Annotated in this window: 47 protein-coding genes (1 of these 47 cut by a window edge); 18 read left to right on the top strand and 29 right to left on the bottom strand. The window is 53.5% G+C overall.

From position 1 onward, the window contains the following. The first annotated feature begins 278 nt into the window (after positions 1-278). The 3 genes from KTT_RS33865 (at position 279) to KTT_RS33855 (ending at position 2,468) form a co-directional block, all read left to right on the top strand. A complete protein-coding gene (locus tag KTT_RS33865) occupies positions 279-1,097 on the top strand; it encodes an alpha/beta hydrolase family protein (protein ID WP_126602372.1) in 819 nt (272 codons plus the stop codon). A 114-nt stretch (positions 1,098-1,211) separates the two neighbouring features. Continuing rightward, positions 1,212-1,601, top strand: coding sequence for a MerR family transcriptional regulator (locus tag KTT_RS33860; RefSeq protein ID WP_126602369.1), 390 nt, complete (start codon positions 1,212-1,214; stop codon positions 1,599-1,601). Positions 1,602-1,661: 60 nt separating this feature from the next. Further along, positions 1,662-2,468, top strand: a complete 807-nt coding sequence (locus KTT_RS33855) for an NAD(P)-dependent oxidoreductase (RefSeq protein WP_126602366.1) — start codon at positions 1,662-1,664, stop codon at positions 2,466-2,468. Positions 2,469-2,546: 78 nt separating this feature from the next. Here KTT_RS33855 and KTT_RS33850 read toward each other — a convergent pair whose 3' ends face one another. From KTT_RS33850 to KTT_RS33820, 7 genes are all read right to left on the bottom strand, one after another. Beyond that, entirely contained in the window at positions 2,547-3,824 is a 1,278-nt protein-coding gene (locus KTT_RS33850) for a hypothetical protein (RefSeq protein WP_126602365.1), read from the bottom strand. 143 nt (positions 3,825-3,967) lie between these two features. After that, the gene (locus KTT_RS33845) at positions 3,968-4,417 is read right to left on the bottom strand and encodes a hypothetical protein (RefSeq protein ID WP_126602364.1); all 450 of its coding nucleotides are present in this window, start codon (positions 4,415-4,417) and stop codon (positions 3,968-3,970) included. Between the two features lie 128 nt (positions 4,418-4,545). After that, entirely contained in the window at positions 4,546-5,097 is a 552-nt protein-coding gene (locus KTT_RS33840) for a DUF6036 family nucleotidyltransferase (protein ID WP_126602362.1), read from the bottom strand. 164 nt (positions 5,098-5,261) lie between these two features. Beyond that, positions 5,262-6,566 carry a 4-aminobutyrate--2-oxoglutarate transaminase gene (gene gabT, locus KTT_RS33835; RefSeq protein WP_126602360.1) on the bottom strand — a complete coding sequence of 435 codons (1,305 nt, stop codon included), beginning with the start codon at positions 6,564-6,566 and terminating at the stop codon, positions 5,262-5,264. 114 nt (positions 6,567-6,680) lie between these two features. Next, positions 6,681-7,232, bottom strand: a complete 552-nt coding sequence (locus KTT_RS33830; protein WP_126602358.1) for a TetR/AcrR family transcriptional regulator — start codon at positions 7,230-7,232, stop codon at positions 6,681-6,683. 618 nt (positions 7,233-7,850) lie between these two features. After that, the gene (locus KTT_RS33825; RefSeq protein ID WP_126602356.1) at positions 7,851-8,741 is read right to left on the bottom strand and encodes an RDD family protein; all 891 of its coding nucleotides are present in this window, start codon (positions 8,739-8,741) and stop codon (positions 7,851-7,853) included. 170 nt (positions 8,742-8,911) lie between these two features. After that, positions 8,912-10,054 (bottom strand): PDZ domain-containing protein, encoded by a 1,143-nt coding sequence (locus KTT_RS33820; protein WP_126602353.1) that lies wholly within the window; start codon positions 10,052-10,054, stop codon positions 8,912-8,914. Between the two features lie 396 nt (positions 10,055-10,450). Here KTT_RS33820 and KTT_RS33815 point away from each other — a divergent pair, with 396 nt between their 5' ends. The 5 genes from KTT_RS33815 (at position 10,451) to KTT_RS33795 (ending at position 19,914) form a co-directional block, all read left to right on the top strand. Beyond that, positions 10,451-12,232 carry an ABC transporter ATP-binding protein gene (locus KTT_RS33815; RefSeq protein WP_126602351.1) on the top strand — a complete coding sequence of 594 codons (1,782 nt, stop codon included), beginning with the start codon at positions 10,451-10,453 and terminating at the stop codon, positions 12,230-12,232. Between the two features lie 19 nt (positions 12,233-12,251). Next, on the top strand, positions 12,252-14,018 hold the full coding sequence (locus tag KTT_RS33810) for an ATP-binding cassette domain-containing protein (RefSeq protein ID WP_126602349.1): 1,767 nt from the start codon (positions 12,252-12,254) through the stop codon (positions 14,016-14,018). Positions 14,019-14,342: 324 nt separating this feature from the next. Then, entirely contained in the window at positions 14,343-15,968 is a 1,626-nt protein-coding gene (gene ggt / locus KTT_RS33805; protein WP_126602346.1) for a gamma-glutamyltransferase, read from the top strand. Between the two features lie 104 nt (positions 15,969-16,072). Beyond that, on the top strand, positions 16,073-18,952 hold the full coding sequence (fxsT, locus tag KTT_RS33800) for an FxSxx-COOH system tetratricopeptide repeat protein (RefSeq protein ID WP_126602344.1): 2,880 nt from the start codon (positions 16,073-16,075) through the stop codon (positions 18,950-18,952). A 206-nt stretch (positions 18,953-19,158) separates the two neighbouring features. After that, the gene (locus KTT_RS33795) at positions 19,159-19,914 is read left to right on the top strand and encodes a DeoR/GlpR family DNA-binding transcription regulator (RefSeq protein ID WP_126602341.1); all 756 of its coding nucleotides are present in this window, start codon (positions 19,159-19,161) and stop codon (positions 19,912-19,914) included. A 47-nt stretch (positions 19,915-19,961) separates the two neighbouring features. Here the strand turns inward: KTT_RS33795 and KTT_RS33790 are convergent, their stop codons facing one another. From KTT_RS33790 to uraD, 8 genes are all read right to left on the bottom strand, one after another. After that, on the bottom strand, positions 19,962-20,378 hold the full coding sequence (locus KTT_RS33790) for a DUF3830 family protein (protein WP_126602339.1): 417 nt from the start codon (positions 20,376-20,378) through the stop codon (positions 19,962-19,964). A 30-nt stretch (positions 20,379-20,408) separates the two neighbouring features. After that, complete coding sequence (locus KTT_RS33785; protein ID WP_126602337.1) at positions 20,409-22,580, bottom strand: xanthine dehydrogenase family protein molybdopterin-binding subunit; 2,172 nt, start codon at positions 22,578-22,580, stop codon at positions 20,409-20,411. Then, positions 22,577-23,986 carry an FAD binding domain-containing protein gene (locus KTT_RS33780; protein ID WP_160146332.1) on the bottom strand — a complete coding sequence of 470 codons (1,410 nt, stop codon included), beginning with the start codon at positions 23,984-23,986 and terminating at the stop codon, positions 22,577-22,579. The genes KTT_RS33785 and KTT_RS33780 overlap by 4 nt, the downstream gene beginning before the upstream one ends. A 54-nt stretch (positions 23,987-24,040) precedes the next feature. Then, positions 24,041-25,411 (bottom strand): allantoinase, encoded by a 1,371-nt coding sequence (locus KTT_RS33775; RefSeq protein WP_126602333.1) that lies wholly within the window; start codon positions 25,409-25,411, stop codon positions 24,041-24,043. A 5-nt stretch (positions 25,412-25,416) separates the two neighbouring features. Next, positions 25,417-26,664, bottom strand: a complete 1,248-nt coding sequence (locus KTT_RS33770; protein WP_126602330.1) for an allantoate amidohydrolase — start codon at positions 26,662-26,664, stop codon at positions 25,417-25,419. A 2-nt stretch (positions 26,665-26,666) separates the two neighbouring features. After that, entirely contained in the window at positions 26,667-27,029 is a 363-nt protein-coding gene (gene uraH / locus KTT_RS33765; RefSeq protein WP_126602328.1) for a hydroxyisourate hydrolase, read from the bottom strand. 17 nt (positions 27,030-27,046) lie between these two features. Beyond that, positions 27,047-27,991, bottom strand: coding sequence for a factor-independent urate hydroxylase (gene pucL, locus KTT_RS33760; RefSeq protein ID WP_126602326.1), 945 nt, complete (start codon positions 27,989-27,991; stop codon positions 27,047-27,049). A 69-nt stretch (positions 27,992-28,060) separates the two neighbouring features. Continuing rightward, positions 28,061-28,585 (bottom strand): 2-oxo-4-hydroxy-4-carboxy-5-ureidoimidazoline decarboxylase, encoded by a 525-nt coding sequence (gene uraD / locus KTT_RS33755; protein WP_126602324.1) that lies wholly within the window; start codon positions 28,583-28,585, stop codon positions 28,061-28,063. A 376-nt stretch (positions 28,586-28,961) separates the two neighbouring features. Between uraD and KTT_RS33750 the strand changes: the two genes are divergently transcribed. Continuing rightward, a complete protein-coding gene (locus KTT_RS33750) occupies positions 28,962-30,344 on the top strand; it encodes an amidohydrolase (RefSeq protein WP_126602322.1) in 1,383 nt (460 codons plus the stop codon). Between the two features lie 14 nt (positions 30,345-30,358). Here the strand turns inward: KTT_RS33750 and KTT_RS33745 are convergent, their stop codons facing one another. Then, a complete protein-coding gene (locus KTT_RS33745; protein WP_126602320.1) occupies positions 30,359-31,225 on the bottom strand; it encodes a hypothetical protein in 867 nt (288 codons plus the stop codon). A 342-nt stretch (positions 31,226-31,567) separates the two neighbouring features. Here KTT_RS33745 and KTT_RS33740 point away from each other — a divergent pair, with 342 nt between their 5' ends. Together KTT_RS33740 and KTT_RS33735 are read left to right on the top strand one after the other, a co-directional pair. Then, the gene (locus tag KTT_RS33740; RefSeq protein ID WP_126602318.1) at positions 31,568-31,819 is read left to right on the top strand and encodes a hypothetical protein; all 252 of its coding nucleotides are present in this window, start codon (positions 31,568-31,570) and stop codon (positions 31,817-31,819) included. Beyond that, positions 31,804-32,157, top strand: coding sequence for a Chromate resistance protein ChrB (locus KTT_RS33735; RefSeq protein WP_126602316.1), 354 nt, complete (start codon positions 31,804-31,806; stop codon positions 32,155-32,157). The genes KTT_RS33740 and KTT_RS33735 overlap by 16 nt, the downstream gene beginning before the upstream one ends. 8 nt (positions 32,158-32,165) lie before the next feature. Here KTT_RS33735 and KTT_RS33730 read toward each other — a convergent pair whose 3' ends face one another. From KTT_RS33730 to KTT_RS33705, 6 genes are all read right to left on the bottom strand, one after another. Continuing rightward, positions 32,166-33,080 (bottom strand): LLM class flavin-dependent oxidoreductase, encoded by a 915-nt coding sequence (locus tag KTT_RS33730; protein ID WP_126602314.1) that lies wholly within the window; start codon positions 33,078-33,080, stop codon positions 32,166-32,168. Between the two features lie 223 nt (positions 33,081-33,303). Next, positions 33,304-34,074: a class I SAM-dependent methyltransferase gene (locus KTT_RS33725; protein WP_126602312.1), complete on the bottom strand. Its 771-nt coding sequence runs from the start codon at positions 34,072-34,074 to the stop codon at positions 33,304-33,306. Between the two features lie 474 nt (positions 34,075-34,548). Further along, entirely contained in the window at positions 34,549-35,610 is a 1,062-nt protein-coding gene (locus KTT_RS33720) for a phosphotransferase family protein (protein ID WP_126602310.1), read from the bottom strand. Beyond that, positions 35,607-36,884 carry an acyl-CoA dehydrogenase family protein gene (locus tag KTT_RS33715; protein ID WP_126602308.1) on the bottom strand — a complete coding sequence of 426 codons (1,278 nt, stop codon included), beginning with the start codon at positions 36,882-36,884 and terminating at the stop codon, positions 35,607-35,609. Before KTT_RS33715 ends, KTT_RS33720 begins: the two co-directional genes overlap by 4 nt. Positions 36,885-37,188: 304 nt before the next feature. Next, a complete protein-coding gene (locus KTT_RS33710) occupies positions 37,189-37,491 on the bottom strand; it encodes a hypothetical protein (RefSeq protein ID WP_126602306.1) in 303 nt (100 codons plus the stop codon). 302 nt (positions 37,492-37,793) lie between these two features. Beyond that, positions 37,794-40,418 (bottom strand): heavy metal translocating P-type ATPase, encoded by a 2,625-nt coding sequence (locus KTT_RS33705; RefSeq protein ID WP_126602304.1) that lies wholly within the window; start codon positions 40,416-40,418, stop codon positions 37,794-37,796. 521 nt (positions 40,419-40,939) lie between these two features. Between KTT_RS33705 and KTT_RS33700 the strand changes: the two genes are divergently transcribed. From KTT_RS33700 to KTT_RS33680, 5 genes are all read left to right on the top strand, one after another. Next, positions 40,940-42,004 (top strand): LacI family DNA-binding transcriptional regulator, encoded by a 1,065-nt coding sequence (locus KTT_RS33700; RefSeq protein WP_126602302.1) that lies wholly within the window; start codon positions 40,940-40,942, stop codon positions 42,002-42,004. A gap of 215 nt (positions 42,005-42,219) precedes the next feature. Then, positions 42,220-43,521, top strand: coding sequence for an ABC transporter substrate-binding protein (locus tag KTT_RS33695; RefSeq protein WP_160146331.1), 1,302 nt, complete (start codon positions 42,220-42,222; stop codon positions 43,519-43,521). Positions 43,522-43,714: 193 nt separating this feature from the next. Continuing rightward, complete coding sequence (locus KTT_RS33690) at positions 43,715-44,722, top strand: carbohydrate ABC transporter permease (RefSeq protein ID WP_126602298.1); 1,008 nt, start codon at positions 43,715-43,717, stop codon at positions 44,720-44,722. A gap of 148 nt (positions 44,723-44,870) precedes the next feature. Further along, on the top strand, positions 44,871-45,776 hold the full coding sequence (locus KTT_RS33685; RefSeq protein ID WP_126602296.1) for a carbohydrate ABC transporter permease: 906 nt from the start codon (positions 44,871-44,873) through the stop codon (positions 45,774-45,776). A 167-nt stretch (positions 45,777-45,943) separates the two neighbouring features. Beyond that, complete coding sequence (locus KTT_RS33680; RefSeq protein ID WP_126602294.1) at positions 45,944-49,000, top strand: alpha-amylase family protein; 3,057 nt, start codon at positions 45,944-45,946, stop codon at positions 48,998-49,000. 137 nt (positions 49,001-49,137) lie between these two features. On the opposite strand, the gene KTT_RS33675 is transcribed toward KTT_RS33680, so the two are convergent. From KTT_RS33675 to KTT_RS33665, 3 genes are all read right to left on the bottom strand, one after another. Beyond that, on the bottom strand, positions 49,138-50,355 hold the full coding sequence (locus KTT_RS33675) for a cytochrome P450 family protein (RefSeq protein WP_126602291.1): 1,218 nt from the start codon (positions 50,353-50,355) through the stop codon (positions 49,138-49,140). A 16-nt stretch (positions 50,356-50,371) separates the two neighbouring features. Beyond that, entirely contained in the window at positions 50,372-51,046 is a 675-nt protein-coding gene (locus tag KTT_RS33670) for a TetR/AcrR family transcriptional regulator (protein ID WP_160146330.1), read from the bottom strand. Between the two features lie 118 nt (positions 51,047-51,164). Further along, complete coding sequence (locus KTT_RS33665; RefSeq protein ID WP_126602287.1) at positions 51,165-52,442, bottom strand: ArgE/DapE family deacylase; 1,278 nt, start codon at positions 52,440-52,442, stop codon at positions 51,165-51,167. 348 nt (positions 52,443-52,790) lie between these two features. Here KTT_RS33665 and KTT_RS33660 point away from each other — a divergent pair, with 348 nt between their 5' ends. Next, positions 52,791-53,849: a lactonase family protein gene (locus tag KTT_RS33660; protein ID WP_126602285.1), complete on the top strand. Its 1,059-nt coding sequence runs from the start codon at positions 52,791-52,793 to the stop codon at positions 53,847-53,849. A 69-nt stretch (positions 53,850-53,918) separates the two neighbouring features. Here KTT_RS33660 and KTT_RS33655 read toward each other — a convergent pair whose 3' ends face one another. From KTT_RS33655 to KTT_RS33645, 3 genes are all read right to left on the bottom strand, one after another. Continuing rightward, the gene (locus KTT_RS33655; protein ID WP_160146329.1) at positions 53,919-54,926 is read right to left on the bottom strand and encodes an NAD-dependent epimerase/dehydratase family protein; all 1,008 of its coding nucleotides are present in this window, start codon (positions 54,924-54,926) and stop codon (positions 53,919-53,921) included. A gap of 452 nt (positions 54,927-55,378) precedes the next feature. Further along, positions 55,379-55,645, bottom strand: a complete 267-nt coding sequence (locus tag KTT_RS33650) for a hypothetical protein (RefSeq protein ID WP_126602281.1) — start codon at positions 55,643-55,645, stop codon at positions 55,379-55,381. A 91-nt stretch (positions 55,646-55,736) separates the two neighbouring features. Continuing rightward, entirely contained in the window at positions 55,737-56,441 is a 705-nt protein-coding gene (locus tag KTT_RS33645; RefSeq protein WP_126602278.1) for a LuxR C-terminal-related transcriptional regulator, read from the bottom strand. 446 nt (positions 56,442-56,887) lie between these two features. Between KTT_RS33645 and atpE the strand changes: the two genes are divergently transcribed. Then, the gene (gene atpE, locus KTT_RS33640) at positions 56,888-57,112 is read left to right on the top strand and encodes an ATP synthase F0 subunit C (RefSeq protein ID WP_126602276.1); all 225 of its coding nucleotides are present in this window, start codon (positions 56,888-56,890) and stop codon (positions 57,110-57,112) included. Between the two features lie 57 nt (positions 57,113-57,169). Here atpE and KTT_RS33635 read toward each other — a convergent pair whose 3' ends face one another. Then, positions 57,170-57,671 carry the 3' portion of an MIP/aquaporin family protein gene (locus tag KTT_RS33635; protein WP_235845945.1) on the bottom strand. The gene runs 404 nt beyond the window's last position, so only the last 502 of its 906 coding nucleotides appear in the window; the start codon falls outside the window, past its right edge; it ends in the stop codon at positions 57,170-57,172.

Raw genomic sequence — 57,671 nt, 5'->3', positions numbered from 1 at the left:
GTAGCCGCACGATACACAGCCAGATGTGTATCGCGCGGCTATCTATATACCCCAGGGCTTTTTATATTTGCCGAGAGATCACGAGCAAGCACTACGATGTACATGCTTTCAGGTGTGGAGTGTGTGGTGGGCGACCGCCCACCACACACTCCACACATCCAACCCGGCGCCGCAGGCGCCAAAGAGGAACATAAAAAAGCCCTGTATATACGCCGGTGAGACTTCCATTGGATCTATGGTAAGATGTATAGTGAAAATTAGCTTTAAGGTAAAGAGAGATGAGTACACCTTCAGAACGGCTCCCACACCAGGCTGCCGCTACATCTTTTCACAGGCTGGCGTATGGCGGCAATCCTTTCCAGTATGGCGAGCTGTATGTACCGGAGGGGCCTGGACCGCATCCGGTGGTAGAGTTGATACATGGCGGCTTCTGGCGCAAGGCATATGATCTAACCTTGATGCAGGGTCTGGCCCAAAACCTGGTCGCGCAGGGTATGGCAGCCTGGAATATCGAATACCGGCGCATCGGCAATCCTGGTGGCGCCTGGCCAGGCACATTTCTAGATGTCGCAGCCGCAACCGATTATCTAAACCATCTGGCCCCCATCTACCAGTTAGATATGCAACGCGTCGTTGCTGTAGGCCACTCTGCGGGAGGACACCTAGCCTGCTGGCTGGCCTGCCGCCACCTGTTACCTTCCGGCAGCGCAATACATACCAGCGAAACGCCGCTAAAATTAAGAGGAGTCATCAGCCAGGCGGGGGTCGTCGATCTGGAACAGGCATGGCAGCTTGGTCTCAGCCAGAACGTAGTACAAGCATTACTGCAGGGCAGCCCGGCAGAACAGCCTGTACGCTATGCAGAGGCGTCACCAGCAGTCCTGTTGCCATCAGGCGTCCCTCAGATCCTGGTCCATGGTAGCATTGATGACATTGTGCCAGTCAGCATTAGCCGAAGCTATGCCCACAGAGCCAGTGCGACAGGAGATAACGTTCAGCTATTGGAATTACCCGAAGCCGACCACTTTATACTGATCGATCCCAATTCAGAAGCCTGGCAGCTCACGATAAAAGGGATCAAACATCTGCTGGGTTAACATAACAGGCCTATCGTATCCGCGATTCAAAGCCTCCAAACCCGGCCCTTGACAAAATCCGATCGCGATTGTATCATACAAACATGACGTTAACGTAACATTAGAGGTTAAGCAATGAATGACCGCATGCGCATAGGTGATCTGACAGAACGGGCGGGGGTAACGCCGCGCACCGTTCGCTATTATGAAAGCATTGGACTGCTCCCTCCCGGTGAGCGTGAAGGCCATGGCCAGCATTACTACACCGAGGAGACACTTGCGCGTCTGCGTAAAATTGACCAGCTAAAAAAGCTGGGGCTCAGCCTGGATGAGATCCGTGACGTCATCGACCTCTATTTCACTGACCCGAGCGGGATACAGCCCAAGCAGAAGGTGCTCACCATCCTGCGCAAACATCTCTCTGAAACGAATCAGAAGATCGGTGCACTCCAGCAATTTCGCGCCGAACTACAAGGCAATATCGAACGCTTCGAGCGCTGGTTAGAGGAAAGAGAACGTCCCTAACCTTTTTTTACCAGAAACATGACGTTAACGTCATGTTAAAACACAAAAGGAGTATTCAAAATGAGCGAGACAATCGGATTTATTGGACTTGGCAACCTGGGGCTACCGGTAGCAACCAATCTCCTCAAGGCAGGATATGCTTTGCATGTCTATAATCGCACCGCGGATAAAGCGCAATCCCTGGTCGCACAGGGTGCGCAATTGGCGGAACGACCGGCGGATGTGGTGACGAGTGGAGGGATCGTGGTATCGCTGGTGTGGGATGACACGGCACTGGAAAGCGTCGTGATGAGCGATGGCTTTTTAGAGCGGCTTGGACCGGGCAGCATCCATATCGCGATGAGCACCGTACTGCCTGAAACGTCAAAGAAGTTGGCGGCCATCCATGCTGAACACGGCTGTGCCTATGTCGAGGCCCCTATCTTCGGCGTACCTCAGGCAGCCGTCGCTCGGCAGCTCTGGATTCCCTTTACTGGGCCTCAAATCGCTAAAGAGAGGGTCCGACCAATCCTGGAGGCAATGGGAGCACAGGGAATCTTCGACTTTGGTGAAGAGGCCGGCGCGGCAAATATTGTCAAGATCGCTGGCAACTTCCTGATTGTTTCCGCGGGACGCTCTGTAGGTGAAGCGCTCACGATGGCGAAGAAGAACGGGGTCGATCCAAAGGCGGTCATTGACATGCTGACCAGCTCGTTATTCAACGCTCCCATCTATAAAAGCTATGGCAAAAGAATCGCCGAGCAGGGGGAGGCTTTCGGCCAGAACCCGATCCCGCTGAAGGACATTGGTCTCTTCAAGAAAACAGCGCAGCGGATAGAAGAGCCAACTCCTATTGCCAATACCTTGCATGATCTTTTGCAAAACTAGACCATGCCGGTATGGGTGCGGCCTACTGTCCTGTCTGGGGTCGCGCCCATACTTGCTTGTGATCCTGTAATCAAAATTTCACATCCATCGACGCAACAGAAATTGCAGGTAGGTATATTCAAGCAATCCCCAGATATTGATCACAATCGAGAGCAGGATAAGTCCCCACTCGTACCAGCGCAACCTGGTATGAAAGCCCATCACTGCCAGAACAAAGGCCAGCGGCAAGATATCGACGAAAAAGCGATAACCGAACTGGAACCAACCCGTGTTGAAATACAGCAGATGGGCTACCAGAGGTAAAACAGCGCCAGCCAGCAGGCTCCAGGCCAGATAGCTTCGGGGACGCACCACAAAGGTGCGCACCATACTGTAGAGCGCCGGCATGGTCCAGAAAATGCCGGTGCCAACTGGATTAAAGAGTACAAAGGGCGGGCTAAGCATAGGCATGGGCGGCTCAATCAGCATATAGTAAAAATTCGTTGTCAGGAAATGCACATTAAACTGTCCGTATTGATGCAGCCCATCGGCCACGCGTGGGCTTACATTCATGCTTAGATAGCCAAAATCCAGCCAGGAACCAAAACGCAGCAGGTTATAGAAGAGCATCCCCACGACAAAAAGAGCCAGCACCACACCAAAGGTAGCGTACTTCTTCAACATGAGCCAGGTCTGGCGACGTTCTTCCAAAAAAGTCAACAGGAGATAGCAGGGAAAGATCAGCAACGCGGTACTCCGCGAGAGCGCGGCAAAGCCAAGCCAGCAAGCTAGTAGCCAGCTACGGCGCTTATCTAACAGTTCCAGTACATACAGCAAGAGGAAGGTGGTCGCGATAACGTGGGCCAGAAACCAGACGCTTGCCTGCATAGAAACGTACAACAACTCGGTGCCAAACACAAAAAACGCCAGCAGCCAGGCTACACTGGAGAAAGAAAGCTTCACAACCCCCTGCTCGACCAGCCGACGTAATACCAGAAATGCGAGTACGATATTGGCGATGCCGAATGTAAATTCAACACCTACCGACATGGCGAATTGATGGCTGTAGTGAAAGATCGCGACCAGTGGTAGAAAAAAGACCGCCGGCAACGGCGGAAACGCCACATACCAGTGTCCATGCCAGAATGTATAATCACCCGCATCGTGAGGAGGCGGCGCATTTACATAAAGATGCCCTTGCAGCCAGCCATTGGCAAGGTAGATAAAATGTTGACCCGAGTACACCTCTGGTGCAATAGAGAAACTGATAGCGGGTGCCGCTTCATGCGGATGGTGCCCAATAGGAAAGCGCGCATGCACAAAATGAACGCAAAAGGTCAGTAGCGTAAAACCGGCGCAGACCAGAATAATAAGCACAAGGGCACGCCATGAACGGAGAGAGGGTGAAGCAACGCGTTCCCTTCGAGTTGTCAAAGGAACGGCGCCTGTCTGGCTACCTGTCGCATCCGAGCGGATCATAGCGTGCGCGTTACTATCCATGCAATCGCTCGCCGCGGGAATTAAGCGGATTGGCGCTGGCGCAGTTCCGCGGCCAGCTCATATTTGTTGGCGAAGACCCTGCCACCGCAATAGATGTTGTATCTGCTGAAAGCCGAGGGCGTCTCGCGCTTCAACCGCTCCTGGACGGCTGGTTTAAAAGCCATCTTTGAATGGTACCAGGGCTCAGGCAATGGGGCATATGCCAGTTCCCCTACCCAGGCGGGTACAGGAAGCTCATATTTCTGGCACAGATATTCAACGGAGGCAGCACAAAAGACAGCCCAGCGATGCTCGTCTTCCGTTGGCTCCGCTGGCTCCTGGATGGGATCTTGCAATAATTCTAATTTGCGATCTGGATAATTTCCGAAAAAGTCGTTCATGAAATTACCCAGGGGAAGCCATGGTTCGGCCCCCTCACAGATCTCTTGATAAGAAACTGAGATTGTCTGCAGTTCAGTACATGTCTTCATTGGCCACCTTGTTTCTGTTGATCGTCTACAGGTATTGTAACATGCGAAACAAAAAATTTGCAGTGGGCGCACATACGAATATCGATCATCGAAGCGCGTATACGCGGTCTCCAGCAGATTCCACGCGGTTAAAATAATTCGTCCAGAGTATCCTGAAATTGATAGTGATCCTGCCAGGCGGTATCAGGTATAAAGCGATCGACAATTTCCTGCGCCTGTTCCCGTGTCGTTATCTGCAACTGCTTGAGTAGGGCCTCAATGTCAAGCATATCTTTCGGGCGATAGACCATCAATTTGAGAGCCAGGATATATTCCTTCGAAGGCAAGTATACATGCAGTTTTTTATATTCATGCCATAACGTAGCTCCCGGATTGGGCGCCATATCGCGAATAAAATAGGCCACATCGTCATTGATCCAGGTCCGCTTCATCTGATGCTTTTTCGCAACAGCATTCACAGCCGACTTAAACGCCTTGGTTTCAGGAGTTGGATTCGTTGAGCTATCACCTTCGATATCCATCAGAACCACATCTACATCTTCGGTGGACTCACGGTTGGCAGCCAGCAGTAACATTGCTACCCCACCCACGATCATCACGCGCACCGGCGACTGAAAGCCGCGCCGCTCCAACTCATCACCTAATTCCTGCAAATATTTCTCTATTTCTTGCCGCTGCATAGATCCACTTTCTCCAACATAACCAGCCTTAAAATATCATTATTACTTTACCACACTTCATGCCTGCTTAGCGATAACCATGGATATGATTCCATATACAATAAATGTGAGATTGACCCAAAGAGAGCCAATCTCACAGTATAAAGGTAGCTGACAGTTATTGATCAGGATGGCTGGCGGTCTGACGTAGCGCGGATGATAGCACAGAGCGTATCTAACACCCGGTCAACAAGTTCTTCCTCAATTACCAGTGGCACGAGGATGCGCAGAACGTTGCCATATAGGCCAGCCTTCAGCAGCAGAATTCCTTGCGCGCGAGCCTCTGCGATAATGCAGTCTACCAGTTCGGGAGCGGGCTCTTTAGTCTCAGGATGGCGCACCAATTCGAGCGCGATCATCATGCCCAGGCCACGCACATCACCAATGGACGGCACCTCTTGCTGGAGCGTCAGGAAGCGTTCGCGGAAGCAGGCTCCCAACGCGACAGAACGAGATAAAATCTGCTCCTGCTCAAAAACATCGAGCACGGCCGGGCCAGCCGCGCAAGCGATCGGATTGCCGGCATAGGTACCTCCCAATCCACCTCCAGCTGGCGCATCCATCACCTCAGCCCTGCCAATAACACCAGAGAGGGGGAACCCACCTGCCAGACTCTTGGCGACCGTGATCATATCGGGAATCACACCGCTATGCTCAATGGCAAAGAACTTGCCGGTACGCCCAAAGCCGGATTGAATTTCATCCGCGATCAACAAAATACCATGCTCAGTTGTAATGCGCCGCAGCTCACGCAAAAAATCGGCCGGGGCTACCACGAAACCTCCTTCACCCAACTCAGGCTCGATAATCACGGCCGCTACCTGGTCCGCCGTTACACCGGTCTGGAAAAGTTCTTGCAAGGCCTCCAGGGACCGTTCACTGCTCCATCCCCGATATTCGTAAGGATAAGGCGCGTGATACACTTCGGGGGCAAAAGGTCCAAAGCGCTGCTTGTAAGCGGAAGCCTTGCCCGTCAGGCTCATGCCGAGCAGGGTGCGACCATGGAAGCTGTGGGTAAAAGAGATGACGGCTGGCCGCTGCGTTGAGGCGCGAGCAATCTTAATCGCGTTCTCAACAGCCTCAGCACCTGTCGTCAGAAAGATCGTCTTCTTGGGATCGGCACCCGGCGCCAGCGCGTTCAGGCGTTCGGCCAGGCGTATATATGGCTCATACATCACAACCTGAAAGCAGGTATGGGTAAAGTTCGCCAGTTGATCCTGCACCGCTTGCATGACCCGTGGATGATTATGACCTATATTGAGAACTCCGATACCGCCCACAAAGTCCACATACTCTTTCCCATCGATATCCCAGAGGCGTGCCCCCTGCGCCCGCGCCGCAAAAATTGGATGCGCGTTGGACACGCCTCGAGGAACATGTTGCTGTCGAAGATCTTGCAACGCTGCTGTACGCGATTGATTGCTGAGCATACCGTTTTCCCCACCTTCGTATATATTCTAGCTATTTGACCAGACTTGTTTATTAGCAAATATAAACAAAGAAGCATTTTTATGCAATAACATTCAGTATGACAAAGAAGACCCTCACGACGGCCTGCCTCCGATGCCTTGCCGTAGCGTTGACAACACGAATCGAGAGGCATCGCGCGGCGCCGTATACCCTTCAGAGATACTTTCCCAGGCCATAAACAGCATGGCGGTAATCGTATCAATAATCCAGCGCGTAGGCAGGTCGTTACGAAACGCGCCTTCACCCTGTCCACGCTGAACCAGGGCTTCAAACTGTCCTAATAAACGGACCTCCCTGGCTTTGAAATCTTCATCGCTATTGTCAAAGGGCCAGGCCCCGATCAAAAAATGGAAGCGATGTCCAATGGGAACCAGCGCCAACACGAGGTTTTCCAGCGATTCTAAGGCTGGAACCTGCCCCATATGGCTGATCGCTACAATCTGCTCAATTTCATCAAAACAACTGGCAATCAGGGAACGCAATAGTTCTTCCCTGCTTGCATAATAGCGATGCAGCGTAGTACGACCAATGCCGGCAGCCATAGCAATATCATGCATCGAAGCAGCATTATTGGAAATAAGCGTTTTTATCGCAATATCCTGGATAGTCTCTCGATCCATGGCCATAGATCTATATCTCCTCTGGAACTACGACGTCCCAATTCAAACTTACATGTTCACTGACGTTGAGAAAAAAACAACGTATATACAAAAGTATACACGTTGAGATAACAAAAAAAATCACACCTGGTAGTGCCAGAGCAGGTTAACGCGATACGTTCCGGCACTACCAGGAACCTGCATCAGGGGACAGAATGAATGTGCGAAAGAACCGACACCAGGCCTGTAACGGCGGATCCCCAGATCAGTAAAAAAAAGAAGACGGTGAACCCAACAAAGAGAAAAAAACAAAAATAGTACAAAGCCGATTTCGCGATAGGTATGACAATGGTATCCCTGCACAAATGCCAGAAGCCCGAAAACTGCTGTTTCATTCCCTTGACCTCATATGTGCTAACCATCGCACTACAACCACATCTATCGTCCAGAGATAAAGGATCTGGACTCATATTTTGAGACGATTCAGCACAATGTCTGGTATCAGAGTTTTAGATTTTGCAAAAATCCGAAAAAACAGGAGCAAGGGACTCTCAGGGGCGGATCACCCCTGAGAGTCCCTTGCTCCTGTTTTTTCTCTTGTGGCGCCGCTGCAGCGGCGCCACAAGAGAAAAAGAAATGATAGCTTTAGTCATCGATGCGCACGGTAGAAACGGACCAGCCATGCAAAAAACCATGCCAGTTGAGGGTGATATGCGCGGTACAGGTAACCTTATCCGCATATACGATCGGATACGTCACCGTACCGTCATTCCACGTGGAGGCTTTTGTCTGTAGTAAGCGAATGTGACGATTTACGACGATATCACTCGCCTGCGCGCTCACTTTTCCACAGGGCGGAACTGTATTTGAAGATTGGAACTGATACGAATTATTGATATTTACCCAGCCTTGTATGTCCAGTGAGGGCCGATAGTAATACATATAATTGAGGCCAAAGCCTGCCAGGGCCAGAACAACGATACAGAGGGCCACATAGCGCTTCAGCATCGTCTCGATGGGATACGAAGCGGTCGGGGTAGCTTTGATCGGCAGAACAAGGGTGTGAGCCACGCGATCTCCGACGCGTTGGAAGCCATGGGAGAGACAGCAGGAGAAAAGGCCAATAATATAACACAAAGGCAGCATGTCAAGAAAGCGTAGCAGATTACGCCACAAAGATGCCAACCAGGTCAGGCGTTCCCCTCGCATACCGGTAACATGCAGCCCGAACAACAATTTGCCGATAGTGGTGCCGAATAAAGTTTCCTGCACAAAGAAATAGACAAAAGCGATCAAATATAGCCAGACGGGGTGAATGAAAGGGATGCCCCCAAAGGCCAGGCTAAAACCATCTCCATCAAACGAATAATTGTTGCCTGAAGCGGGATCTACGACGCCAAATATTGCACTGCTCCAGATTTGAAGACTGCTAAGAATGATGAAGTCAATGATAGCCGCGCCAACGCGCGCAAAAAATACACGTATCCTTATTGCTGGGGGACCGGATTTTGTGCCAACCACACCGTCAATTTGCATGAGTGCTCTCTTCTATGAGAAATTCTTAAATAGATGTCTGCCAATCACATTGCTGCCTCCTTATTATACTAAAACAGGCAAGCATTTTAGCCATTGGACCCCAACATGGCACCACCAGATATTCCGGTGGTCGGCCTGAGCTATCGGCATAATAAGAAGGCCATGCCAGCTCAAACAATGCGCCCCGTCGCTACGGAGACACTGCGCAGTTCGCCCTCGCGTTCAAGTAGCAGGGTATGACGCTGTCCCGGACTCCCGCGCAGTGCATCCACCGCCATCGACAACGGCAGGCCCGTCATTTTCAGGCCGTTAACCTGCAACAGACGATCCCCCACCCGTACTGATCGGCGTACGCAGGCATAGTTTCCATCCGAGATTGCGGCGATACGATAGGAGCTATCGGCATTGAGGGCCAGCGTCAATCCCACCATATCCATATCATATGGATATGCATCATCGTTCCATTCCCAGTAGGACATCGCATGCATATAATCGATCTCGATCCTGAATTGTCTGAGCACGTTGCCAGCCAGGGCTCCCATCATAGGGGCGCTCATATGCTTCAAGTGAGCCTCCTCACATGTGCTACCAGGGTGAGAGACGACGGTGATATTTTTGAGTAATACCGAACCCAGAGTCATGAGTGGGACCCGCATCATCGTGGCGTGCTCTTCTCCAGGTACACCCATGTTGGCGGCTCCCACCGCGCAACTGGCCCGGGGCCAGGCGGGAAACTGCCGCACCCATTTGCCCATCACGCCATCAGATAGCATGGTACACGAGGCTCCTGTATCCAGCAGCAAGCTATACTGCTCACCGCCAATGGTGGCTTCAACGCATGGAAAATAACTATTGGGATGGAACGAGATAGGCACCGGCTCGCCGCGCGTAGCCATGGCGCTGCCAGGCGAAAGTGAAAAGGTGCCCATTGTATAATCCAGAAGCACGCAGTAACGCGACAGCAAAAAGCCTGGCAGAATACCATTCAGATCTTCACCAGGAAAAAGGGAAGACGTTCCTACCGCCATTAACGCAGATATCTGCGCCAGTTCAAGCTCGCACGGTCCAACCAGCAAACGCGGTGGACGCACACGACGAAAAATATGCTTTCCCAGACATGATACGGCCTCATCCTCAAAAACCAGCTCTAAATCCCGAGCCAGGGCTTCGGTGAGGATGAGCGCCCCCCCGGCAGTGTCAACCAGAAAACGCGCTTTACGTATGTAGCCACAATCGGTGCGGACCTCAAGTTCCACGAAAGGCCGATCGTGTGACAGGTAAAGCGAGATACATCCATGCTGTTGTACAGTCATTTATGGCTCCTTTGCACAACAATGCCTCATAAAACATGCTATGAACACTTTATCTTGCCATAATACACAATTTAGTAGCACAACAACAAATACCTGGAGGGCAAAGTACACAATTGTTAACAGGTGAGTCCCTCGATTAGCACAGACATTCTATTACACGGAAGATAACACGCAGAGGTATCACATAGTTGAAGGGGATTGCACAAATAATGTAAAATCTGTCATAATAGGGGTTTAAACAGCCTCTTTCCTGTCATTATTATAATACAATTGTCAATCCCCGCGCATCGTTCATTTGGACATTGTTTAAGAAATTATTTGCAGTTACAATAGCCCGGCACTTTACGTGCGCTTTTGTTGAATGTTGTCGCATATCACCTTCATCAGGAGGAGTCGATGCACGTCTTTGGCAAGCGCTACCTGTTGCTCTTAAGCATGTACCTCAAGCCACAATGGAAAAGCGTTTTATTCTTAACCCTCTCACTATTGATCAGCATTGGTCTGCAGTTGCTTAATCCACAGATATTGCGCTATTTTATCGATACCGCGATCTACCATGGCGCAAACAATTCATTGATCGCCGCCGGTCTCCTGTTTATCGCTGTGGCCCTGGCCCGGCAAGGTATCTCCATTGCCAGCACCTATCTCAACACCAATGTGGCATGGACAGCCACCAACCAGCTACGCACCGACTTGGTCGCCCATTGTCTCTCGCTGGACCTGGCCTATCATACATCCCGTACGGCAGGAGAGATGATCGAGCGCATCGATGGAGACGTCAATGCCCTGACCAATTTCTTTTCACAGTTCGTGATTAACCTGCTCACCAGCATGCTGCTGCTACTCGCCATTCTCGTCCTCTTCTTCACCATCAATGCCTGGGAAGGACTGGCGATGGTTGCCTTCTCTGGCATCGCGCTACTCATTCTCATGTATCTGCGCCGGCGTGCGGTTCCTCTCTGGAGAGAGAGTCGGCAGATCACCACCGCCTTGTATGGTTTTCTCAGTGAAAGGCTAAATGGAACCGAGGATATTCGTGCCAATGGGGCCACCGGTTACGTACTGCATCGCTTCTATCTGCTGCTGCGCACATGGTCGCCCATTTTTCGTCGCTCGATGGCGGCGGAAGCCACCATGGGTATCATCACCCTGTTCCTCTTTGTGCTGGGCAGCGTCCTCTCCCTCTCTATCGGGACAGCCCTATGGATGCAGCGAGCAATCACTATCGGGACCGTCTATCTGATCTTTTCCTACACCGATCAACTCTCACAGCCGATTCAACAGATTCAGCAGCAACTCCAGGACCTGCAGCAGGCCGAGGCATGCATCAGGCGCATCGAAGGGCTGCGCGAAACGCGCTCGGCCCTGATTGATGGAGAGCAAGAACTACCTCCCGATGGAGCACTCGACATTACTTTTGACAACGTCACGTTCGGCTATGTCGCGGATGAGCCAGTATTGCGGGAGATCTCATTCCACCTCGCGGCTAGGCGTGTGCTGGGCATCGTTGGGCGCACGGGCGGTGGCAAGAGCACGCTGTCCCGCCTGCTCTTTCGCCTCTATGATCCCCAGTCCGGTGAAATCCGCATGGGTGATCATCCCCTGCCAACCCTGCAATTGCGCTCGCTGCGCCGTCACATCGGGATGGTCACGCAGGAGGTGCAGATCTTCCATGCCAGCGTGCGCGACAACCTGACTCTCTTCAAGAGCACAATTTCAGACGAACAGATCAAGCAGGCCCTGGCTGAAGTTGAGATGTCCGGCTGGCTGTCAACCCTTCCAGATGGGCTGGATACCATCATAGGGGCAGCCGGAGAAGGATTATCGGCGGGCGAGGCTCAGTTGCTCGCCTTCGCGCGCATCTTCCTAAACAATCCAGGCATCATCGTTCTGGATGAAGCCTCATCCAGATTGGACCCGGCTACCGAGCAGCGGATTGAGCAGGCTATCCATAAACTGCTGGCCGGACGTACCGCGCTGGTAATCGCACATCGCCTGAAAACCATCCAAAGGGTTGATGACATCTTGCTGCTGGAAAACGGGCGCATTCGTGAATGGGGAACACGAACAGAACTGGAGAAAGATCCCGACTCACACTTTTCACACTTACTGCAGACAGCCCGGGAATCCGACACCTCCATCGCCAATCAGCCGGAGCTGGCGACCGATAGAGACTAGGAAGGACAGCACAAACGATATGAAAACATACCAGTTTATCGGCCGATTGATCCGCTATCGCTCCTGGTCCTATATCGGCTCTCTGTGCGGCGACATCAGCTTCTATGTCATAGGACGGCTGTTATTCGGATTGATTCTGCAGGCCTTTTTTAATGCGCTCAATACGCTGGCCCATAGTGCCAATCACGCCAGCCTGCTACCATGGTTGCTGCTTGGTGCGCTGGCATTAGCGGCTCTGCTCAGGGCCACCATACAGGCCGCTTCCCTCCCGGCAACCATGACCTGCATCTTCAATACCAGTGCATTGCTACAGAGAAATTTATTGCGCTACCTCCTCCAGAGGCCCGGTGCGCGGGCCATTCCGGGGTCCGCGGGCGAGGCCATCAACTACTTCCGGGATGACGTCGATGCCATCGACGGACTGTTTGGGCAGATCGCCAACATGGTGGGACTGGTCTTCTTTATGCTACCGGCGGCCATTATCTTGCTGCATATCGACGTTCTGATTACCCTCTGCGTCTTTCTGCCGCTCTTGCTGGTGGTGGGCATCGCTCAGATCATGCGACAGAGGCAGCATCAGTTGCGCGCCGCCAGCCGAGAGGCCACGGGACTGCTGACAGGAGCCATCGGCGAAATCTTTAGCGCCGTCCAGGCCATTCAGGTGGCCGGCACGGAAGACTCGGCGGTCGCCTACTTCAGCCGGCTCAGCCGCGTACGCCAGCGACAGATACTGAAAGATACTGTTTTCTTCAGCGTCCTGCAGTCGGTCTTTGGCAACACGGTCGGCATCGGCACCGGACTCATTCTGGTGCTGGCGGCGCTCTATCGTCACCTCAATCCCGGTGATATCGCCATCTTCATCTCATATCTGGGAACCATTACCACCTTTATCGTCTCCACCGCCTCCTTGCTCACCCAGTATACCCAGGCCAGGGTGTCGCACCAACGGCTGGTATCGCTCCTGCAAGGCGCCGATGAGGAGATACTGCTCAATAGCGATCCACTCTATCTCAAACAACCTGTACCCGAGCTGCAGGTAACGGTTAAGACAGAAAAAGACAGGCTAGAGTTGCTCACCGTCAACAATCTCACCTATCACTATCCCGATACCGGACGCGGCATCGCTAATATCAGTTTTCAGCTGCGACGCGGCACCCTTACCGTGATTACGGGGCGCATCGCAGTCGGCAAGACAACACTGGTGCAAACGCTGCTGGGGCTGCTGCCGATGGACGACGGCGAGATCAGCTGGAACGACCAGCGCGTCCTCAATCCGGCCAATTTCTTTGTGCCACCACATAGCGCCTACACGCCCCAGTTGCCACATCTTTTTAGCGATACACTGGAAGAAAATATCCTGCTCGGTCTTTCGCCCGACCAGGTAGATATCTCACAGGCTCTGCGCCTCGCGGTACTCGAGCCTGATGTCATCCGGTTGGAACAAGGGCTGCAGAGCATCATCGGCACGCGTGGCGTCAAGCTCTCAGGGGGACAGGCGCAGCGCACAGCGGCCGTCAGGATGCTGGTCAGAAACTGTGAATTGCTCGTCTTCGACGACATCTCCAGCGCCCTCGATGTAGAAACCGAGCACCAGCTCTGGCAACGCTTGCTGGCACAGCATCAAAACACCTGCCTGGTCATCTCGCACCGCAAGGCAGTGTTGCAGCAGGCGAACAACATTATCGTTCTCAAAGCTGGTCAGATTGAAGCCATAGGCACACTAGCGGAGCTCCTCACCACCAGCGAAGAGTTCAGGCATATCTGGCACGGTGATTTCGAGCAATAAACACCTGGCGAAATGTCAACAAACCACCCACACAGCGGATGCTGCATTACATGTGTACGTATACGTATACGTACACATGTAATGCAGCATCCGCTCAAACCAGCGTCTCAAGCCATTGTATATGAGGAAACAGACATATCATGGGTCGTATGTGCGCTAATAATAACCTTGAGGTAAAAAAAGCAACAAGCAACAATAAAGACTATATATGGCGTACAAAACAATGCTATACTTTTATCAAGCAATTACAAACAATGCCATGTTTACTTGCTCCTACCGTATGGATACCTGTTGCTCCATCGCTAAGCAGAAAAAAGGAGGATCATGATGAATAATTCTGCAACGCTACAATCATTTCCCCAGCATCGCCCGGTTACGCTTGCACGTCGAGGGGTGGTGGCTGCGCCACATTACCTGGCTGCCGAGGCGGGCCTGGATATACTGAAGTCGGGAGGCAACGCGATAGATGCAGCCATCGCGGCCAACGCAATGCTGCAGGTCGTTTATCCGTTTGTGTGCGGACTGGGGGGCGATATATTTATGATGATTTATGAAGCCTCCAGCGGCAATGTGTATGGCTTAAACGGCAGTGGCCGCTCGGCGCAGGCAGCCAGTATCGAACGGTATCAGGAGTTGGGGCACAAGACGATGCCGACCTTCGGTGTCCACACCGTGACCGTGCCGGGCTGTGTCAGTGGCTGGGATGCCGCCTCGCAGCGCTTCGGTCGGCTCGGGCTGGCAAGATCGCTGGAAGCGGCCATATCTTACGCCGAAGAGGGGTTCGCCATTGGGCCGGGATTGCATAACGCCTTGACCACGATGAGCAAGCGGGACGATGTACACGCCTCCTGGCATCGGCATTTTCTGCCTGATGGTACGGTGCCAGAGGTTGGCAGCATCATGCGCGTCCCCACGCTGGCTCAGACGTACAAAACGATCGTGAAAGAAGGGCCGACCAGCTTCTATAATGGATCGATTGCCGCCGCGATGGCAGAGTTCTTCGAGCGTGAAGGGGGACTGATTACACGTGAAGATCTGGCCGCCCACCAGGCAGACTGGGTTACGCCGCTCAGCGTCCCATTCGCGGGCTTACGTATATATGAAATGCCACCCAACACCCAGGGCGTCACCGCGCTCCAGATGTTAGGCATACTCGATCAATTGCCCCTGGGCAACAATCCGCTGGCCCCTGAAACGGTTCATCCGGCCGTCGAGGCAAAAAAGATCGCCTTTACCGATCGGGCCGCGTACCTGACCGATCCCACGCACATGCGCGTTGATCCCGCCCAATTGGTAAGCCCTGCCTATCTTGACCAGCGCCGCCCCCTGGTCGATCTACAGCGTGCTCAGACCTTCACGGCAGCCGGCAGTTTCACAGGCGATACTATCTATCTCTGCACGGCCGACCGCGAAGGGAATATCGTCTCGCTGATCCAGAGCAACTACATGGGCTTTGGCAGCGGCCTGGTAGTTGATGATCTGGGTATCGTACTGCAGAATCGCGGCGCTTATTTCTCACTTGATCCAATGGCCGCCAATGCACTGGCTCCCCGCAAACGCACCTTACATACCTTGATCCCATCGCTGGCCCTCAAAGATAACAGGCCCGCCATGGTGTTTGGTACCATGGGAGGTGATGGACAGGCGCAGACCCACCTGCAGGTCTATACCGCCAGCGCCCGCTTCGGTTTAAATATGCAGCAAGCCATCGAGATGCCGCGCTGGATACATGGCTCGCCCTATGGTGGCGTCGAAGAAGCCCTGCTGGTTGAGGATCGCTTCCCGGTGGCAACACTGGAAACACTGCGCCAGATGGGGCATACCATCCAGATCGGAGACCTGTGGATGGCGACCATGGGCTATGCTCAGGGCATCATGTTTGATCCTACAACCGGGGTCATGCAGGGAGGCTCAGATCCACGCGCCGAGGGGATCGCCGCCGGCTGGTAGATCAACAATAACGAATAAAGTACTTTTTATCCCCTCTTTTTGCGCCGGAGGAGCAAAAGGGATATACTGCACTTTACACAATAATATTCTAGTGGAGAAAGATTATGGCTGCCAGCGCTGCCCGGCCCTTGAACATCTTTATTTCTTATGCAGAGAGAGATAAAGAGTTGCTGCGAGACCTGGAAAATCATCTCGCCACTTTGAAGCGACAGGGACTGATCACGAACTGGCAGCAGCACGACATACACGCAGGCGAGGAACGGGAAAAGGCCGTTATGCAGCATCTAGAAGCGGCCGACATCATCTTTTTGCTGATCAGCGCCGACTTTCTGGCCTCGGATCACTGCTCCAGTGTTGAGATGGCGCGGGCGATTGAGCGGCATAAAAAGCGCGAGGCGCGAGTTGTACCAATCATTCTGCGTCCCTGCGACTGGCAGGGCAGCCCATTCGAGAAAATCAAATGCCTGCCGAGCAACGGACTCCCCATCACCAGATGGCAAGATCGCGACACCGCTTTCTTCGATGTCGTCACCGAGCTACGCAAGATCATTGAAGAGCTCAATCAACGACCTCTCGTGACACCAGACACTCAGATCCTCATCCTTATTCCATACGAGCGCAATTTCTTTTTTACCGGTCGCGATGAAGTGTTGGATCGTCTTCATACCTCGTTTCAGACCATAAGGGCACAGGCAATCAGTGGATTGGGCGGCATCGGCAAAACACAGATCGCCATCGAGTATGCCTACCGCTATCAGGACGAATATCAAACCATTTTATGGGCACAGGCGGATTCGCGCGAAACATTGCTGGCTAGCATCGATGAAATCGCCCAGCAACTGAAGCTGCCCGAGCGCCAGGAATCCAATCAGCCCCTCCTGCGGCAGGCATTCAAGCGCTGGCTCCAGGAACATGCAGGCTGGCTACTGGTGCTGGATAACGCGGATGATCTCGCACTGGTGCGTGATATACTTCCGACCGCAACCAGGGGACACATTCTGCTGACCACGCGCACCCAGATCCTGGGCACGATTGCCCGCCGGGTAGAAATCGAACAGATGGCAGGCAACGAAGGAGCGCTCTTCTTGCTCAGGCGTGCCACCTTGCTCGATGTAAATCAATCGCTTGACAGCATAGCTCCTGCGCAGCGCCAGCTGGCACTTGAGATTGTTAAGCAAACAGGTGGCTTGCCCCTGGCGCTTGACCAGGCGGGGGCATACATCGAAGAAACCAGATGCACACTTCGCGAATATCTGACACTCTACCAAACGCGATTAAGCGAGCTGCTCAGGCGCCGCGGCCAGAATGTGCTCGATCATCCCGCGCCTGTGACCACCACCTGGTCGCTATCTATCGACAAAGTGCAACATAAAAATCCAAAGGCGCTGGAGATCCTTCGCTTATGCGCCTTTCTCGATCCCGATGCCATTCCACTGGCCATCCTTAGCAAAGGCGCCCGGCATCTAGGACCGGATTTAGAGCAGCTTGGTCAGGACACTATCGCGCTCAACGATGCGCTGGCCGAACTGCTCCGTTATTCACTCATCCAACGTAACCTCAATCAAACCTTGACCATCCACCGATTGGTGCAGGCGGTTCTCCTGATGGCAATGGAAACGGAAACGCAACGTACATGGGCCGTACGCATCGTGCGCGCATTCAATCGACTCATCCCTCGCATCCACTACGGCAACTGGCCACGCTGCTTCGCTCTACTACCCCATGCGAAAAGATGCATTCACCTGATTGATCGCTGGCAGATGGAGTCCACCGAGGCGGCCACCCTGCTCAACTGGACAGGCCGGTTTCTAGCTGAACAGGCTACCTATGCGGAAGCAGAGACCTATCTCCAAAAGGCGCTGGCAATGAGAGAAAAGATCCTGGGTCCTCGCCACCGCAGCACCATCAGTAGCATCAATAACCTGGCCCGGCTTTACCATAAACAGGCCAAATATACGCAGGCCGAGCCGCTCTACCAGAAGGCTTTGGAGATTAGCGAACAGACCAGACAACGCAATATGCGTAACATCACCACCAGCCTGCTCAACCTGGCACGCCTGTATAGTGACCGAGGCAAATATACACAGGCCAGGCCGCTGTACCAGCGAGCACTCAGCATCAACGAACGGGCATTTGGCACTGATCATACAGGCAACGCTATCATTCTTAACCATTTGTCCAGCCTTTACCGCTACCATGGAGAGTATGCACTAGCCATCGAGTGCGCCCGGAGAGCGTTAACTATCCGAGAACATGTCCTGGAGTCTGATGACCTTGATATTGCCCAGAGCCTGAATTATCTGGCCCGTGTCTATCATAACCAGAAAGCATACGCGCAGGCGGAAGAGCTCTACTTGCGAGCATTGAACATTCTTGAAACAAAACTAGAGCCGGGCAACCCATTAATCGCGATCAACCTGAATTACCTGGCAGAGCTCTATGGCGACCAGGCTCAATACGAACAGGCTGAGCGGTTAGCTACGCGAGCCCTGGCAATCCGAGAGGCGATCAGTCCCAATCATCCTGATACCACCCTCTGCCTCAGCAATCTCGCCGGCCTCTATCATCAGCAAGACCAAGACGAGCTTGCCGAGCCCCTGTTTAAGCGAGCGCTCTCCGCGTGCGAACAGGTCCTTGGGTCCAAACATCCCATCACGGCCAGAAGATTGATCAGCCTGGCCCAGTTGTATCATGATCAGCAGAAGTATCAGCAAGCAGAACAGCTCTATCGCAGGGCGTTGGCCGTCGATGAACAATGCCTGGGGCCTGACCATCCACATGTTGCTATGGACCTGAACTACCTGGCCCTGCTGTATCATGCCATGGGACGCTACCAGGAGACAGAGCACTTATTCCAGCGTGCCTTTGAGATTTGTACCCACCTGAACGCCAACCATCCATTTAAGCTTGTCATCGATGAAAGTTATCACAGCCTCAAAACCTCACCCTCCCCCCATCATCAGGTCAGACGTATCGGCTGGTAGCACCGCGTAAAAGGATATCATGAGGACAGGTATCATACGTGGGGAGCACAATCATGCCTGTTAATCTGATAATTCGATCACAGCCCGCGTAGCTTGACAAGGATGATAAACACCCATAAAATGGCCAGGGTAACCCTGAATTACCCGCAGAATCCAGCAGAAACCGGGAATAGCCTGCGGATTCCAGCGGCATGGAGAAGAAGAAAATGTTAAAAGAAGAGCGCCAGCGCTATATCGTGGATCGTTTACACCGCGAAGGCAAGATTCTGGGCACCGACCTGGTCATGCAGCTAAAGGTATCTGAGGACACGATTCGCCGCGATCTCAATGAACTGGCGGAGGCCGGCATCCTGCAACGCGTGCACGGCGGCGCGCTCCCTCGTGCGCTCTCTTCTTCGTACGAAGAACGTCTACAGACCAGCACTGGTGCCAAGGTTACAATTGCCAGGGCCGCCGCTGACCTGATTCATGATGGGCAGGTCATCATTATGGATAGCGGCACCACCGTGCACGAAATTGCCAACCAGATTCCCCCCAACCGGCAGGCTACCGTTATCACCAACAGCATTCCGGTCGCCGCCACGCTGGCCCTGCATCCCCATATTGAGGTCCAGGTACTGGGCGGGAAATTAAAGAAAGACGCCCAGGCCATGATCGGCGTCCCGGTTATCGAGGCCCTCAAACAGATCCGTGCCGACCTCTGCTTCCTCGGCATCTGCAGCCTGCATCCCGAGATCGGCATCAGCATGCCAGATATGGAAGAGGTCTATACCAAGCGCACCATGATCGAGCAGGCGGCAGAAATCGTGGCCGTCAGCGAAGCCAGCAAGCTTGGTACGGCCGCCCCCTACATCGTCGCCTCCATCACCGCCCTCACCTATCTCGTCACCGACACTTCCACCGACGATAAAAGCCTTGCACCATACCGGCAACTGGGCATCCAGGTTATCCGAGCAGATTGATATGTCAATTATCGAGAATAATCTGAAGCCAGCTTTGAGGCTTCTGGTTATTCAGCCCGCGTGAAAAGAATATCCTGAGCGCCCTCCCAGAGCACCAATCGTCCGAGATCGTGTAGTTGCTCTGAGCCTTCGATAATGGTGAGAAAGTGGTTACCCGCCAGTTGTCCCATCTTGCTGGCAAAACAGGTGCTGCCATAGGGGAAGAGGATCTCGGTCTCGCTATAACCTCCAGGATATAAGAGGATCTGACCCGCGCCTGGATGGCTGGTGTGGTTCTCAAAACCCAGTCCAACATCCAGGTCCCCCAACGGAATCCAGGCGGACTCACCACTCCAGCGGGCCTGGATGATCTTATTGCGAAATGGCAACAACCGGCTAAAGGCGGCACAGGTCTTGGGCGCCATCTCATCTTCCATGCGCGCCACAAACTCAAAGGGGCCAGCAATAATCTTTAATCTCTGCATCTTATGACCGCTCCTACTCTATACGGCATATCATTCAGCCGTCCTGGTATTTAAGGCATTCAGGACGCGCTCAGGCGTCATAGGGAGTTGATCGAGCCAGGCGCCGGTGGCCTGGTGGATAGCGTCCGCGACTGCGGGCGCGAATGGGATCAGGGGCATTTCAGCCACGCCACGCGCTCCATAGGGTCCATGAGGATCAGCCAGTTCTAGCACGATAGGGACGATTTCGGTCGGCATGTCCAGCACAGTAGGCAGCAGGTAGGTGCTGAAGTAAGGAGTAAGCACGCGCCCCTGCTTCATCTGGAAGTTCTCGATCAGCGCGTAGCCCAGCGCCTGTGCCAGGCAGCCCTCAATCTGACCGGTGACCTGCTGCATGTTAATGGCTTTCCCCACATCGTGTACGCTGATAATGCCCAGCACCTGCACCTGTCCGGTCAGCGTATTTACCTCGACTTTAACGGCCTGGGCCGTATAACCATAGCAGTAGTTGGGAACACCGCTGTAGGTCACTGGATCAACAGCCGTGGTGTGGGGAGCGCGGTACTGCACGGTCGCCTGAGCCTGATAGTCGTCAGTGTAGCTCCACCTGTTGCGGGCTTCCTGCGCGGCATCCTTGACGGCACGCCCTCCCATAAAGGTCATGCGAGAGGCCGAGGCGCTCCCGGCGTTGGGGGACTCGCTGCTATCGGTGCAGATCATAGTCACTTTATCAAGTGGCAATTGCAGGGTTTCAGCGGCGATCTGGCGCAGTATCAGGTGTGAGCCTTGACCGACATCGGCCGCGCCGACGCGCACCTCGGCGCGCTCCAGTTCCGCCTGACCAGACACCTCAACCGTCGCGGTGGCCTGCTCGGGAAATCCAAAGGAATAGCCCACGTTCTTGATGCCACAGGCGATACCGATCCCCTGCTTCAAATATCCCTCATTGCTGGCTACAGGCTCTCCATATCCCCAGCGGCTCCTGGCTTCGGACAGACAGCGTTCCAGCACAGGCAGTGCGCTGACGCCAGCTGGCAGGGGTCGCTGCGTAGGCTCGATGCTTCCCTCGCGGTAGATATTGCGCAACCGTACCTCGGCGGGATCCAGGTGCAGGGCTTCAGCCAGCCTGGCTAGCATCAGCTCACTGGCGAACTGGGCCTGTGGCGCGCCAAAGCCACGGAAGGCGCCGGAGGGAATGTTGTTGGTATAGACCGCGTAGCCATCCACGGAGATATGCTCGATCTCATAGCAGCCGCAGGCAAACAGCGCAATATCTTTGACGACTTCGATGCTGGTGGAGGCATATGCGCCGCCATCGGCGATGATCGTGGCTTCAACCGCCGTGATCGTGCCATCGCGTTTGCCGCCCCAGCGACAGGAGATGGTGACGGGATGGCGCTTGTGGTGCCCGATCATCGATTCCTCGCGGGTCCACACCAGGGCCACCGGACGACGTACTTTCCAGGCCGACAGCGCCAGCACATGCTGCATCGAGAGGTCCTCTCGTCCACCAAAGGCGCCCCCGATGGTCGCGTAGCGCATCACCACCTGTTCTTCTGGCAGCTGAAGCATCTGCGCGATCTGGCGCCGATCCTCGTGCATCCATTGTCCGGCGGTCTCTAACACCAGGCGCCCCTGATCATCGATATAGGCGATACCAGCCTCTGGCTGCAAAAAGGCGTGCTCCTGCCAGGTGGTGGTAAATGTTCCCTCAACGACTGCATCAGCCTCCACCAGAGCTCGGGGCACATCTCCTTTGCGCAGTGGGAAATGGAAGAGCTGATTGGTGCCACGGGTCTCATGAACCAGGGGAGCATCGGGCGCCAGGGCCCATTGTGGGTCCGTCACCGCCGGCATTTCCTCATATTCAACGGCCACCAGCTTTGACGCCGTGATAGCCGCCTCTCTGGACTCGGCCACCACCAGCGCGACCTTATCTCCTTCGAAGCGCACCACATCCTGGCAGAGAACCGGCTGGTCGGCCTCGATCAGGCCAAAGGCATTGTAGGGCACATCCTGAGCGGTCAGAACAGCAATAACGCCGGGGGATGCCTGGGCTTCGGCGGTATCAATGGAGAGAATGCGGGCATGGGGACGATGGGCAAAGACAACCTGTGCATGCAGCATCCCAGGCCGAACGAGGTCGGCGGGATAGCGAGCAGCACCTGTTACTTTCCCCAGCGCGTCGGGGCGCGCGATGGATGCACCGATCAATTCAGTCATACAAGTGTCCCTCCTTGCTGCTCTCCCACACTCTGCACCGCCTCCCAGATCTTGCGATAGCCGGTACAGCGACAGATATTTCCGCTCAATGCCGCGCGGATCTGCTCCATTGAAGGCTGCGGATATTCAGCCAGCAGCCTGGCACCAGACATTAACATACCAGGAATACAGTAGCCGCATTGAACGGCCGCGTGATCGATAAAGGCCTGCTGTAAAGGGTGAAGATGCGCTTCATCGGACGATAACCCTTCAATGGTGGTCACCTCGGCGCCATGGGCCTGTGCCGCCGGTACCAGGCAGGACATCACCGCCTGCCCATTCAGCCAGACGGTGCAGGCGCCACACTCGCCCTCGGCGCACCCTTCCTTAGTGCCAGTTAAACCGGCATCTTCACGCAAGACATTCAACAGAGTCTTTTGATGTGCTCCACTCCATTGATGCGCCTGTCCATTCACAGTGGTTTCGATCCGCTCCACCAGGGGCGCGACACGACCCTCATTATTCCATGGTGTTTCCAGTGATACAGGGGACCGCATCCAGGATGCGGGTTCCTGTGGAGTGGCCAGGCGCCGCAGGCCATCCTCCAACAGGGTTGAAAGCGTTCGCAGACGATACGTCGCTGAGGAGCGTACATCATCTATCGGACTGGCATCGTGCGCGGCCAGCCGCGCCGCTTCCCGGCATAGCTCCGGCGTCAGCTGTTTTCCGGCCAGAAATGCTTCACTGGTGCGAGCATGAATGATGGTGGGCGCCAGACAACCCAGGGTGATCTGGGCCTCATCAACCCGCTCCTCGTCCCCCAGCGTCAGGAGCAGAGCCAGATTGATGACCGAGATAGCCTGCGCCCGACGCAGACCTAATTTGATAAACAGGCCACGCTGCTGCTCGGACATGCGAGGGAAACGGATCTCACGCAGCATCTCACCCGGCTGAAGGATCGTGCGACGCACACCCGTATAAAACTGTTCTAGCGGTACACTACGTTCGCCATATGGATTGGTTAAGATGACCCGCGCATTCAGAGCGAGCAGGGGCGCGATGGTGTCATTGGCGGGCGAGGCTGTCACCAGGTTACCAGCAATCGTTGCGCGCGTGCGAATAGGCGGCGCTCCCACTTCCCAGCATGCCTGCGCCAGGGGGAGCGCGTAGCGGCGGCACAGCTCAGACATGATGACGTCGTTGTGGGTAGCCAACGCCCCCAGCACGATCTCATCATGCTCCTCACGCACATATTTAAGCTCACGCAACTTACTGACATCGATTAATGTCGTAGTTGGCTTTACTCCACGCTGCAGTTCAACCAGCACATCGGTCCCCCCCGCGATAATACGGGCTCGATCCCTATGCTCCCATATAAGATCCAGGGCATCTTCTAATTGTACAGGTTGCAAATAGGTCTGCCACATAGGCATTCAACTTTCTACTGTAACGCATACCACAGCTCTAAATACAGTCTATTCTTAACAACCCCCATTCAGTGGTAAAGGTTTCACCAGCTGACCAATAGGAGGACTGACGATCTTGCCATCCAGAAAAATGGTCTGGCCGCGAACCAGGGTGCGCACGATGCGACCGCGAAACGTGCGTCCCAGATAAGGGCTATACGGATGCCGGTAAAAGAGGTGATGAGATTCCAGTCTATACGAACCGGTGAGATCGACCAGCGTCAAGTCAGCATCGCAGCCAACTTCTAGCCGCCCCTTCTGCGCGGGCAAGTTAAAGCGACGCGCCACGAACTCTGAAGTCGCAGCCACGATCAGTTCCAGGGGCAGATGGCGCCGGTGATAGCCTTCGGTAAGCAATAACGCCAGCAACGATTGACAACCTGAGATACCACCCCAGGCCTCGAAGAAGTCCGCGCGCTCCTTCATCTCAAATGGGGCCGGCGAGTGATCTGAAGCAATCATGGGCAGGGTACCAGAAAACAAATGCTGCCATAATGCAGCCTGCTCGGCCAGTGGACGCAATGGTGGCGCGCACTTGGCGACCACCCCCAGTTCTTCCATATCTTCCCCAGTCAATACCAGGTAGTGTGGACAGGTCTCGCAGCTCACGTCTACGCCCCGCGTGCGCGCGCTGGCCACCAACCGCACGCCACGTCCCGTACTAACGTGTACGATATGTAATGCACAGCCTGTTTCTTCGGCAAACAGGATAGCACGCTCGATCGCCTCCAACTCGGCCAGTACCGGTCGAGACGCCAGATAGTCTCGCACACCCACGCGCCCTTGAGCACGCGCCTGGCGAGCCAGTCCCGCTGTCAGCTGATCATTTTCCGCGTGTACCGCCACCAGTTTGCCAAGTCTGGCTGCCTGCTGCATACCCAGGTAAAGCGTCGCATCGTCCACCGACTGAAAATCCTCGATGCCGCTACTGCTCATAAAAGCCTTGAAACCCACCACACCACAGGCTGCCAGAGCAGCCAATTGTTCGAGATTAGCGGGCACCAGTCCACCCCAAAGGCCAAAATCAACGTAAGAGGAGGACTGCGCGGCCGATAGCTTCTCGCCAAAGCTGTCGGCATCCAATGTCGGTGGATGCGCATTGAGGGGCATATCAAAAAAAGTGGTTGTCCCTCCCGCCGCCAGGGCTTTTGAGCCCGACGCAAAGCCTTCCCAGGTTGTCCGGCCAGGCTCATTAAAATGCACATGAGCATCAATAACACCAGGAAATATATGGAGATTGTGCGCGTCAATAACCGCCTGCACGCTACCATTCAATTCAGGAGCAATCGCCACGATACGTCGATCAGCGATCGCCACGTCAGCACTACGTACACCGCTCGCCGTCACCAGTGTTCCACCTCGAATCACGAGATCGTAAGCTCCCATGGCCTTCAGCCTCCCATGCTACATAAATGATCCAAAAGTCGATCAACAATCCGAATAGAAACGGCCACATCCTCTGTCCTGACAGATTCGTCAGCGTGATGGCTGATACCTCCTTTACAGCGTACAAACAACATGGCGACCTCGGTAAGATCGCTCATGGCTACCGCGTCATGGCCCGCACCGCTAGCCAGCGAATACACAGGTATACTCTCCTCTTCAATCGCGCGCCTTACAAGTGAAGAAAGATAGGGCGAACAGGGAACCGTCTTATTTTGCTGCACAGCATGCCAATCGACAGTAACGCCGCGCTCCCGACCAATCCTGAGCGCCTGCTGGCGCAGTTCTGTGGATACCCGGGCGAGCACCTCGTCATCCTGATGACGCACGTCCAGGCTGGCCGAAACGTATCCTGGAATGACATTACTGGCACCAGGAGAGACCCGTAATTTTCCAACCGTAGCTACCAGTCCGGATGTCTGGCACGCCAGCGCTTCTACGGCCAGGATATACTCGGATGCCGCGCACAGGGCATCGTGACGCATAGCCATCGGCACCGTGCCGGCATGGCCCGCCTGTCCAGAAAAATGCAGCATGTAGCGATGCTGGCCTGAAATCGAGCTCACCACACCTATCGGGAGATCATGCGCCTCCAGAACCGGCCCCTGTTCGATATGAACCTCGCAATAGCCAAGCAGAGCCTCGGGTCTCCAGCGCGCGGTCTGTAACAGGGCTGGATCGGGCTGACCACCGAATGACCGAATGGCGTCAGCCATACTGATGCCATCATCATCAAGATAGCGCAGGATGGCGGGATCAAAGGTGCCGGCAACCGCCCGACTCCCTAGATAAGCCGTGTGATAGCGAACACCTTCTTCATCGGCAAAACCAAGGACCTCGATGGCGAAGGGCAGCCTGCGTCCCTGTTTGTGCAGGCGCTCGACACAGGCCAGGGGTACCAGGACGCCCAGAATGCCATCGTACTTGCCCGCCGCGCACACGGTATCAAGGTGAGAACCAAAGAGCATCGTTCTGGCGTTGCTCGCCTGGCCTTCGTAGCGGCCAATAACATTGCCGATATAATCATGGTGGACCGTCATGCCGGCGGCGAGCATCCACGAAGCAACAACGTCATTGGCCTGCCGCAGCGGGACGGTCGCGTAACGGCGAGTCAGACAATCCGCATCCTCACTATAGCGCGCCAGGAGATCACAGCGCTCCATTACGGTGCGCGCAGCCGCATCCAGCATCTTCATCGCTAGCTCCCCCGATAGGTGCTATACGCCCAGGGCGAAATAAGCAATGGAACGTGATAGTGCTCCTCAACCCGGGCGATACCAAAACGAATAGGAACCTCATCTAGAAAGGGGGGATCAGCCAGTGCCAGACCCTGGGCGACAAAATATTTCCCCACGGCAAACACCAGTTCATACCGGCCTAGCACGAGCTCATGCCCTTGCAGCAAGGGTTCAGACGTACGCCCATCCTGATTGGTATGCAGAGCCTTCAGAAGGGTGCGCCGGGCGCCCTCACCGCCAAGCAACCACAACTGAAGTGGAACGTCTGCCGCGGGACGGCCTTGCGTGGTATCCAGGACATGGGTGGTAAGTCGACCAGGCATAACACATCCCTTTCCAATCAAGCATTCCGGCTCACCGTCAGCCTGATCACGCCATACGCCGAGAACGGGTCGCTATAGACCTTGATCTTTTTATCGGTTGTGGACGCCACGATCTCATCGCGCGTGCGATTCTGGGCCTCAAACGAGACCTCCGCCAGTTGTGGGAAACGGGCCAGCAGGCGTTGGCCCATCTCGTGAACCAGGTGTTGAATTGATTCGCTGACAAACTCGTGAAAAACCACTTGCAGCAGGTCGCGCACCTGCTCAGCTGGCACATAACGGGCATGATCATGAGCTAGAAATGCCTGGTCATCAATGTACTTCCAGTACACGTCCAGGTACACAAACAACGGACGGTCAACACGTTCCTGCAGCGTGGTATATTCATCGCGTACGAAACGTGAGAACGAGCTGCCCGTCACTTTAAACAGCTCCATATCCACCTGGCCACAATGATGATCAAGCAGGCTCACCGATCCACTATCATCGCGTTCAAACGCCAGGGTCGCCACAGCGTAGGTGCTATGGGAGCGATTAAAAAGCACTCCGCTGGCGGCAAACACTCCCGGCTCCTTCCCCGGCACTGTTACCCGCGCGAACGGAAGCTCGCGACCACTTAAACGCAGACGCTCCATCTGAGCATATGTTTGCAAGAAACGCCTGCCCAGCAGATCCAGAAATTCTTCAATAGTTGATCCAGTAAACTCCAACGCCTGGCGCAAGACAAAATTTTTCATGCTATCGGTCGCCACCACATGGGAGTTGTCCCCCCTGGTATAGGCGGGCAAAAAATTCTCACCCAGCACCTCAACATCGATCTCGTAGGCAAACAATGTATTCTCGCGACCGGTAAAAGGGGATTCAGGAATCGGCATAATCCCTACCAGGGGAGGTGCGTAAACGCGATAGACGGGGATGCGTAGCTTGCCATAACTTGTAAAAAAAGAAAGTTCAGTGCTCATGAAGCCCTACCCTTTATCTAGCCTGTGCGAACTATCTGACGGTAGCCGTCGCGAAGCATATAGAAAATCCTATGACCGGATCAAATCGCGCAGACGTAAAAGACATATTTTAGCCACTTCACCCAGAGCGAGCATAATCTCCTGCCCAGGTGAATTATGGAGTCGTTGCTCAAAACCTGCCAGAATGCTTTCTTTTTTGTTTTCACGCGCGCAAATGACAAAAGGGAAACCGAAACGTTCACGATATGCCTGATTATAACGGGAAAATGCCGCGATCTCTTCATCGCTCAGCCGATCCAGGCCAGCGGCAGACTGCTCGTGGGTGGAGGAAGGAGAAAGCGTTCCGGCAAGGGCGGCCCGTCCGACCAGGTCAGGATGGGAGCGAATCAGAGCAACTTGCTGCTCAAGCGGGGCGGCGTACATCACAGCGCATAAGGAAGCATGCAAGTAATCCAATGAACGAAATGGCCGGGAAGACCAGGTCTCAGCAACAATCCAGGGAGGTCCTTCAAAGAGAGGGCTCAACGCCTGCACAAAATCGTCATGACTGAGAGCATTAATCTCTTGTAGCGTATATGTAGATCCCGTCGTCATGTGTGTCCCTTCTTAAAAAGAAAGAAAGATAGAGGCGTGCGCCATCGACGGTAAAAATTTCTAAAGGCATTCTATAAGCTGGAAAAGCAGCGGTGTCAACCCTTCCAATAAAAGGATTGTTTATTTCATAACATACCACCTGCCAACCGATAGCGGCCAGGCAGAGAAGTAAGCTGGTTTTGGATAGGCGGACAGCATTCACCAATATGTATAGTATATACAGCCAGTATAGGTGCGTCAAGTGTATAATATACACATATCTATTTTTTGCATCTGGTATTCGATGAGCATTTTATGTTAGAATACATGTATATCTTCTGAAGAGTCTCTCTCTCGGCCGTTCGGTGTATTTTAGTACAGCAGGAGTAGACAGACGATGCTCATTACACATGCCACCATTTTGACCATGAACGCCAGCCGCGAAATTATCACAGATGGCGCGATTGCTATCCAGCAGGACCGCATTATCGCCATCGATAAAACACCAGTCCTGCAGGAACGCTATCCGGATGAAGAGCAACTGGACGCAAGCGATAAGCTGGTCATTCCCGGATTGATTGATACCCATGTACACCTGGCACAGGCGATGATCAGGGGCTGCGCTGATGACATGGAACTACTGCAGTGGTTATGCGAGCGCGTCTGGGTGCTGCAGGGCAACTACAGCCAGGAAGATGGCTACGTCAGCGCTCGCCTCTGCATCGCCGAGATGCTGAAATCGGGCACAACCACCTTCCTGGAATCGATGCTAGCGCACCGGTATGGCTTTGATGGCATCGCCCGGGCCGTCCAGGAAAGTGGCATTCGGGCCTGCCTGGCAGGCATTGTCATGGATATCGGAACCTATGCGACACAGGACAACTCGATGCATCCCGGCATGCGTGAAAGCCGAGAGACTAGCCTGCTGGGCGTCCTGGACATGCACAGCAAATGGCAGGGAGCCGCCAATGGGCGTATCCATGTCTGGTTCGGTCCACGTACTCCCGGGGGCGTCACCTCGGATCTGTATCGCGAAATGAGCGAACTGGCTCGGCAAAAAAATATGGGGATTACCATGCACCTGGCAGAGGTTGAGGCCGATAAAATCTACCTGCAAGAAAAATTCGGCCTCTCGCCAGTGCTCTACGCCGAGAGCGTCGGTCTGCTGGGACCAAGGTCGGTCCTGGTCCATATGGTCTGGTTGAATGATGCGGATATCGCCAGGCTGGCGGAAACTGGTACTCACGTCTCCCATAACCCCTCCTCTAATAGCAAACTGGCCTCGGGCGTCTGCAAAGTGCCCCAACTCCTGGAGCAGGGCGTCAACGTCGCTCTTGGCTGCGATGGTGGCCCGAGCAATAATGATTATGATATGATCCGCGAAATGAAACTCGCGGCAGTTATTCACAAAGCGGTCAGCATTAATCCTCTCACGATACCGGCTGAAACCGTCCTGGAGATGGCGACTATCAATGGTGCCAGAGCACTTGGCCTGGAACATGAGATAGGTTCCCTGGAAACAGGGAAAAAAGCGGACCTGGCCATACTGGATCTGCACCGTCTACATACCACGCCCTCACCCAATCCTGTTTCTACCCTGGTCTACGCTGCCACTGGCGGAGAAGTCGACACCGTACTGGTAGACGGGAAGATCGTGGTTCAGGGTGGCCACCTCATGACAATGGATGAGCATGAGGTGATCGCGCAGGCCAACAAACACGCCTACCAGGTATATCAACGAGCCGGGATCGACATCAAACCGAAATGGCCGATACGCTAGCTCGTAGTCCGGGTCTACGGCATAGAACGTACACATGAGCAAGGACTCGTCACCATGGAAGGCTCACAACCGCTGCAAAAACCCAGCGGTTGTGAGCCTTCCATAATCACCCAGAAACTACTCTGCTTGCGACGCCAGGTCGTCTCAGTGTGTGTATCCATCCTGCTAAGCTTATCACGAAAGATACCACCAGCCTCCACGATCCAGAAGGCCTGTTCCTCATCGCGGACAACATCAAAATAATGTGCATGCGCCGCGATACAATGTTTTTGCTCACGTTTCGCAAACTCGCGAGGAGTCTGGAAAAGGGTAGACACATAATGCAAGGAATGGGTGAAGACCCAGGTCATCTCACCCCGTACATCAGGAATGCCCTCAAGCGTCGCTGAATCTGAAATGCTGATGCGCCCTTGCTGCATCAAGGTCGCCACCGTTGGATCAAGATTGCGCACCAGGCTACGCATATCTTCGGTCCCCGTATGGCGATTCAACCATAAATGGTCGTGATAGCCACGACTGATCATCTGATAACCACCGACCCGCTCAAGGTCTTCATTAATGAGCATAAGCAGATCAACAATCATCTGCTTTTCTTGTTTCCATATCAGACGTTGATCAACGGGCACCAGGTGATTATATTTATGGCAATCAAAGAAATCACCAAGCCATAACACGCACTGAATACTAAACTCGCGAATTGTTGTGCGCAGCATGGATAACAAAGAAGGATCAAGATAAGGAAGATGAGCATCGCTGGCAACCAGAACGCGTGTCTCATATATTTTACGGCGCAGGCCCTGACCAGTTGGCACACCCAACTCATGCACAGGGGAAACCATCTGCCACGACGAAGGTGCTCTTGTGTGCCTATTGATTAGCATGTACCCCACCCCTTCACTTAAAAAATACCTCCAACCGCTCTTTTCTCCTCGCGCACAGAATACGTTGAAAACACTTCTTGACGAGGAAACGTTGCAAAGTAATTATAGCGTGCAAATATAGAAATACGCAATAAAACGAGGTTATGTTTCCTCAACCTGATAGTTGAGATTTCATTACTGGTGGTCGATCAATTCGTGATGTGACAAAGAGAGTGGATGACCGCATTATCATTGCGTCAATCCAGTCAAGCATACCTCTACAGTGGAGCTAGAGTGATATAATCTCAAATGATGGATCTACACACCATACTTTGGCAACGAGTATATGAAAGAAAGGCAAGCATGGACGGCGTAGGAAACTGGCTCTTGTTTATGCCGCAGATATCGGTCGCTTCCAGCAAGCTACGCGTGATGCTTGGACGACGGCTACAAGGAATCGGCGCCCTGCAAGCTCAGACCAATCTCTGGCTTCTTCCCTATAGTGCTGAGCATGAAAAAGTGATCACTAATATGCTGGCTGATCTCAAGGAGCAGGGGGGAGCGGCCTTTTTTTTCGCTCCCAGGTTGGGAGTGACGAGATGCAGCAATCGTTGATCGCACAGTTTCAAAGCATTCAGCATAGCGAGTACGCTACATTCATGCGCTCCTGCCAGGAATTCCTGACAGCCGTGGAGCAGCAGGTCCTGAACGATAACTGGAGCTTTGATGTACTGGAAGAAATTGAACGCTCGCTCCAGAAACTGAGTAACAGGCTGACGCGCTTACAACAGCGCGACTTTTTTCCTGATGATCAGAGCGAGGCCGCCCGAACGATGCATGCACGCTGTAGCCAGGCCCTCTACGAGTTTGCAATCAGCGTATATACCTACCACGATATCACCGTAAATGCTGAGGATGCAAAAAACATCGTTGAACATGGTGAAGGTCGGTAATGCAGCGGTCATGAATGGCTGAGCAGTGGAACAACGTCATTCACCAATGTCTGTAGCGTGATCAAATTAGGAAATCCCTCGCACGAAAGCATAAAATAATCGATGCCCAGATCAATAAATGGACGCATCTGATCGATAATCTGCCTGGGTGTTCCCACAAAGGTGTGTGAGGAATTCTGTACTTTGCCAGAGGCCAGTTCATGCACGATAGATTCCCTGGGAGCACAGAGGCAGTTCGCCTGCAGCGTACGCCGCAGGGTTGCAGGGTTACGACCAACCTCGGCACAGGCCTGTTCACACATGGCAATCTGTCTTCTTGCCGCGTCTATATCAGCCCCCATAATATTCCACCAGTCAGCGTAACGAGCGGTCAGGCGCAGCATTTTTGGCTGGAAGCCAGCTACCATAACAGGTGGGATAGGATCGGGTTTGGGGCGGCAGTAGGCATTTTTGAGCCGGTGATGCTTGCCCTCAAACGACACATTATCCTGCTGCCAGAGCGCCCTCGTAATCAATAACGTCTCTTCCAGCGCTTCAACACGCTCACCAGCGGAAGGAAAATCGAGATTATAGGCCTGGCATTCCTCTTCGTTCCAGCCCGCGCCAATACCAAAGATAAAACGCCCTTTGCTCATGTACTGCAATGTCGCGGCCATCTTGGCCAGTACAGCGGGATTGCGGAATAGCTGGCAAAGCACGATATGGCCAAATTTCAACTCGGGTCTCCTGGCCATCAAATAGGTCAGGGCCGTCCAGCCTTCCAGAAAGTCCTGCGAACCAAACTGGAGATGATCAGAAAACCAGGCTGAATCAAAGGAGCCTGCGATAATCTCCAGTCCCTTCTCATTCGCCCTCAGATAGGCGCTACGATCAATGTCACCGTTCCCGACGGGCATAGACCAGCCAAATTGCACACCAGCCATAGTACTCTCCTTTTGTCTCCCTATTACCCATCAATACGATAGACGGAGCACTACTGTATACAACACCAGAAGCAAAAAGTGTGTGTCTTATTCTCGTCATCCTGGGGGGCACGTGAGCGTCCCCATACGCGCGTCCGCTACGCGGCCACACTGTTTTTTATATTGGTGCATCGCGTGCGCGGACGCGCACGCGATGCACCAATATAAAACTGACATGTAAGCACTAAGATTTTTGAACAATGAGCAAGAACGAGTGAAAGGGAATATCAACAGAACCTTGCTGTTGGAGGAGATGATGGATGTCTACGAGTTGATGCCAATACTTCTCAATTGAAAAATCAGGCACTTCCCAGGGAACGGCTTTGAGGTAGTAGACAATGGCACCCACATCTTGAAAGCGAGTCATGAAGAGTTCCTCTTTACGCTCGACAACATGCCCGCCAGCTTCTTCCATCTGTCGTGCCGCGTAATCGATATTCCATGGGTGTTCCACTTGCTTGTGACGCCCGAGCAACTCATGCAACCTGGCATTGGTCTGATCGCCAACTTGCTGTGTGATAAACATCTGCCCTGGCTTGAGAATGCGCAACACTTCCGATGGAGTGTAGCTCCCATGGCGGTTGATAACAAGATCAAGCGTCTGATCTGAAAAAGGCAAACGCCCATCGGGGGCCGTGTAAACGGTGACGCCAAGCGGGGTGAGCCGTTGCCTGGCGGCAATAATGTTCGGAGCATACAACTCGGTAGCATACACCTCAGGGACAGGTTGGTGCGCAAGCAGCTGCGCGAGTTTTTCTCCCCCACCCGTGTGCATATCAAGCAGGATATGGGCCTGTTTCATTGCCGCTGTTACTATGTGTGTGTAATCCCAGGCTGGATTGGTTCTGATGCTTGTCATTCTCCCGTTCAGATACGAAAAATCCCAACCATTGAAGGGATGATTGTACTCCTCAATGAGGAAATCAAAAAGGGCCTGATCAGCTTTTTCACCCATGCGATATTCTCCTTCTTTCTATATGGTGTAGTGATGACGGCCTTATCCAGGACATAAAAAGGCCGTGAGCGAGCACTCACGGCCTGTATTGACGAAAAAAAAGAAACAGGCTGTGAGCGTTCTTGATCTCTCGCCCACAGCCTGTCATTTCCTGGTTGTGCTTTTCCTGCCTCTTAGTTCAGAAGCTCCCTTACAGGTACCTCAAAAAAGGCACAATACGGCCCTGGGCGAAAAGCTGATTAGGCAGTGTGATAACACGACACCTGCTTGTTTTCATGGTAAGCTTTCCGCATCCAGGATCAGAAGTCCCCGGATACCTTTCCTTTCTTACAAAGTTGCTTCTGACTGCACTAAACAAAGTCTATCACTGGTATTATTGCTTTGTCAAAGATTAAAGAGGACAGGCGCAATACTGTACGAGGTGATACATGTGACCGCATGTACCACCTCGTACAGTATTGCGCCTGTCCTCAGTTATAAGAATTTCATCTCGCCGCGGCAGACTGAGAGGGCGCGGGCAGCCAGGGCGGGAACGCCGCGCTCAAGGATGGGGAAAAATGGATCATCGGTGGTACCGGAGAGGTAGCGTTTATAGCTGCCTTCCAACAGGATGGCCAACTTCCAGATGGCCAGTGCGACATAAAAATCAACGTGCTCAACTTTACGCTGCGTGCGTTCCATATAGCGCTGCACCAGGGCGGCCCTGGTGGAAAAGCCGGGCTGGCCTGTGATCTCCCACGAGGCGTCGCCAAGCGAAAAAGGAGGGTCTTTCTCTTCACGCCAGAACGAGAGCAGGTAGCCAACGTCCGCCAGGGGATCACCCAGTGTGGCCATCTCCCAATCTACAATAGCCAGCACGCGCGCGGGTGGTTCAGGAGCCAGCAACGCATTATCCAGGCGATAATCACCATGCACGATCGTGGCGTATGAGTCCTCTGGCAAATGTTGCTGCAACCAGAGTGTGACCGCGTCTAAATCGGGAATGTCTCTGGTGCGCGAGGCGTCTAGCTGACCGCTCCAGCGACGCAACTGGCGGCCCAGGTAGCCCTGAGGCTTGCCAAAGCTCTCCAGGCCAACGGATCGCCAATCCACGAGATGCAGTTCGGCCAGCGCATCAATCAGGGCCTCCCCAATACCCACCCGCGACTGCACATCGCTGGCGAAGGCTGGTGGCAGTTTATCGCGAATCGCCAGCCCCGGGATGCGCTCCATCAGGTAAAATGGGGCGCCAATCACCTGCACATCATCACAATAGAGCAACGGACGCGGCACTGGAACGGTCGTATCCTTTAATGCACTCAGGACGCGGTATTCGCGGCCCACATCATGGGCCGTGGGCAGCAAGGGACCATATGGAGGCCGGCGCAACACAAATTGCTGATTACCCGAGGTGATAAAGAAGGTTTCATTGGAATGGCCCCCTCGGATGCGCTCGATCTGTAAGGGTGCATCGACATCGATCAAAGGTAAAGCCCCGGTTAGATATGCATGCAGAGAGGCCCTGTCCACCAGACGACTTTCCAGGTCATTACTCATCGGTCACCTCCCTGGCTGGCATCGGAGGAGGTCGTCCGCTGTGGAAGCGCCTGGCCTTCACGAGCGGTTTCATCTTCTTCGGCCCGTAGAGCAGCCTCTTTTAAGACCTGGCGTGCAATAACGCTGCGATGGATCTCCGAGGGGCCATCATAAATACGGAAAGGGCGCACGCTACGATAAAAAAGGGCCAGCGGCAGATCCATCGATACACCATGCGAACCACAGATCTGTAAAGCCCGATCTACCACACGATTCACGACCTCAGATACATACGTCTTGGCCATAGAGGTCTCATATCGACCCTTACCGCCGGTATCCAGTACCCAGGCCGCATGCCAGATCATCAGGCGGGCGGCGTGTATCTCGGTCGCCGAGTCCGCCAGCATCTCGGCCACCATCTGGTGCTTCCCGAGCGTCTGACCGAAGCTCTCGCGTGTATTAGCGTACTGGGCGGCGATATCCAGGGAGCGCTGGGCCACACCCAGCCAGCGCATACAATGGGTCAGGCGAGCGGGAGCCAGGCGAACCTGAGCATATCTAAAGCCCTCACCAACGGCCCCCAGAACGGCTTCATCAGATACCACACAATCGCGCAGCGCGATCTCGCAATGTCCTCCCACAAAATGAGCATCCAATGAAGGGATCTCGCGCACAATCTGAAAACCTGGATTATCGGCATCGATCAAGAACATACTGGCACGCGGCTGACGTCCCCCCTGCTCCACCCCATCATCTGTACGCGCCATACAGATAGCGAAAGACGCGCCTGTAGCACCGGTAATATACCATTTATCACCGTTGATAACCCATTCAGAACCACGCCGGGTGGCAACGGTACGCAATGAGGCAGGATCTGTACCAGCCCCGGGAGGAGGCTCAGTCATCGCGAAGCAGGAATGAATATCGCCAGCGACCAGGGGACGCAGATAGCGTTCTTTCTGCTCCTGCGTTGCCACCATCTCAAGGAGATGCATGTTACCCTCATCGGGAGCGGAACAATTCAGGGCCAGCGGGCCCAACAGACTGTGGCCAGCCTCCTCAAATACCACACTCATCTCACGCATATCCAGACCCATGCCTCCCCATTCTTCATCCACATGAGGAGCATAGAGATGAGCCTCACGGGCCTTACGCCGGAGCTCGGCCAGTTTCTCGGCAGGCAGGCCCGTATGCTCATTCAAATAACGCTCTTCAGGAATGACATGATCACGCACAAAGCTGGCTGTGCGCTTCTTCAATTCGAGCAATGCGGGCGAGAGGCTAAAGTCAATCATGTTTTTTACTCCCTCGTAAAAAGGTGTGCCAGACGTTCATCCCAGGCGGGGCAACACGAATACAGGCATTGTGCTCCTTGTTCATTTTTCGCAAGACGCACAACCTGAGGAGACGCACATATCCAATAGTACATGGATATGCATCAGAATATTTGTATGATAGCAGCAACACCTGAATAAAGGCAAGTTGAGCCGCATGCTTGTTCAAAGCTTCTCTGAGTCTCCTGGGAGATGAACCGGCACCCTATCAGGGACGATACCTATTCCAATAGCGAGGCAATCAGGTTTCATTGAGAGGTACGGTTCACTGATGCTGGATGTAGTGGCCCGGCCTTTTGCCAGTTCGATAGACTGTTTCATATTCGGTGGCCAGCATCGCTTCGCGGATATCCAGTTGCTTCCACAGAGCATCAATTAAGGCGTAGGAGATATCTAATTCGGATAAACGCTGCTCTAATTCTTTTCGTTCGAGATCCAGCAGGGCGCGCTGTTTCTCTAGCTGGTAGCGTTGCTGCTTAAAAAGCCGGGCTTCTCGATCCAGTTCCTGAAGAGGTGCTTGTCTTTGCGTGGCAAACGGTTCAATGTCATCTGGCTCGTGGAATAACATATCTTACCTCCCCACATTTTCCTATCCAACAATGCACATTTCATCGCCTAATAAAAGAATAACATTTTTATAACACCAATGCTACCTTATAGAAAAAAGTCATATCGGAGCATGTAATACCCCCGCACGGGCGTCCGCATACGCGGCCGCACTCGTTTTTTGTGTTGGTGCATCGGGTGCGCATCTGCGCACCCGATGCACCAACACACATAGGACCCTTGAGCACCGCAGGTGTGAAAACTCAAGCACGCTACAGGCGATCATCTTGCACATCAGGCACTCTCTCAGATATAACTGAGAGATTAGCGCTTGCCGAAACGGCGCAGGCGCAGAGAGTTGCTAACAACAGTTACCGAGGAGAGGGCCATTGCCGCGGCGGCAAAGATGGGCGCCTGCTCTCTTAAGAAAGGGATCAATGGTGAGAGGATCGCCGTTGGGATAAGAATGACGTTGTAAGCAAAAGCCCAGAAGAGATTTTGCTTGATGGTACGCATGGTCGAGCGTGAGAGGCTCAGGGCCGTGACGATACTCTGCAGGTTTCCCTTCACCAGTGTAATATCAGAGGCCTCCATAGCGATGTCTGTCCCGGTGCCCATGGCAATACCGGCGTCGGCCTGAACCAGGGCCGGGGCATCATTGATACCGTCCCCAGCGAATGCCACCACCAGTCCCTGTTCCTGTAAGCGTTTGACCTGGTTAGCCTTATCCTCAGGTAACACCTCAGCCAGAATGTGTTCAGGGGCGATCCCGACCTCATCGGCAATGGCCTGCGCGGTCAACAAATTATCTCCGGTAATCATCCAGACGCTTAAACCTTGCTGCTGGAGCTTCGCAACGGCTTCCGATGAGCCAGCTTTAACGGTATCGGCGACGCCAACCACGCCAACGGCCCGCTGATCAATAGCGATCAACATAGCGGTCTTACCCTGCTCTTCCACCAGGGTCATCTGTCCAGACAATGAGTCGGAAGAGATGCCCTGCTCCTTGAGCAGGGTACGGGTCCCCACCAGTACGGAATGCCCCTCAACGGTCGCCTGTAAACCACGCCCGGCCAGGGCTACAAATGTTTCAGGTTGTTTAGCCAGGGTGATACCGCGTGCCCGAGCACCTTCGATCAAAGCTGTTGCCAGCGGATGCTCAGATCCCTGCTCGGCACTGGCGGCCAGGCGCAGCATCACATCTACCTCCACATCTGGCAACGCAACCACATCGGTCAACTCTGGTTTACCACGTGTGATCGTACCGGTTTTATCCAGCAGCACAGCATCCACCGCCTGAATGCGCTCCAGGCTCTCGCCACCTTTAATCAAGATACCCTGCTCGGCTCCCCTGCCCGTACCGACCATGATCGCGGTAGGCGTCGCCAGTCCCAGTGCACATGGGCAGGCCACAACCAGGACCGCTACCGCCGCCACCAGGGCTGTAATCCAGGGATTACTGGCCATCGCCATATCCATAGCACCAGGAGCAGGTGTAACCAGATTTCCAACGATCGCCCAGGCGATGAAGGTCAAACTGGCTATCACCAGCACCACCGGCACAAAGATACTTGAGATCTTATCGGCCAGTCGCTGAATAGGGGCCTTCGATCCCTGCGCCTGCTCAACCATGCGAATAATGCTGGCCAGCATGGTATCAGCGCCCACATGCGTCACCTGCACGCGCAGCAGCCCACGCTGGTTCACGGTCGCGCCGATAACGCTATCACCAATAGTCTTCTCAACCGGCATACTCTCACCGGTAATCATCGCCTCATCAACCGCCGACAGGCCAGAGGTAACCTGGCCATCCAGCGGAATCTTCTCGCCAGGCCGTACAATCAGCTCATCACCAACCTGCACACGCTCAACCGGCAGTTCTATCTCTTCGCCATTGCGCAGGACATGGGCGGTGCGGGCCTGCAATCCCATTAACTTCTTAATCGCCTCATTCGTCTGCCCTTTGGCGCGGGCCTCCAGATACTTACCCAGGTAGATCAACGTAATGATCAGGGCAGCCGTATCATAGAAGGTCATGGCACCAACCAGACGAGGGGAAACGGTGGCTACAATACTTATAAGATATGCGGCCGTCGATCCCAACGAGATCAACGTATCCATGTTGGCGCTACCATGACGCAACGTCTTGAGCGCACCACGATGGAATTCCCAACCAACCAGTGCCCAGACAGGGGTAGTCAGGAGAAAAAGGAACACATTTTCACCGGTGAAACGATTCATGAAGAACATGTTAAGAATAGCTACCGGAATGGTTAGCACGATACCAAGCAGGAGCAGGTTTCTTTTCCTGACCAGTTCAGCTGTACGGCGCTGCTCACGCTGCGTATCCTGACCCGCAACGGGTGGGGCTGGCTTTTCTGTTACGGCGGTAGGCTGCGTCGCCTGTTGCGCTGGAGCAGCCAGTGGAATGGCTTTATAACCCAACGCATCCACTTTTTGTACCATCTGTTCTACGCTGACCTGCGCAGGATCGTACAACACCTTGCCGCGTTCAGTAGCCAGATTGACCTGGGCATCCTGCACGCCGGGCAACTTCTTCAGCCCTTTCTCAATACGCATCGCGCACGAGGCACAGGTCATACCTTCTAGCACGAAATCCGTTCCCTGTAAATCGGCATGAACATCAGCGGCACCCGCCGCCGGAGGAGCATTGACCACCAGTGGGGTCGCCCTGTAGCCCAGCGCGTCCACTTTCTGCACCATTTGCTCCGTCCCAACCTGAGCGGCATTATACGTGACGGTAGCTTTTTCAGTGGCCAGATTGACCTGGGCATCCTGCACACCAGGCAATTTTTTCAACCCTTTCTCGATACGCATCGCGCACGAGGCACAGGTCATGCCCTCAACGGCGAAAGTCGCCTGACCATCAAGCGGCTGTACACTCGAATCTCTATTATTATCCAAGGAGTTCTCTGCTTCAATAGCCATCGAGTTGCCCTTTCATCATAAACAATACACCCCTACCCCCTGGGGTGGGTATACATTGAATATATGCTTTCCAGCCAGATTTGTCAACCTTGGCCTGGAGATCACCGCCCATTCAAATGAACGCGATGAATTTTCATTGATGAACACCGCAAACCAACCCGTAGGTGCCGGACTTGCCCCGGCTTTCCCGTTCCCGAACATGCGCGTTTCCCCAACGGTAACATCTTTTCCTGGGGACGGTCATGTATTGAAGGAAACGTGAGCATCCGGGAACGGGAAAGCCGGGGCAAGCCCGGCACCTACAGTTCGGTTACCTCTTTACAATCTGTTAGATATCGCTTATGCTGTTGGCAGGTAGCGAATTTGCTAGCAAGTTCGCATTCGCGCCATTAATGTATTGACTTTTATGTTAAATGGCTGTATTATTTTCATCAATGAAACAAAGTTAATTTCATTGAATAAGCAATGAATTGGCCTTGCAGTGACCACCTGTCACTAGCACATGAAGAAGGGATAAATGTGTGATTGGCTCGGTCACAGTGAAAGATGTTGCTCGTAAAGCGGATGTCTCAGTCGGCACCGTTTCGCGCGTATTTAATAACCACAGTAACGTCTCAGAGGAGATACGCGATCGGGTATTGAAGGCGGCAGCGGAACTGGGCTATGATCGTATCGTGAGCCCCGAACCTCCACGTACAGGGGCACGCGCGATCAAAGAAATCGGATTTCTCTATGGAGATCTTGCCGATAGTAGTGCAACCATCAGCAATCCATTCTGGACCCATATCTTAAACGGCGTCGAGCAAGAGGCTCGCCGTTCCAATATCAAAGTAACATACAGATCCATCGAAGAACTGATTCAAAATCCTCAGGAGCTCTACTCGACAGTTCAGGAGATGAAACTGGGTGGCATTTTGATGGTGGGACCTGCCGAGCGGGAGACGGTTGCGGTATTAAAGAGTCTTGATATACCCCTTATGCTGGTCGATAACTATGTTCCTGGCCTTTCTGTCAACTCGGTATTGAGTGATAATTTTGAAGGCGCCCGAACAGCGGTCAATCACCTGATCGATAATGGTCATCGCGAGATCGCCTTTATTGGTGGTCCCGTTATGCCCGGACCAAGACCGGTCGACACTATCTACACATTTGAACGGCGCAGCGCCGGGTATCGTACAGCCCTGCTGGATGCAGGGATACCCGTCAACTATGATTTAATCGATAATGGTAGCTTTGGCATCGATGGTGGCTATCAGGCCTGCCAGCGATTGCTGGAACGTAAAGCAGCATTTACAGCGCTTTTTTGTGCTAACGACGAGATCGCCATTGGCGCGATGAAGGCCCTACGGCAGGCGGGTTATCACCTGCCCGAAGACATCTCCGTCGTCGGTTTTGACGATATCGTATTGGTTGAACATTTGACGCCAGCCCTGACGACCATCCGCATCAAAAAAGAGGCGATGGGGGCGGTAGCAGTAAGGCGGCTCCTTGAACAGGGTAATGATCCATTTGACACCAGCATCTGTAATATCCTGGAGGTTGAATTGATTCAACGCGATTCCGTACGTCGTATCAGCCATTCATAATCCCTTTCATTAAACAGCACATACCACCAGTCGCGCAAACAAAAAATGCATAACATGCCAGACGGGGATGCTCCCTTTTGCGAATGGGGTTTCATTCGCAAAACCACATCCTTATCTATACAACGTTGTTGCTTACACTTACGGTTGACATTTTGTCCTACCAAGTTTTTGGCTGCGTTCGAGTCCATTTTTATTTACACGAAGGAGTGATTCATATGGATTTTTCAATGTCACGACGGCGCTTTATCACACAGAGTGGAAAAGTCGCGATGGCGGCTGGAGTGGGTGGAAGCCTGCTGGCTGCCTGCGGCGGCGGTTCTGGTGGCAATTCTAATTCAGGTCCTGTCACCCTGACCTTTGGCTGGTGGAGCAACACCCCGGCGAAAGATAATGCCATGAAGGCCTGGATTAAGGATTTCGAAAAAGCCCATGCCAACATTCATGTAAAGCCGGAGATCCTCCCCTGGGGCAACTACTGGGATAAGTTAAAGACCACCACTGCTGGTGGCAATGCTTATGATATCATTGGTATGTCCAGCGGCATGGCGGCTCCCTATTTCGATAGCGGCGCCTTAACCGATCTGACTACATTCTCCGATTACAACGATGCATCCAAGTCTTTGAGTCCGGCTGCCCTTACGTTGAGCCAGTGGAGTGGTAAAACTTTTGCCCTCCCAATTGGCACCTCGATCTCTGTCCTGGGCTACAATAAAGCGTTGCTCGACGCGGCGGGCGTTCCAGCTCCTGATCCGGTAAAAGCGATGACCTTTGATGAGTTCAAGGCTATGGCGAAAAAGCTGACAAAGATCCAGAACGGCAAGGGCGTACAGTATGCCATCAACCCAGACGACATTCTGGACTATGACATGTTTGTGCGCATGAACGGTGGCAAGACCTTTGACAATCCGGTCAACCCGAGCAAGGTCACGATCAATACACCCGAGGGCATCCAGGGGTTGACAGATTACCAGAGCCTGTTCACCGAGAAGATGGCACCTCCTTATAATGAGCTGAACAATGGTCCCTGGTCCTTTGACCTCGGCGCACTGGATACAGGGAAGATCGCCTTCGCCCGTGTCGGTCCCTGGCTCTTCTCGGATATGGCGAAAAATCCTAACTATGGCATCACCCCGATCTTTACGATCAAGCAGCCGGTCATCACCGGTGGCGTCAACTCCCTGGCTGTCTACAAAAATAGCAAGAACCAGCAGGCGGCCTGGGAATTTCTGAAGTGGGCTACGCAGACGAATCCCGAGATCAGCTTCGCGAAATTCAGCGATATCCCCGCTGAGAAGCAGGCCTTCTCACAGTTGGACAGCTATCTGCAGCCATCGAAATTCGCACCGACCATGACGACAGCCTTCCAGTCCTTCCAGCCGAGCTTGATGACGACGAAGGACCAGCTTTCCACCACCATCGGCGATATTATCACCGACCTGATGGCGGGAAAATTAACGCCGACCCAGGCTGCGGCCAAAATAGAGCAGCAGGGCAATTCAATCCTCGCCTCTGCCTAGCCCACGGTATACGTGCACCGAAACGGTGTGGATGGGCGCTTAGAGCGCCCGCACCCCTTGTAACTGGTGGTACACCCACAGACATTGTGCGTACCACCAGGCGAAAACGTTGTGCTCTATTGCGTTCAAGCTTATGCAAAGAAAGAGCGATCAAGCTGGGGATCCAATACTCCGTTAGAAAGAGAACTGGTTCATGATATCTACGTCACAACAACGTCAACCGCCATTGTCCAGTCGCTCGTCTTCACAAGGCTACAAACGGCCGAATTTTTTTCAGCGACTGTGGCGCAGCGAAGATCTGAAAGGCTATCTCTATATCAGTCCCTGGCTGATTGGCTTTTTGCTGCTGGGACTGTGGCCAATTACCCAGACCTTCTACTATAGCTTCACCAAATTTAATCTGTTCAATGATCCGACCTGGATCGGTTTCAAGAATTACCAGGATATTCTGACGCGTGATCCGATCTTTTTACAGGCCTGTATAAACATGGTGGTCTACGTGCTCTGCTCAACCATCATCAGCATTGTAGGCGGGCTGGGGCTGGCACTACTACTCAACCAGAAGTTCCCCGGAAACCATTTCTTCCGTACGGTTTTGTATATTCCCAGCCTCCTGGTCGGTGTGGCGATCGCGAAGCTCTTTAAGGCGATCTTCGCCGCGGGAGACAACGGCCTGGCGAACGTCTTTCTCGGACTATTTCACATCGCGCCCGTCAACTGGCTGGGCGATTACAGCCGTCCCTGGATCGGCGTAATAGCAATGATCCTGGTCAACGTCTGGTTTATCGGTGGCACCATGTTGATCTTTCTAGCCGGCTTAAAAGGCATTTCGGAGACATACTACGAGGCGGCAAGAATTGACGGAGCCGGAAAATGGTCTACCTTCTGGCGGATTACGGTCCCCCTGCTTTCGCCGGTTATCGTCTTCAATACCATTCTGACCCTCATCGGACATATCCAGGTTTTTGAAACCCCGCTGGTCTTTGCTTCCAGTCAGGGAACTGTCAGTACCGGCAATCCCCTTGGCTATCACAATAGCCTGGCCGTGTTTCTGACCTACATTTACCGGCGTGCCTTTATCTCCAATGATTATGGCTATGCCTCAGCATTGTCAGTGACCGTCTTTGTCATCACGTTAATCCTGACGCTTTTTGTACTTGCATCAATTCGCTTCAGTCACTATAGCGAGCAAGAGAATTAAGCACTATTGACAGAAAATCTGGTGGAGACAAGACGGTGTTGTCCCTCTGAACAAGGGGGAAAAAGCAAAGCTTTGCAGTTCACCTGTTGACGCCCACGGCGGCAGAGAAGAGTGAGGGAAAGAATCTTTCGCAACGAAAGGCGAGGTTATGAGTACGATACAGAGGGCTGGAAGGCCGTCTTCTTCTACAACAACACAAACGTTTAATCAGAGACGACAAAGACGAGGCCGACAGTTGTTGCGCCTGAGCTATATCTGGACGTATGCCATCCTGATCATATTGAGCTTCCTGATTTTGATGCCGTTTCTCTGGTTGGTCTCATCTTCATTGAAGAACGAGTTTCAGTATTTCGCGATCCCCATTCAATGGATACCCAATCCTATGCAATGGTCCAACTATGTTGAGGTCTTCACCCAATATAATTTCGCTCATTATATATTCAATAGCATCTGGTTGGCCATCTTTGCGGTCATCGCGACCACCTTTTCATCGGCGATCGTCGCCTATGGTTTCGCGCGTTTCCGTTTCCGCGGACGGACCCCGCTGTTTGTACTGCTGCTAGCAACGATGATGATTCCATCTCAAATGTATACTATTCCGCTCTACATCATCTTCAGGAATCTCGGCTGGATCGATACCTATCTGCCGATTATCGTGCCACAGCTCTTTGGGAGCGCATTTAACATCTTTCTGTTCCGGCAGTTCTTCATCGGCCTGCCGCGCGAGATCGATGAGGCCGCGCGCATCGATGGCTGCGGCAGCTTCCGCATCTTCTGGAATATGATCCTGCCGCAATCACGACCGGTTCTGATCGTGGTAGCCATCTTCACGTTCCTGAGCAGCTGGCGCGACGCCTGGGGTCCATTGATCTACCTCAGTAGCGACGCGAACCGTACAGTTCCCCTGGGGTTACTCTTCTTCTCTAACCCCTTCAAATCAGTTGATCCACAGTTGATGGCCGCGACACTGGTTGCTCTGGTCGTTCCAGTGATCCTCTATGCCATAGGGCAACGCTACATCGATAGTGGTGTCAGCATTGCTGATGTGAAGTAAATGTTCAGGACTGAACATTCTCGTTTTACATATTGGTGCAGCAGGGGCGCATCTGCGCCCCTGCTGCACCAATATGTAAAACGAGCGCGGCCGCACGTATGGGGGCACTCATATGACCTCCACTATGACAAGAGTAAGACACATTGTTAGATCAAGAGAGAAATCTTATGGCGCACACACAAATTCGTAGGCAAACGAAGTTTCTTGTTTTTTCCGACCGAGCCTATCCCGATTGGCACTCTCCCCAGACCCTGGAGCAGCTTATTCCCGGTGAGGCGCGTTTTGTGGATGCCGCAACGCTCAGTTCCGCCCTACAAGAACATGTAGAGCTCTTTATTTCATTTCATGGTCCCTATTTTCCCAAAGATGCGTGGCCCTCTCTTGTGGAATATCTGAAGCGCGGCGGCAATATAGCGATATTTGGCGGCATGCCCTTTACACGTCCTGTACGCGCAGATGGAAGCGTCGAAGCCGAACAGCAGGCGTACGCCCAGCAGATCTATCTAGGGCCATCTTTTGCGCTCCAACTTCCTGAAGCCACTTTGCGTGTAAACGCGTCCGCCGTCACAGGTCCTCTCTTTACGCATATTCCACAGATGCCATCGTTAGCGGCCGCACAGGCCGGCTCCTGCTGGTCATTTTATCCCAAACTCACCCAGGTCTCTGATCATCCAGAAGATATGGGAGCGGCTGGTCCCTTCGACACCCTCTTAACGCCACTGCTCTACCTGGATAACCAGGTACCCGAAGAAGGAGACGGTCACCTGGCCACGTTGATCTCTCTGCTCGATCAACAATCAGGACGCTTTCAGGGCGGGCGCTGGTTGCTCTCCCCATGGAAACCCGCGACACCCGAGTCGTGGCTGACCATCGCGGAACCGATCCAGCAATTCATGCTTCAGGCTGCGGCTGGCGCGACGGTGCTGCAGGCGTGGCCTCAGCAGGCCTGCTATCGTCCGGGCGAAACACCCGCTGTGACCATCTCATCACGTGCACGCCAGGGCCATCACGTGGAGATAACGGTCTCCACCCCTCAAGGAGAGGTTGCGCAGACCTTCAATGCAGAACTGCCGGGATCTCCCTATGTGCAGGAAATCAGCGTTCAGCTATCAGATTCGTTGCAGGAAGCGGGGCTCTACAGCGTAGAGATATGCTTCGAAAATGAGCAAGGACTGGAATGGCATGAAAAGACAGGCTTCTGGGTATGGGACACGGCCCTGGTAGAAGCCAGCAAAGATCTGCATCTGGAGGTCGGCCGGGATTATTTTTACCGCCAGGGCGAGCCCTTCCCACTTTATGGCACGACGTACATGGATAGCAAGGTGCAGCGCAAGTTCCTGGCCCGGCCCAATCCAGCCCGCTGGGACGCCGATTTCGCCGCCATGAAGCAAGCGGGTGTCAATACCATCCGCACCGGCATCTGGACCGGCTGGCGCGACATGATGATGGATCCCGGCCATATCAATGAGTCGTCATTGAGGGCGCTCGACGCGTTCGTCATGACCGCCTGCAAATATCAGATTCAGCTTATCTTTACCTTCTTTTCCTTTTATCCACCACTCTTTGAGGGCTGCAATCCCTGGCTGGATCCTCGCTCGCTACAGGGTCAACTGGATTTTGTGACAATTCTGGCTCGCCGCTATGCGCAGGTTCAGCTACTCTCCTGGGACCTCATCAACGAACCCAGCTTCGGCGATCCCCAGACGATCTTTAGCCAGCGCCCTCTCCCCAGCTACGATCGCTATGAAGTGGCGGCTTTCCGCGCCTGGCTGGCCGAGCGCTATAGCATCACGGAACTGCAGCAGCGCTGGCGCCAGACACCGGGAGATTTCGCCAGTTGGGACCAGGTTACCCTTCCGGTGGCAGCCGATTATATTACCGATCCTCGTGGCACTGAAACGCGCAACATGCTCAAAGTGATGGATTATACCTTCTTCTCACAGGATATGTTTACGCGCTGGGCGGCGCAGATCTCGGACGCCATGCGGGCCGCGGGCTGCACCACGTTGATCGGCGTCGGTCAGGACGAGGCCTGCTCACGCATCTCACCACAGTTCTATGCCCCGGCCCTCGATTACGGCACGACCCATCCGTGGTGGAATAACGATAGCCTGCTCTGCGATATGCTGCTGGATAAGCATATCGGCCGCCCCAATATCATCCAGGAAATCGGGGTCATGCTGGTACGCGATGTCGATATGCGACCACTGCGCAGCGAACAGGAATGCGCCTATCTGCTTGAACGCAAACTGATAACAGGGCTTATTGGACGCGGCGCGGGCCTGATCCAATGGCTCTGGCATATCAATGCATACATGATCAGTGATAACGAGAATAGTATCGGCCTGATCCGTCCTGACGGCAGTATGAAACCTGAATTAAAGGTGGTACATGAGGTGGGACGCCTGATACAGGAGCTCACAGGGCGCATCATCGAACCAGCACAACCACCCGCCACCTGGGTCGTCATCCCTTATTCACAATGGTTCCTGCGTCCTGACCTGGCCCTGGAAGCGACGCGCCAGAGCATTCGCGTCCTGGGCTACGACCTGGGTATTCTTCCACAGATGGTCGGCGAACAGCAGCTGGAGGAACTGGTCGCACAGCAGCAACAGCCGCAAACGATCATCCTCCCCGGCGTGCAATATCTGTCCCAGGCAGCCTGGCAGGCTCTACTCACCTTCGTAGAACGAGGGACGACGCTCCTGGTCAGTGGAGTACTGGGACAGGACCAGCATAACCTCTCCATGCCGATCCATATCGATGATGTTGAACGTGACCTGCCAGAGATCAGGCCGGTTTCACGCTATGAAGAGCTGCAAGGGCGCGCCGGTCAGCGGCATCGGTTCATCTATAGCGGTGACAAAATCGCCTACATCAAGAAGGCCCACAATCAGATACGTGAATATACGCGTGGCAAGGGCTCTATCATCTGGTCGGGACTGCCGATTGAACAGTCACAGAACACAGAAGCCATTCGCGCCATCTATCAGGAAGTGCTCGCGGTAGACGGTCGCGGCTGCCAGCAAGAGAGCCCATATCTCATAGCACAGCAACCACTAAAGCAGGGAAGGCTTACCCTCATCGTCTCTGAGAGCTCACAACCTGGTAAAATTGAGCTAGAGGATGGGCAGCGCGTGCAGATCGAGCCCGGCCGCGCGGGAGCGATCCTGCATCAGGATAACGGCAGCGATCTATGCTTCGGAGGCATCCATCTCCTCTAAAAAATATGCATACGTTGTCTACAATCGAATTGCGCGCAATTTCATTGTAGACAACGGACGACACAAAAAATATGGCAGAGCCGCCAGGCAGTTATGAGACAATTGCCTGGTGACTCTGTCTAAGCAATCGCGATGGGTTAAAACGTCACTGGTAGGGAGACCAGGTTACGCAGGGAACCACCTTCCTTCCAGGTCAGTTGTTGGGGATCACAAGCCAGGCGCAAATGCGGAAGACGACGTAGTAACGTACCGATTGCGATTTGCCCCTCTACGCGAGCCAGAGGAGCCCCCAGGCAAAAGTGGATACCTTTGCCAAAGGCCACGTGCTGATTCTCCCGGCGCAAGATATCCACCACGTCAGGATCAGGAAACTGCTGTGGATCCGTATTGGCCGCGAGCAGTGCATACCTGACCATATCGCCTTTGTGGATCACCTGACCATGCAGGGGCACATCTTCAAGTGCCCAGCGCGGCCCGGACAGCGTTACAGGAGAGGTATAGCGCAACAGCTCCTCGACGGCCCCGGGTAACAATGAGGAGTCGGCACGCAGGAGCCGCATCTGATCAGGATACTCAAGCAATGCCAGCATGCCATTGGCTATCAAATTGACCGTCGTTTCATGACCGGCCGTGATCAACAGGAAAATCATCGAGATGAGTTCATCTTCACTCAACCTATCTCCTTTCTCTTCAACCTGAACAAGTTGACTTGTCAGACTGTCGTCAGGATGTGCGCTCTTATCAGTTATTAACGTTTTGATATAGCGAACAAATGCTTTCTCGGCCTCAAGACCTGATGCTCCTTGCCCGGGAGCGGCGCCCTGGCTCTGGACAATAATCTGTGTCCAGGTACGGAAAAGCTTGCGGTCCTCTACTGGAATACCCAGCAGATCCGAGATGACCGCGATCGGTAGCGGAACAGCGGCGTCAGCGACCAGGTCCATCTCCCCCCGCGCCTGAACCGCGTCCAGAAAACCATCCATTAACTGCTGGATGCGCGGTCGCAACTGCTCGATCATGCGCGGGGTAAACGCCTTTGATACCAGCGTGCGCAGACGCGTATGATCGGGCGGATCTGTATTGAGCAGGTGTTTGCTCCAGGCAAGAGGCATATAAGAGGAGGGCGCCTCATCGGAGGAATTACGCTTAGCCCGCGCCGGCTGCACTTTCTGCCAGTCCATGGTGAAGCGTGGATCTTTCAAGATCGTGGCGGCCTGATCATAACTGGTCAGCAGCCACATATCTGTCCCCATCCAGTGAAACCTGGTGAGGGGAGACTGCTCGCGCAGTTGCGCGTAAAATGGATAGGGATTATGTTTCTGCGAGAAAAGCTCGCTCAGGGAGATCTGGGCCATACGGATCAACTTCCTTTCACCGTTTTTCAATTTCTGTGGAATCAGCCATCATTCCGGCAACAACAAACCTGATGATATAGTCGCGCGCACGTGCCAGGCTCCCGGTTGAGGAAATATCCTCGCCCGGCAGCATCACCTGGTAGAGAGGGAGGGAGGCCAGATACGTCAGGCAGATCTGCCCCACTGTCGCCAGTTGCAATATAGGAATAAAATCAGACCGCAGCAGTCCAGAGCTTCGCGCCCTACGGAAAAGAAGCTCGAACTGGTCGCGATCGGCGGTCGAAAACTGCGAGGAGATCTGGGCATAGGTCCGCCACCCCCCGGCCATCTCCCAGGTCATCATGCGCACAAAACGGGGATGCTCCAGCAGATAATCAAACAGGGTTTGCAGCATTGTTTCAAGAAACAGCCTCAGTTGTGAGGCGGACAGAAAAGTGGTATCATCCTCCAGAAAAGGAGCAAACGCACGCGCCAGCAACTCATTCGCCGTATTATCAGCATGCTTTAGCACGGCCACATAAAGGCCTAGCTTATCACCGAAATAACGGAAGATCAGGGTTTTATTGTATCCGGAGGCCTCAGCGATCGCGTCGACGCGCGCCCCCTCAAAACCATGTTCCGCGAACACGGCCTCCGCCGCCATCAGGATCGTCTCGCGTGTGACCTCGCCTCTTCTCTTATCAGGCGACATATCTGTCCTCTCCATCTTTATAATGTAACCAGATAGTTACGTAACTATCTGGTTACATTATAAAGAGCGAGGCATGAACATGTCAAGTGTCGCTGACGCCCGATAAGATCGAATGAGGCTATGGATTCGCCTGCAGGAAGCGTAGAGCGATCAGGATATAGGTGCGCGCGGCTGTTAGCAGTTCGGAGACCCGAACATGTTCATCCGGCATGTGGGCGACGCGCACATCGCCGGGTCCCAATAGAAGAGCAGGGATCTGGCCCAGATTGACCAGTTGACGCAGATCAGTACCGGCGGTAATACCTTTAATCGTGGGCGCATGACCAGTCACTTCCTGTATGCAACCTGCACAACTCTGTACCAGAGGATGGTCATGAGGGATTTCACCACTCTCAAACTGACCGCCAGTCCATGTGACGGTTAAAGGATGGTCGCGCAGCCAGGGATCGGTCTCGGCCAGGGTGTGCAGAGTCTGCTCAAATTGCTCGCGCACCGCCTGACAACTCTCGCCCATCGCGACTCCAATACGGCCCTCAAAAAGCAATTCATCCGGCACGGAAGAGGACCAGTTGCCTGCCTGCACGCGACCAATATTCAAAGGATAGGGGAGATCAAATTTTCCCAGCAGAGGATGGGTGACGTCGCTATTGCGTACGCGCTCTAATTGGAGCAGTGCCAGGTGGATATCAAGATATTTCTCTACCGCGCTGACCCCTTCCAGACGCATACAGGCGTGGGCTGACTTCCCACTGACATGTACCAGAAACGTCAGGGCGCCCGCCTGAGCGGGGACTACATCGAGGTCGGTCGGTTCACACACAATCGCCGCATCACCACTGTGCCCCCGCATCAGGCTCGCGAACGTACCCAGGCCGCCATCCTCTTCACCAATCACGCTCTGCAACATCAATGAGCCGGGCAGCGCCACGCCAGAATCTTTAATCGCCTTGATCGCGTAGAGGGCCGCGATCAAGCCACCCTTCATATCACAAGCACCGCGTCCATAGATCAGGTCCCCTTCCTGTTCGCCGCCCCAGGGATCATGGGTCCACTGCGTACGATCTCCCTCGGGCACGACATCGATATGGCCGTTAAAAATCAGGCGCCGACCCGCCTCACTACCGCCCTGCCAGGTACCGACCAGTCCAACCGCTTCGCGCTCACTGCGATCAACCTCCATACCAGGGAACGAGGCCTGGCGTCGCAGTTCCGCCACATCAATGGTCCATTCATCGACGGACAGTCCAAAGTCTCGCATGCGCCGCGCCAGCCAGTGCTGCGCCTCCGCCTCCTGCCCGGTCCTGCTCGGCAGGCGCAAAAGCTCACGTACGGACGCGAGCAATCCATCCTCATCCAGTGAGTCCAGAACCTTTTGCTCAATTGCAGTTAGTGCCATCAGTCGTCCTTCTTCCAGCAGAAATACAAGTCTGTTCCAAACATAATCAGACTATCAATATGCTAAAAAATTACCATCCTCAATTTGAGGCGTCAAGCAAAGATGGCTCACCTGGAGCATATGAAAGTTGCATCTCGTGCCATATAATAAGAATGTGTCTCTATGAAAGCCCTTTTGCCAGTATGTCCGATGCCCACATTGGTGGTATGCCACAGATCCAGGAGCGAGGCTTACCTCAGCCTGGTGCTGCAGGCGCTAACCCACTGACTTCTGGACACATTCTACGCAAAAAGGAACAAGCAACATCACTATTATGATATGCATACATAAGAGAGGAACGGATTTGTAATGAGCCTTTCAACTGTCTATGTTGGATCCTACGCGGAAAAAGATGCGCAAAGCATTTATGTTTACAAGCTGGATAGTGAAACAGGGAAGCTGACCCTTGTTAACAGCACATCAGGCATCCTGAACCCTTCTTTTCTGACCGTCAACGCCGATCAGACACGCCTCTACGCCGTCAGCGAGACCAATGACCAGCCAGGATCCGTCGTGGCTTATGCGCTCAATTCTCAAACGGGAGAGTTGACACGGCTCAATGAGCAATCAACCAATGGAGCGGCGCCATGCCATCTCGCCCTTGCTGACCAGGAGAGATACCTGACCGTGGCGAATTATCTCGGCGGGAACATCTGTCTGTATCCAGTACTGCCCGATGGACAGCTTGGGGACCTGGCTTACGAGGTACAACATCACGGGAGCAGCATCAATACTGAACGCCAGGATGCGGCTCATCCACATTCCACCAATATTGATCCCAGTGGGGGCTATGTGTATGTGCCAGATCTGGGGCTGGATAAGATCATCATCTATAAGCTCGATAGTATGTCTAACCAACTGGTGGTCCAGGGGGATACCATGGTAGAACCCGGCTCGGGACCACGCCATTTTGTCTTTCATCCCCAGCAAAACTATGCCTATGTCATCAATGAGTTGAGCTCGACAATCACGGCCTTCACATACAATCCCGACATCCAGACACTCACTACGGTGCAAACCGTCAGTACGTTACCAGCGCATTACACAGGTAGTGCCAATACCGCCGCCGAGATACGCATAGATCCATCAGGACGCTTTCTCTACGCGTCAAATCGAGGCGACGATAGCATTGCGGTCTTTAGCATCGATGCCGACGATGGAAAACTGATACACGTCGAACGCGTCTCTACCGGAGGTCAGGGGCCGCGCAATTTCGCCCTGACACCCGATGGTACCTTGCTCCTGGTCGCGAACCAGTATTCCAACAATATTGTCAGTTACAGCATTGATACACAGACCGGCAAGCTTACGGTAACGGGAGAGAATCTCCAGTTGCCCCATCCCGTTTGCCTCAAAATTTTCAACTAACACCTGGAAAAGCAGGCTTGTAGAGACTGGAGTGAAGAACTCTGGTCTCTACTATCTATGAACAGCGCATCAATATATGGTCCACCTTCGATGAAGCTTCAATGAGTCCAGCGTGCGATCAATGCCTTCGGAAACCGAGACCACCGGTTCATAGGCCAGGTCTTTGCGCGCCGCGCTGATATCATAGGTCTGGGTACAAGCCAGCATGGTAGCGGTGTAGCGTGTCAGCATGGGAGTGTTTCCTATCCAGCTGGCTCGCCTTTCCATAGCGGACGCCGCCATCAACGCAAAGGGGAGCGGAAGGGTATGTAAAGATTCGGAGAGCTTTAGACGCTGTAGAATAACACGCAGCGCATTCCATAAAACGATGTGTTCATCGTTGGTAATGATATATGTTTTGCCACAGATGTTCTGAGCATACAGAGCTAGCAGCAAGGCGTGGACGACGTTATCCACATAGGTCACGTCGCTGCGATTGCGGCCATTGCCAATCTGATAGAGGCGCTGTTGGCGCGCATGCTCCAGCATGCGGGGTAACCAGCGATCACCGGGACCAAAGATGACGTGTGGACGGATAATAACCGTTGGAACATCGCTGGCCGCCTGCACCAGTTTCTCTGCCTGGTATTTTGAACGGGTATACGGAGAAGAGAAGCGAGACGGATAAGGAGCGGACTCCGTAATGTTGTGTTGATTTTGCCCGTTAAAGGTAACGCCCGAAGTTGAGACATAGATGCAGCGTCGGATATTATGCCTGCGACATCCCTCCAGCACGGTAGCCGTGCCCTCAACGTTGATCTCAAAGAAATCGGTCCAGTCGCCCCATGGCTTTACCAGCGCGGCAACATGGTATACGGTATTCATTCCAGCACAGGCAGCAAACACCGCCTCGCGCTCGCGCAGATCACAGGCGACAGGAATAGCACCATCCTGCATCAATTCTTGCACACGCGAGAAGTTGCGACCCATCATATATACCTGGTGTCCTCGATCCAGCAAAGCTGAAACCAGGCGCCGGCCCAGGAAACCGGTCCCGCCGGTAACGAGAATCTTCACATATTTATCTTTCTGACTCAAGTACCAGAGATCATCCTCACCGCAGCACACTTCCCTTCCATCCAGCAGGTAAATAAGCAAAACTCGTTAATCCATCTGATCCAGGCTCCGATCCAAGATACAAAGATAGACAAGCAACCGCCCTATACCTGGCATCACGATAACATCCATAGTATCCTCAAAAACGAAGTCTGACAGTTGCAGCAAAGGTGCATTAATGCAATCCATATCTTTCAATGCCCCCATACAACGGACGAATGGCACCCGATTTTATGAGAACCAGGCCACATCCATCAGAATATACGTCGCAACGGAGGTATATATCGCATCATTGCGGCAGAGCGGATAGCTATTATGACCTATAAGCTAAGCACACAGCCAGTTCGCGGGCAACATCAGGCAATCATCAGATGCAGGTGTGGGTTCGACACACCCGCATGCTGATAACTATATGATGCATGTTTGATACCGTTTTAAAGAGGCAAAATACTAGCAGTAGCAGTTACCAGGTGATAAAGCGCACCGGTGGTATCAGATGGTAGAGGGGGATGGTGCTGCAACGTTGTTACACCAAAGATAGCGAATCCGATAATTACCAGGATGATTATTGCCACGAGAAGCCAGTTGATTTTGCGGGGTGGGATAATTTCGGCTACCTCTTCCTCCTCACCCTGTTGGTCAGGCTTCTGCTCATCTATATTGTCTATATTGTCTGTCTGGCCGCTTGAATGGTTCTGCACAATGATATCTCTTTCCCAGGAATGCAAGAAACAAAATTAAAATTTCTTTCCCTCTTATACACCAAAAGGTGGTTAACAACAAGTACTTTTCTTATGAGAATCTCCCCTGCAGGGTGATGATGCCACGTTCAAGCGCGGTTGCTACGGCGGACGCACGTGAATCGACACCTAATTTGTAGTAGATGGTGGCAAGATGCGATTTCACGGTTGGTTCGCTGATACCCAGATGGGCGGCAATCTCTTTATTGCGCTCACCATGTGCTACCAGCAGCAATACCTCCCGTTCGCGTCGGGTTAGTTCAACATTTTCTCTAGCGGGGTCCGGCTCACTTTCACGAGCTACCACCGCTGCTTCAGGCGTCTGCATCAACGCGAGCAGGCGCTTGAGGATGGTTGGATGGAGCAGGGTATGGCCCTGTGCCGCGGCATGGGTGGCATGGATCAACTGACTCCGTTTCACGTGAGACGTTAAATAGGCAAAGACGCCAGAGCGCAACAGGCGTAACATGTGTTCTTCATGCGCATTAGCCGTCAACACAACGATAGCTACCCGGGGCCATTCTCCACGGATCAGCTCAATGGCGCGCAGGCCATCCATTTCCGACATATGGGGATCAATCAGCAAGACATCCGGTTCACATTCGCCCACCAGGCGGATAGATTCGGGTATGCTGGTCGCGCACCCGACCAGTTCAATCTCATGATTGCCTGAAAATATGCTATACAATCCTTCCACGATCACATCGTAGGCACTGGCAATCAGCAGGCGGATCTTTCTCTGCTTGTGGTTCTCCATCAATCCTCCTCAAAGGATACTTCATTTCTCTTCTATTCTCCTTCTGATTATAGCAAAAATGGCTGTGTTAAAACCAATAAACATCTAGAGAGCGTGTCTTGCTCTCATGGTCATCGCCTGCGGTCTGCCTGATTTTTCGCCCCTAAGATGCTCAGGAGGCCGTTTTATGTGTTGGTGCATAGGTGCGCATCAGCGCACCTATGCACCAACACATAAAACCAGTGCGGACGCGAATGTGAGGATACTCACGTGTCCCCACGGTAGCGGAAGTAAGATAGCACGCGGAAAGAAAAGGTCGAAGAGACGTACTACTCCTTTTGGCGACCGCCATTTCATCCGAACGGATGATAAATATGGCATATTTTTTTAGCTACAATAAAAGTGTAATAAAAAAGAAGATATAGCTAATCCAGCGATGGATGCAGGAAGCAAAGGAGAGAAAAGATATGAGTTCACCATTAATTGCGGCGGGCATAGCGATTGGACTCGGTGCGATCGGCGCGGGACTGGCGATGGGGCTCGCCAATGGCAAGGCATATGAGGCGATAGGACGCAATCCCGAGGCGACATCGGCCCTGCGGACCAACTTCTTGCTCGGCCTGGTATTCGCCGAGACGATCGCCGTCTATTCACTGGTGATCGCTATTCTGCTGGTGTTTCACCAGGGCTAATGCTCTACCCACCAGCGGCCAAAGGATGGGCCATCGGTAGGCCCATCCACCAGGATACTACTGGTCACCTGTCAGGCTAAATGGAGAATGATCTGCCTCGAAGTTGCGCTCTTGTACCTGCTGAGGAACAACGCTCTCTTCAGAGTCGGTGCTTTGCTCAAGGGGCAGCGCTTCATGTTGCGAACGCGGTAAAATAAGGGATTCGTAGACACAGGCCGCCAGTACGGCACCGACAATCGGGCCAATCCAGTAGACGAACTGGTTGGTCCAGATACCGCTCATCAGGGCAGGACCAAAGGCACGCGCTGGATTCATGATACCTCCCGTTAATACCCCACCACCGAGTATGCAGGCGGTCATGGTCAATCCAATAGAGAAACCACCGAACTTTGGCGCGCGCGTATCAATCGCAGTACCATAGATAGCTAAGAGTAAGAAGAAGGTCAGCAACGCCTCCACCGCAATGCCCGCTCCAATAGATACACTATTCGATAAGGCGGGTGTCCCCAGTTGGGCGGCCTTCCACACAAAGGCGGGAAAGACCACACGTAGAAGAAGG

This window comes from Dictyobacter aurantiacus (genome assembly GCF_003967515.1).
GTDB classification, from domain to species: domain Bacteria; phylum Chloroflexota; class Ktedonobacteria; order Ktedonobacterales; family Ktedonobacteraceae; genus Dictyobacter; species Dictyobacter aurantiacus.
Note: the sequence above shows the minus strand (reverse complement) of the source record. Positions and strands in the feature narration are given on the sequence as shown.

What these genes read in the sequence shown, in the direction of transcription:
- KTT_RS33865 (WP_126602372.1), top strand. Translation starts at nt 279, where the DNA reads ATGAGTACACCTTCAGAACGGCTCCCACACCAGGCTGCCGCTACATCT.
- KTT_RS33860 (WP_126602369.1), top strand. Translation starts at nt 1,212, where the DNA reads ATGAATGACCGCATGCGCATAGGTGATCTGACAGAACGGGCGGGGGTA.
- KTT_RS33855 (WP_126602366.1), top strand. Translation starts at nt 1,662, where the DNA reads ATGAGCGAGACAATCGGATTTATTGGACTTGGCAACCTGGGGCTACCG.
- KTT_RS33845 (WP_126602364.1), bottom strand. Translation starts at nt 4,417, where the DNA reads ATGAAGACATGTACTGAACTGCAGACAATCTCAGTTTCTTATCAAGAG.
- KTT_RS33840 (WP_126602362.1), bottom strand. Translation starts at nt 5,097, where the DNA reads ATGCAGCGGCAAGAAATAGAGAAATATTTGCAGGAATTAGGTGATGAG.
- gabT (WP_126602360.1), bottom strand. Translation starts at nt 6,566, where the DNA reads ATGCTCAGCAATCAATCGCGTACAGCAGCGTTGCAAGATCTTCGACAG.
- KTT_RS33830 (WP_126602358.1), bottom strand. Translation starts at nt 7,232, where the DNA reads ATGGCCATGGATCGAGAGACTATCCAGGATATTGCGATAAAAACGCTT.
- KTT_RS33825 (WP_126602356.1), bottom strand. Translation starts at nt 8,741, where the DNA reads ATGCAAATTGACGGTGTGGTTGGCACAAAATCCGGTCCCCCAGCAATA.
- KTT_RS33820 (WP_126602353.1), bottom strand. Translation starts at nt 10,054, where the DNA reads ATGACTGTACAACAGCATGGATGTATCTCGCTTTACCTGTCACACGAT.
- KTT_RS33815 (WP_126602351.1), top strand. Translation starts at nt 10,451, where the DNA reads ATGCACGTCTTTGGCAAGCGCTACCTGTTGCTCTTAAGCATGTACCTC.
- KTT_RS33810 (WP_126602349.1), top strand. Translation starts at nt 12,252, where the DNA reads ATGAAAACATACCAGTTTATCGGCCGATTGATCCGCTATCGCTCCTGG.
- ggt (WP_126602346.1), top strand. Translation starts at nt 14,343, where the DNA reads ATGATGAATAATTCTGCAACGCTACAATCATTTCCCCAGCATCGCCCG.
- fxsT (WP_126602344.1), top strand. Translation starts at nt 16,073, where the DNA reads ATGGCTGCCAGCGCTGCCCGGCCCTTGAACATCTTTATTTCTTATGCA.
- KTT_RS33795 (WP_126602341.1), top strand. Translation starts at nt 19,159, where the DNA reads ATGTTAAAAGAAGAGCGCCAGCGCTATATCGTGGATCGTTTACACCGC.
- KTT_RS33790 (WP_126602339.1), bottom strand. Translation starts at nt 20,378, where the DNA reads ATGCAGAGATTAAAGATTATTGCTGGCCCCTTTGAGTTTGTGGCGCGC.
- KTT_RS33785 (WP_126602337.1), bottom strand. Translation starts at nt 22,580, where the DNA reads ATGACTGAATTGATCGGTGCATCCATCGCGCGCCCCGACGCGCTGGGG.
- KTT_RS33780 (WP_160146332.1), bottom strand. Translation starts at nt 23,986, where the DNA reads ATGTGGCAGACCTATTTGCAACCTGTACAATTAGAAGATGCCCTGGAT.
- KTT_RS33775 (WP_126602333.1), bottom strand. Translation starts at nt 25,411, where the DNA reads ATGGGAGCTTACGATCTCGTGATTCGAGGTGGAACACTGGTGACGGCG.
- KTT_RS33770 (WP_126602330.1), bottom strand. Translation starts at nt 26,664, where the DNA reads ATGAAGATGCTGGATGCGGCTGCGCGCACCGTAATGGAGCGCTGTGAT.
- uraH (WP_126602328.1), bottom strand. Translation starts at nt 27,029, where the DNA reads ATGCCTGGTCGACTTACCACCCATGTCCTGGATACCACGCAAGGCCGT.
- pucL (WP_126602326.1), bottom strand. Translation starts at nt 27,991, where the DNA reads ATGAGCACTGAACTTTCTTTTTTTACAAGTTATGGCAAGCTACGCATC.
- uraD (WP_126602324.1), bottom strand. Translation starts at nt 28,585, where the DNA reads ATGACGACGGGATCTACATATACGCTACAAGAGATTAATGCTCTCAGT.
- KTT_RS33750 (WP_126602322.1), top strand. Translation starts at nt 28,962, where the DNA reads ATGCTCATTACACATGCCACCATTTTGACCATGAACGCCAGCCGCGAA.
- KTT_RS33745 (WP_126602320.1), bottom strand. Translation starts at nt 31,225, where the DNA reads ATGCTAATCAATAGGCACACAAGAGCACCTTCGTCGTGGCAGATGGTT.
- KTT_RS33740 (WP_126602318.1), top strand. Translation starts at nt 31,568, where the DNA reads ATGGACGGCGTAGGAAACTGGCTCTTGTTTATGCCGCAGATATCGGTC.
- KTT_RS33735 (WP_126602316.1), top strand. Translation starts at nt 31,804, where the DNA reads ATGCAGCAATCGTTGATCGCACAGTTTCAAAGCATTCAGCATAGCGAG.
- KTT_RS33730 (WP_126602314.1), bottom strand. Translation starts at nt 33,080, where the DNA reads ATGGCTGGTGTGCAATTTGGCTGGTCTATGCCCGTCGGGAACGGTGAC.
- KTT_RS33725 (WP_126602312.1), bottom strand. Translation starts at nt 34,074, where the DNA reads ATGGGTGAAAAAGCTGATCAGGCCCTTTTTGATTTCCTCATTGAGGAG.
- KTT_RS33720 (WP_126602310.1), bottom strand. Translation starts at nt 35,610, where the DNA reads ATGAGTAATGACCTGGAAAGTCGTCTGGTGGACAGGGCCTCTCTGCAT.
- KTT_RS33715 (WP_126602308.1), bottom strand. Translation starts at nt 36,884, where the DNA reads ATGATTGACTTTAGCCTCTCGCCCGCATTGCTCGAATTGAAGAAGCGC.
- KTT_RS33710 (WP_126602306.1), bottom strand. Translation starts at nt 37,491, where the DNA reads ATGTTATTCCACGAGCCAGATGACATTGAACCGTTTGCCACGCAAAGA.
- KTT_RS33705 (WP_126602304.1), bottom strand. Translation starts at nt 40,418, where the DNA reads ATGGCTATTGAAGCAGAGAACTCCTTGGATAATAATAGAGATTCGAGT.
- KTT_RS33695 (WP_160146331.1), top strand. Translation starts at nt 42,220, where the DNA reads ATGGATTTTTCAATGTCACGACGGCGCTTTATCACACAGAGTGGAAAA.
- KTT_RS33690 (WP_126602298.1), top strand. Translation starts at nt 43,715, where the DNA reads ATGATATCTACGTCACAACAACGTCAACCGCCATTGTCCAGTCGCTCG.
- KTT_RS33685 (WP_126602296.1), top strand. Translation starts at nt 44,871, where the DNA reads ATGAGTACGATACAGAGGGCTGGAAGGCCGTCTTCTTCTACAACAACA.
- KTT_RS33680 (WP_126602294.1), top strand. Translation starts at nt 45,944, where the DNA reads ATGGCGCACACACAAATTCGTAGGCAAACGAAGTTTCTTGTTTTTTCC.
- KTT_RS33675 (WP_126602291.1), bottom strand. Translation starts at nt 50,355, where the DNA reads ATGGCCCAGATCTCCCTGAGCGAGCTTTTCTCGCAGAAACATAATCCC.
- KTT_RS33670 (WP_160146330.1), bottom strand. Translation starts at nt 51,046, where the DNA reads ATGTCGCCTGATAAGAGAAGAGGCGAGGTCACACGCGAGACGATCCTG.
- KTT_RS33665 (WP_126602287.1), bottom strand. Translation starts at nt 52,442, where the DNA reads ATGGCACTAACTGCAATTGAGCAAAAGGTTCTGGACTCACTGGATGAG.
- KTT_RS33660 (WP_126602285.1), top strand. Translation starts at nt 52,791, where the DNA reads ATGAGCCTTTCAACTGTCTATGTTGGATCCTACGCGGAAAAAGATGCG.
- KTT_RS33645 (WP_126602278.1), bottom strand. Translation starts at nt 56,441, where the DNA reads ATGGAGAACCACAAGCAGAGAAAGATCCGCCTGCTGATTGCCAGTGCC.
- atpE (WP_126602276.1), top strand. Translation starts at nt 56,888, where the DNA reads ATGAGTTCACCATTAATTGCGGCGGGCATAGCGATTGGACTCGGTGCG.